53 protein-coding genes and 1 other RNA gene (2 of these 54 running past the window's edge) are annotated in these 56,643 nt (G+C 73.2%); 29 read left to right on the plus strand and 25 right to left on the minus strand.

The genetic code is table 11. The features are described from left to right. Both ABGB11_RS25310 and dut read right to left on the minus strand, forming a co-directional pair. Positions 1-242, minus strand: the beginning of a protein-coding gene (locus ABGB11_RS25310; protein ID WP_347636525.1) for a DUF3710 domain-containing protein. 571 nt of this gene lie to the left of the window's left edge; only the first 242 of its 813 coding nucleotides appear in the window; the start codon lies at positions 240-242; the stop codon falls past the left edge of the window. 3 nt (positions 243-245) lie between these two features. After that, positions 246-737, minus strand: a complete 492-nt coding sequence (dut, locus tag ABGB11_RS25315; RefSeq protein WP_347636527.1) for a dUTP diphosphatase — start codon at positions 735-737, stop codon at positions 246-248. A gap of 236 nt (positions 738-973) precedes the next feature. On the opposite strand from dut, the gene ABGB11_RS25320 reads away from it, so the two are divergent. From ABGB11_RS25320 to ABGB11_RS25360, 9 genes are all read left to right on the plus strand, one after another. Further along, the gene (locus tag ABGB11_RS25320) at positions 974-1,672 is read left to right on the plus strand and encodes a hypothetical protein (protein ID WP_347636528.1); all 699 of its coding nucleotides are present in this window, start codon (positions 974-976) and stop codon (positions 1,670-1,672) included. Then, positions 1,669-2,199 (plus strand): MauE/DoxX family redox-associated membrane protein, encoded by a 531-nt coding sequence (locus tag ABGB11_RS25325; protein WP_347636530.1) that lies wholly within the window; start codon positions 1,669-1,671, stop codon positions 2,197-2,199. Before ABGB11_RS25320 ends, ABGB11_RS25325 begins: the two co-directional genes overlap by 4 nt. After that, positions 2,196-2,660 carry a hypothetical protein gene (locus tag ABGB11_RS25330; RefSeq protein WP_347636531.1) on the plus strand — a complete coding sequence of 155 codons (465 nt, stop codon included), beginning with the start codon at positions 2,196-2,198 and terminating at the stop codon, positions 2,658-2,660. The genes ABGB11_RS25325 and ABGB11_RS25330 overlap by 4 nt, the downstream gene beginning before the upstream one ends. Continuing rightward, on the plus strand, positions 2,657-3,211 hold the full coding sequence (locus ABGB11_RS25335; protein ID WP_347636532.1) for a hypothetical protein: 555 nt from the start codon (positions 2,657-2,659) through the stop codon (positions 3,209-3,211). The genes ABGB11_RS25330 and ABGB11_RS25335 overlap by 4 nt, the downstream gene beginning before the upstream one ends. Next, entirely contained in the window at positions 3,199-3,366 is a 168-nt protein-coding gene (locus ABGB11_RS25340; RefSeq protein ID WP_021593585.1) for a hypothetical protein, read from the plus strand. The genes ABGB11_RS25335 and ABGB11_RS25340 overlap by 13 nt, the downstream gene beginning before the upstream one ends. Positions 3,367-3,384: 18 nt before the next feature. After that, a complete protein-coding gene (locus tag ABGB11_RS25345; protein ID WP_347636534.1) occupies positions 3,385-3,942 on the plus strand; it encodes a hypothetical protein in 558 nt (185 codons plus the stop codon). A gap of 65 nt (positions 3,943-4,007) precedes the next feature. Continuing rightward, positions 4,008-4,310 (plus strand): DUF6412 domain-containing protein, encoded by a 303-nt coding sequence (locus ABGB11_RS25350; protein ID WP_347636535.1) that lies wholly within the window; start codon positions 4,008-4,010, stop codon positions 4,308-4,310. Positions 4,311-4,356: 46 nt separating this feature from the next. Next, complete coding sequence (locus tag ABGB11_RS25355; RefSeq protein WP_347636536.1) at positions 4,357-5,046, plus strand: YidC/Oxa1 family membrane protein insertase; 690 nt, start codon at positions 4,357-4,359, stop codon at positions 5,044-5,046. 74 nt (positions 5,047-5,120) lie between these two features. Further along, a complete protein-coding gene (locus tag ABGB11_RS25360) occupies positions 5,121-6,404 on the plus strand; it encodes a cytochrome P450 (RefSeq protein ID WP_347636538.1) in 1,284 nt (427 codons plus the stop codon). A gap of 13 nt (positions 6,405-6,417) precedes the next feature. Here ABGB11_RS25360 and ABGB11_RS25365 read toward each other — a convergent pair whose 3' ends face one another. Next, positions 6,418-7,302, minus strand: coding sequence for a metal-dependent hydrolase (locus tag ABGB11_RS25365; RefSeq protein WP_347636539.1), 885 nt, complete (start codon positions 7,300-7,302; stop codon positions 6,418-6,420). Positions 7,303-7,319: 17 nt separating this feature from the next. After that, the gene (gene valS, locus ABGB11_RS25370; protein ID WP_347636541.1) at positions 7,320-9,845 is read right to left on the minus strand and encodes a valine--tRNA ligase; all 2,526 of its coding nucleotides are present in this window, start codon (positions 9,843-9,845) and stop codon (positions 7,320-7,322) included. Between the two features lie 128 nt (positions 9,846-9,973). Between valS and ABGB11_RS25375 the strand changes: the two genes are divergently transcribed. Next, positions 9,974-10,261, plus strand: coding sequence for a DUF4235 domain-containing protein (locus tag ABGB11_RS25375; RefSeq protein ID WP_021593592.1), 288 nt, complete (start codon positions 9,974-9,976; stop codon positions 10,259-10,261). A 57-nt stretch (positions 10,262-10,318) separates the two neighbouring features. Here ABGB11_RS25375 and ABGB11_RS25380 read toward each other — a convergent pair whose 3' ends face one another. Both ABGB11_RS25380 and ABGB11_RS25385 read right to left on the minus strand, forming a co-directional pair. Then, positions 10,319-11,125, minus strand: coding sequence for a hypothetical protein (locus ABGB11_RS25380; protein WP_347636542.1), 807 nt, complete (start codon positions 11,123-11,125; stop codon positions 10,319-10,321). Between the two features lie 28 nt (positions 11,126-11,153). After that, on the minus strand, positions 11,154-11,450 hold the full coding sequence (locus ABGB11_RS25385) for a DUF4193 domain-containing protein (protein ID WP_089313703.1): 297 nt from the start codon (positions 11,448-11,450) through the stop codon (positions 11,154-11,156). A gap of 507 nt (positions 11,451-11,957) precedes the next feature. Here ABGB11_RS25385 and ABGB11_RS25390 point away from each other — a divergent pair. Both ABGB11_RS25390 and ABGB11_RS25395 read left to right on the plus strand, forming a co-directional pair. Further along, the gene (locus ABGB11_RS25390; RefSeq protein WP_347636543.1) at positions 11,958-13,637 is read left to right on the plus strand and encodes a serine/threonine-protein kinase; all 1,680 of its coding nucleotides are present in this window, start codon (positions 11,958-11,960) and stop codon (positions 13,635-13,637) included. Then, complete coding sequence (locus tag ABGB11_RS25395; RefSeq protein WP_347636544.1) at positions 13,634-16,405, plus strand: ABC transporter substrate-binding protein; 2,772 nt, start codon at positions 13,634-13,636, stop codon at positions 16,403-16,405. Before ABGB11_RS25390 ends, ABGB11_RS25395 begins: the two co-directional genes overlap by 4 nt. 16 nt (positions 16,406-16,421) lie before the next feature. Here ABGB11_RS25395 and ABGB11_RS25400 read toward each other — a convergent pair whose 3' ends face one another. Together ABGB11_RS25400 and ABGB11_RS25405 are read right to left on the minus strand one after the other, a co-directional pair. Beyond that, positions 16,422-17,813 (minus strand): ATP-binding protein, encoded by a 1,392-nt coding sequence (locus ABGB11_RS25400; RefSeq protein WP_347636545.1) that lies wholly within the window; start codon positions 17,811-17,813, stop codon positions 16,422-16,424. Beyond that, positions 17,810-18,463, minus strand: coding sequence for a response regulator transcription factor (locus ABGB11_RS25405; RefSeq protein WP_347636546.1), 654 nt, complete (start codon positions 18,461-18,463; stop codon positions 17,810-17,812). The genes ABGB11_RS25400 and ABGB11_RS25405 overlap by 4 nt, the downstream gene beginning before the upstream one ends. Before the next feature lie 223 nt (positions 18,464-18,686). Between ABGB11_RS25405 and ABGB11_RS25410 the strand changes: the two genes are divergently transcribed. Next, complete coding sequence (locus ABGB11_RS25410; protein WP_347636547.1) at positions 18,687-18,863, plus strand: hypothetical protein; 177 nt, start codon at positions 18,687-18,689, stop codon at positions 18,861-18,863. Between the two features lie 118 nt (positions 18,864-18,981). Here ABGB11_RS25410 and ABGB11_RS25415 read toward each other — a convergent pair whose 3' ends face one another. Genes ABGB11_RS25415 through ABGB11_RS25425 form a run of 3 tightly spaced genes read right to left on the minus strand, consistent with a single transcriptional unit; the run spans position 18,982 to position 22,019 of the window. After that, entirely contained in the window at positions 18,982-19,791 is an 810-nt protein-coding gene (locus tag ABGB11_RS25415) for an inositol monophosphatase family protein (RefSeq protein ID WP_347636548.1), read from the minus strand. Then, positions 19,788-20,696: a ferrochelatase gene (locus ABGB11_RS25420; protein WP_347636549.1), complete on the minus strand. Its 909-nt coding sequence runs from the start codon at positions 20,694-20,696 to the stop codon at positions 19,788-19,790. The genes ABGB11_RS25415 and ABGB11_RS25420 overlap by 4 nt, the downstream gene beginning before the upstream one ends. 45 nt (positions 20,697-20,741) lie before the next feature. Then, positions 20,742-22,019 carry a lytic transglycosylase domain-containing protein gene (locus ABGB11_RS25425; RefSeq protein ID WP_347636550.1) on the minus strand — a complete coding sequence of 426 codons (1,278 nt, stop codon included), beginning with the start codon at positions 22,017-22,019 and terminating at the stop codon, positions 20,742-20,744. A 142-nt stretch (positions 22,020-22,161) separates the two neighbouring features. Here ABGB11_RS25425 and ABGB11_RS25430 point away from each other — a divergent pair, with 142 nt between their 5' ends. Both ABGB11_RS25430 and sepH read left to right on the plus strand, forming a co-directional pair. After that, positions 22,162-23,472 carry a D-arabinono-1,4-lactone oxidase gene (locus tag ABGB11_RS25430; protein ID WP_347636552.1) on the plus strand — a complete coding sequence of 437 codons (1,311 nt, stop codon included), beginning with the start codon at positions 22,162-22,164 and terminating at the stop codon, positions 23,470-23,472. A gap of 511 nt (positions 23,473-23,983) precedes the next feature. Then, positions 23,984-25,669, plus strand: coding sequence for a septation protein SepH (gene sepH, locus ABGB11_RS25435; protein ID WP_347636553.1), 1,686 nt, complete (start codon positions 23,984-23,986; stop codon positions 25,667-25,669). On the opposite strand, the gene ABGB11_RS25440 is transcribed toward sepH, so the two are convergent. Beyond that, entirely contained in the window at positions 25,576-27,069 is a 1,494-nt protein-coding gene (locus ABGB11_RS25440; protein ID WP_347636554.1) for a PH domain-containing protein, read from the minus strand. The two genes, sepH and ABGB11_RS25440, sit on opposite strands and share 94 nt — an antisense overlap. Next, positions 27,066-27,626 carry a PH domain-containing protein gene (locus tag ABGB11_RS25445; protein ID WP_347636556.1) on the minus strand — a complete coding sequence of 187 codons (561 nt, stop codon included), beginning with the start codon at positions 27,624-27,626 and terminating at the stop codon, positions 27,066-27,068. Before ABGB11_RS25445 ends, ABGB11_RS25440 begins: the two co-directional genes overlap by 4 nt. 257 nt (positions 27,627-27,883) lie before the next feature. Here ABGB11_RS25445 and ABGB11_RS25450 point away from each other — a divergent pair, with 257 nt between their 5' ends. Both ABGB11_RS25450 and ABGB11_RS25455 read left to right on the plus strand, forming a co-directional pair. Next, a complete protein-coding gene (locus tag ABGB11_RS25450) occupies positions 27,884-28,879 on the plus strand; it encodes an ATP-binding cassette domain-containing protein (protein ID WP_347636557.1) in 996 nt (331 codons plus the stop codon). Next, positions 28,876-29,685: an ABC transporter permease gene (locus ABGB11_RS25455; RefSeq protein WP_347636559.1), complete on the plus strand. Its 810-nt coding sequence runs from the start codon at positions 28,876-28,878 to the stop codon at positions 29,683-29,685. The genes ABGB11_RS25450 and ABGB11_RS25455 overlap by 4 nt, the downstream gene beginning before the upstream one ends. A 31-nt stretch (positions 29,686-29,716) precedes the next feature. On the opposite strand, the gene ABGB11_RS25460 is transcribed toward ABGB11_RS25455, so the two are convergent. Both ABGB11_RS25460 and ABGB11_RS25465 read right to left on the minus strand, forming a co-directional pair. Then, entirely contained in the window at positions 29,717-32,941 is a 3,225-nt protein-coding gene (locus ABGB11_RS25460; RefSeq protein WP_347636560.1) for a BTAD domain-containing putative transcriptional regulator, read from the minus strand. 80 nt (positions 32,942-33,021) lie between these two features. Continuing rightward, positions 33,022-34,395 (minus strand): NAD(P)/FAD-dependent oxidoreductase, encoded by a 1,374-nt coding sequence (locus ABGB11_RS25465; RefSeq protein WP_347636562.1) that lies wholly within the window; start codon positions 34,393-34,395, stop codon positions 33,022-33,024. A 393-nt stretch (positions 34,396-34,788) separates the two neighbouring features. Between ABGB11_RS25465 and ABGB11_RS25470 the strand changes: the two genes are divergently transcribed. The 3 genes from ABGB11_RS25470 (at position 34,789) to ABGB11_RS25480 (ending at position 39,857) form a co-directional block, all read left to right on the plus strand. Further along, positions 34,789-35,376 (plus strand): YbhB/YbcL family Raf kinase inhibitor-like protein, encoded by a 588-nt coding sequence (locus ABGB11_RS25470; protein ID WP_347636563.1) that lies wholly within the window; start codon positions 34,789-34,791, stop codon positions 35,374-35,376. A gap of 268 nt (positions 35,377-35,644) precedes the next feature. After that, entirely contained in the window at positions 35,645-37,489 is a 1,845-nt protein-coding gene (locus tag ABGB11_RS25475; RefSeq protein WP_347636564.1) for a hypothetical protein, read from the plus strand. A 109-nt stretch (positions 37,490-37,598) separates the two neighbouring features. Continuing rightward, a complete protein-coding gene (locus tag ABGB11_RS25480) occupies positions 37,599-39,857 on the plus strand; it encodes a SulP family inorganic anion transporter (protein ID WP_347636566.1) in 2,259 nt (752 codons plus the stop codon). Between the two features lie 45 nt (positions 39,858-39,902). Here ABGB11_RS25480 and ABGB11_RS25485 read toward each other — a convergent pair whose 3' ends face one another. From ABGB11_RS25485 to ABGB11_RS25510, 6 genes are all read right to left on the minus strand, one after another. Next, positions 39,903-40,106, minus strand: coding sequence for a hypothetical protein (locus ABGB11_RS25485; protein WP_347636567.1), 204 nt, complete (start codon positions 40,104-40,106; stop codon positions 39,903-39,905). Between the two features lie 164 nt (positions 40,107-40,270). Further along, positions 40,271-40,667, minus strand: an RNA gene (gene rnpB, locus ABGB11_RS25490) — RNase P RNA component class A. A gap of 52 nt (positions 40,668-40,719) precedes the next feature. Beyond that, positions 40,720-40,884, minus strand: coding sequence for a hypothetical protein (locus ABGB11_RS25495; protein ID WP_347636569.1), 165 nt, complete (start codon positions 40,882-40,884; stop codon positions 40,720-40,722). A 22-nt stretch (positions 40,885-40,906) separates the two neighbouring features. Further along, entirely contained in the window at positions 40,907-42,007 is a 1,101-nt protein-coding gene (locus tag ABGB11_RS25500; RefSeq protein WP_347636570.1) for a bifunctional RNase H/acid phosphatase, read from the minus strand. Next, a complete protein-coding gene (locus ABGB11_RS25505) occupies positions 42,004-42,747 on the minus strand; it encodes a C4-type zinc ribbon domain-containing protein (protein ID WP_347636571.1) in 744 nt (247 codons plus the stop codon). The genes ABGB11_RS25500 and ABGB11_RS25505 overlap by 4 nt, the downstream gene beginning before the upstream one ends. Beyond that, on the minus strand, positions 42,744-43,565 hold the full coding sequence (locus ABGB11_RS25510; RefSeq protein ID WP_347636573.1) for a Nif3-like dinuclear metal center hexameric protein: 822 nt from the start codon (positions 43,563-43,565) through the stop codon (positions 42,744-42,746). The genes ABGB11_RS25505 and ABGB11_RS25510 overlap by 4 nt, the downstream gene beginning before the upstream one ends. Positions 43,566-43,678: 113 nt before the next feature. Here ABGB11_RS25510 and ABGB11_RS25515 point away from each other — a divergent pair, with 113 nt between their 5' ends. The 4 genes from ABGB11_RS25515 to ABGB11_RS25530 all read left to right on the plus strand — a co-directional run bounded on the left by ABGB11_RS25515 (position 43,679) and on the right by ABGB11_RS25530 (position 46,943). Continuing rightward, a complete protein-coding gene (locus tag ABGB11_RS25515; protein ID WP_021597443.1) occupies positions 43,679-44,221 on the plus strand; it encodes a pyridoxamine 5'-phosphate oxidase family protein in 543 nt (180 codons plus the stop codon). 45 nt (positions 44,222-44,266) lie between these two features. Further along, positions 44,267-44,611: a DUF6191 domain-containing protein gene (locus ABGB11_RS25520; RefSeq protein WP_347636574.1), complete on the plus strand. Its 345-nt coding sequence runs from the start codon at positions 44,267-44,269 to the stop codon at positions 44,609-44,611. Positions 44,612-44,663: 52 nt separating this feature from the next. Beyond that, the gene (locus ABGB11_RS25525; protein WP_021597445.1) at positions 44,664-45,062 is read left to right on the plus strand and encodes a hypothetical protein; all 399 of its coding nucleotides are present in this window, start codon (positions 44,664-44,666) and stop codon (positions 45,060-45,062) included. A gap of 1,107 nt (positions 45,063-46,169) precedes the next feature. Next, complete coding sequence (locus ABGB11_RS25530) at positions 46,170-46,943, plus strand: M48 family metalloprotease (protein ID WP_347636575.1); 774 nt, start codon at positions 46,170-46,172, stop codon at positions 46,941-46,943. Here the strand turns inward: ABGB11_RS25530 and ABGB11_RS25535 are convergent. Continuing rightward, a complete protein-coding gene (locus tag ABGB11_RS25535) occupies positions 46,940-49,060 on the minus strand; it encodes a hypothetical protein (protein WP_347636577.1) in 2,121 nt (706 codons plus the stop codon). The two genes, ABGB11_RS25530 and ABGB11_RS25535, sit on opposite strands and share 4 nt — an antisense overlap. A 633-nt stretch (positions 49,061-49,693) precedes the next feature. On the opposite strand from ABGB11_RS25535, the gene ABGB11_RS25540 reads away from it, so the two are divergent. From ABGB11_RS25540 to ABGB11_RS25555, 4 genes are read left to right on the plus strand one after another with little or no spacing between them, the layout of a single operon-like run. Then, entirely contained in the window at positions 49,694-50,323 is a 630-nt protein-coding gene (locus ABGB11_RS25540; protein WP_347636578.1) for a hypothetical protein, read from the plus strand. Continuing rightward, positions 50,310-50,885: an exonuclease gene (locus ABGB11_RS25545; protein WP_347636580.1), complete on the plus strand. Its 576-nt coding sequence runs from the start codon at positions 50,310-50,312 to the stop codon at positions 50,883-50,885. Before ABGB11_RS25540 ends, ABGB11_RS25545 begins: the two co-directional genes overlap by 14 nt. Before the next feature lie 2 nt (positions 50,886-50,887). Next, positions 50,888-53,713, plus strand: coding sequence for an ATP-binding protein (locus tag ABGB11_RS25550; RefSeq protein WP_347636581.1), 2,826 nt, complete (start codon positions 50,888-50,890; stop codon positions 53,711-53,713). A 17-nt stretch (positions 53,714-53,730) separates the two neighbouring features. Further along, complete coding sequence (locus tag ABGB11_RS25555; RefSeq protein WP_347636582.1) at positions 53,731-54,384, plus strand: DUF1361 domain-containing protein; 654 nt, start codon at positions 53,731-53,733, stop codon at positions 54,382-54,384. Between the two features lie 33 nt (positions 54,385-54,417). Here ABGB11_RS25555 and ABGB11_RS25560 read toward each other — a convergent pair whose 3' ends face one another. Then, complete coding sequence (locus tag ABGB11_RS25560; RefSeq protein WP_347636584.1) at positions 54,418-54,801, minus strand: RidA family protein; 384 nt, start codon at positions 54,799-54,801, stop codon at positions 54,418-54,420. A gap of 72 nt (positions 54,802-54,873) precedes the next feature. Between ABGB11_RS25560 and ABGB11_RS25565 the strand changes: the two genes are divergently transcribed. Beyond that, on the plus strand, positions 54,874-55,773 hold the full coding sequence (locus ABGB11_RS25565; protein WP_347636585.1) for a LysR family transcriptional regulator: 900 nt from the start codon (positions 54,874-54,876) through the stop codon (positions 55,771-55,773). Here the strand turns inward: ABGB11_RS25565 and ABGB11_RS25570 are convergent. Continuing rightward, positions 55,761-56,495 carry a maleylpyruvate isomerase family mycothiol-dependent enzyme gene (locus ABGB11_RS25570; RefSeq protein ID WP_347636587.1) on the minus strand — a complete coding sequence of 245 codons (735 nt, stop codon included), beginning with the start codon at positions 56,493-56,495 and terminating at the stop codon, positions 55,761-55,763. The two genes, ABGB11_RS25565 and ABGB11_RS25570, sit on opposite strands and share 13 nt — an antisense overlap. Positions 56,496-56,532: 37 nt before the next feature. Next, positions 56,533-56,643, minus strand: partial view of a nucleotide disphospho-sugar-binding domain-containing protein gene (locus ABGB11_RS25575; protein ID WP_347636588.1) — the 3' end only. It continues 1,110 nt past the right edge of the window; the window shows 111 of its 1,221 coding nt (coding positions 1,111-1,221); the start codon falls outside the window, past its right edge; the stop codon is at positions 56,533-56,535.

The following is a 56,643-nucleotide window of genomic DNA, read 5'->3' on the forward strand; positions in this document are numbered from 1 at the left end:
CCCTCCTCGTCGACCTGGGTGGCCTCGAAGTTCACCTGGAAACCCAGCCCCGGGGCGACCGGCACCTTCAGCGCCCCGAAATCGAGCCGCTGCATCTCGGGGAAGGAGTCCCCGGAGTCCCAGGGCCCGCCCGTGGCCGACTCCGCCTCGGCGGGAGCCTCCTCGGCGGTCTCCGCCGGCTCCTCGGCCACCTCGGCACCCTTCGCGGGCTCCTCGGCCTGCCGGCGACGTCCAAAAGCCACGACTCACACTCCTTCTCTACTGTGCTCATTGTCCCCGGATCCGGGCGCCGGACCGAATCCACCGGTCGACCCGAGGCCATCGGCTCCGCGCGCCGATCCGGGAAGGTCGGCGAGCTCGTGGAACACCGCCCGCTCGACCCGCTGCACGACCATCTGCGCGATGCGGTCTCCGCGCCGCAGCGTCACCGTGGCGCGGGGATCGGTGTTCAGCAGGGTCACCTTGATCTCACCCCGATAGCCGGCGTCGACCGTACCGGGTGCGTTGACTATGGTCACTCCCAACCTAGCGCCCAATCCGGACCTGGGGTGAATGAAAGCGGCGTAGCCGTCCGGCAGGGCGATCGCCACCCCGGTGGGCACGACGGCGCGCTCCCCCGGCGGCAGTTCCACGTCCACGGCGGTGACGAGATCGGCGCCCGCGTCGCCGGGATGGGCGTACCGCGGCAGCGGCAACGCCGGATCAAGCCGCCGGATCAGCACATCGACCTTGCTCACGGGTTTCCACCTCACGCGCGTAACCTGCCGGAAAACCCCACGACCCTACCCAGGGCACCGTGCCCGGCCGCCGCTGAAACGCCGCCGCCGCGCGAGAGTCCGGCAGTTGACCCTACCCGGTCCCGGACGTGACCACTTCCGGAAGGTTTGGCCACTTAGCTCCAGATCACGCGTAGCGTCACCCTTGTTACCCGCGGTGCTTCTGTGGGACATGCGTCCCGCAGGAAGGGGACGAGATGGGCAAACCTGGACGCGAGGTCACCCACAGGTCGCTGGACGGCGTCCGCGTCCGGCTCTCCGGCACGCACGACTTCGGGCTCCCGTGCACGTCGGTGGCGCGGATCGCCGACGGCGGCCGGCTCCACGAGATCTCCGCCGGCACCCGCGAGGACGCGCTCGGCTGGGCGGAGGACATCGGCCTCGACCGCTTCGAGGAGGAGTTCCACCTCCAGGGCGGGCGGCTGCGGGTCGGCCGGACGGCGACCCGCGACCCCGACACCGGCCTGCGCGACCCGGTCCTCGCGGCCGTGTGGGAGGGCCGCCGGCACGCGGTGTTCACGCACCTCTACCACGGGCGCCCCGCGGACGCGGTGGCGTTCTTCGGCACGCTGCGGCTCACCGAGCACGCCGACGGCGTCACCGCCGTCCCGCGCGGGCGGGCGCGGCGCCCCGACCCCGCCGAGATGGTCAAGGAGGTCCCCGGGCTCGGCCTCCTGGAGATCACCCCGCTCACCACCCGGACCCGCAGGAGGCTGCCGCCGTGGCGCGGCGCCTCGGTCGCGGGCGGCGAGCTCTTCCAGGACACGGTGGAGGGCCAGGGGCCGTACTTCCTGCTCGCGCTCCGGTCGCTGCTGGTGACCGTGCTGCCCGAGGAGGACCAGGTGCGGGAGACGCCGCGCCGGCTCGCGGGGCTGGCGGTCGAGGCGATCCGGTGACCGCGCTGCTCGCCGGCATCGCGGCCGTGACGGTGCCGCTCGTCCTGCTGGCATCGCTCGCCGGGCAGCTCCGGAGCCCGGCGGCGCTGCCGTCGGCGCTGCGCGCGCACGGCGTGCTCCCGCCCGCCCTCACCGGCCCGGTCGCGGCGGCCGTGATCGCCGTGGAGGCGGTCGTCGGCCTCGCCGGCGCGGCGGCGCTGCCGCTCTGGCTGGACGGGCCCATGCGCGCGGCGTGCGCGGCCGCGGCCGCCCTGCTCGCCCTGTACGCGATCTACGCGGCCCATGTCTCCCGCACGCGGCACGGCGTCCCGTGCGGCTGCGCGGGCGCCCGCACGCCGATGACCGGCTGGGTCGCCGGGCGGGCCGCCGCGCTCTCCGCCCTGGCGGCGGCCGGCGCCGTGCACGGCCTTCCCGCCGGCTCCACCGCCTCCGAGCTGTTCGTCACCGTCACGGCGGGGCTGGGGTTCGCGGTGATCCTCTGGACGCTCCCGCACGCAATGATCGAGGAGAGGAGGACGGCCGGATGACCTTCCAGACCAGCGCGCTGCTGCTGTCGTGGGTGGCGATCCTGCTGCTCGCCCTGGTCGTCGCCGGTCTGGTCCGGCAGGTGCACGCGCTCGGCCAGGGCGCGTCCCCGCGGCCGGGGCTCGGCCCCGCGCCCGGGACGCGGGCACCGGCCTTCGAGCGGCTCGGGCCGGGCCTGCTGCTGTTCCTGGACCGCGACTGCGGCGTCTGCACCGACGTGCTGGCCGCCGCCGGCGCCCTGGACCGCCCGCTGCACGCCATCTTCGCCGGCCCGCCGCCGGACGGCGCGTCCCGGCCCGGCGTGACCGTGCTGACCGGCGAGCAGGACGGCCTGTTCGCCGACTACGCCGTCCCCGCCACGCCGTTCGCCGTGCTCGTCGGCGGCGACGGGCGGGTGCGGTCCGCCGAGCCGGTGGGCTCCGCCGAGGCCCTCCGCGACCTCGCCCTGGAGGGGGCACGATGATCGAACTGGAGGACATCCCCCCGCTGCGCGGCCCGCGTCCCGAGGGGGCACAGCGCGTCCGGCGCCGTCCCGTCCCCGCGGACGAGCCGAGGTTCCGGCCGGTGCGGCGCAGCGTCCTCACCGGCCTCGCCGCCGCCGGCGCGACCGCCGGGCTGAAGGCGCTCGGCGTCTTCCCGCCCGCCCGCGAGGCCCTCTCGTCCGGGTTCCAGCTGGTCGGCTACTACGACATCTATCCGCGCTGCCCGTCGTACGCCGCCAACCACAACTGCTCCCCCGGCTGCGGGCCGAGCTACGCGTGCAGCTGGTGCTGCCGGACGAGCGGCAAGTACAAGGGCTTCCACAAGTCCGGGGTGTCGAACCCGGGCTGGTACAAGCTGCGGCCCAGCCAGTGCTACAGCGGCGGCTACGACGGATGGCTCTGGGCGTACTCCAAGAGCTGCGGCAAGTGCAAGAAGGGCGTCACCTGGCGCTGCCACGACGGCTGGAAGAAATCCAAGAAGGGCAACTGGTACAAGACCATCTGCCGTAAAGCGACCGCGTGCAAGAACTGACCGCGGGACGGCTGCGGCGGGGTGCGACCGATCCCCTGATCCCCGTCGCGGCCCTCGCGCTTCTCGCGGTCTCCGCCGCCGCCCTGGACGCCACCGTCCTGTGCTGGGCCTCGGTCGGCGCGCTCGCCGGGTTCTCCCTGTCCGGCAGCGTTTGAACGCGCAACAGCGAATCCGTGCTGTTCTCGCCAGGTTGGCGGGCCCCGATACGGCAGGACGGGATCCTGGCCGTCTTCACCCTCGGGCTCATGCTCGGGGGCACGCTGAGCGCGACGGTGATCTGGCTGCTGTCGGGCCTCTCCGCACCGCTGCCGCCGTCCGCCCGGACGGCCGCGGTCCTGGCCGTGGCCGCGGTGGGCGTGGCCCGCGAGCTCGGCCTGATCCGCATACCGCTCCCCCAGAACGCCCGGCAGATCCCGCAGGAGGTCCTGCAGACCCACTTGCGCCGCGGCACCCTCCAGTTCGGCTTCGAACTCGGCACCGGCGTGCGTACCTACGTCTCCGCCACCGCGCCCCACGTCCTGGCCCTCGCGCTGCTCCTCGTCCACGAGAGCCTGCCGGTCACCCTCCTGACCGGCACCGCCTTCGGCCTGGGCCGGGCCTTGAGCGCCCTCCTCACCTACCTGGCCCGGGACGAGCACCGCGACGCCACGGTGGCCGCCCGATTGCCCCGGATGAAGACCACGACGGCGGTCGTGTCCCTGATCGCGCTCGCGCTGCTGCTCATGGGGTGACAGGGGTGGAACCGGGCACGCCCGCCGCGCGTCGGGTATGGCAGAGTCGCCGTGGAGGTGAGCCCGTGTCCTGGTCGCTGGTGGTCGCCGCGATCGTGCGGTGGTTCGCCGTGGCCGAATGGATCGGCTCCGCCGCTCCCGGGCAGTCCGTGCTGGTGGTCATGGGGTCGCTGACCGTGGCCGGGCTGCTGGTGCTGGCGGCCGTGCGCGTCCGCGCGGCGTGCCGGGGACGGCGGGCCTCACTGGCGCGGGTGCGGACGACCTTGCGCGAGCGGACCCTGCGCACGGCGTTCCTGCCGCAGCGCGACCCGGACGCGGCGGGACGGCCCCGTCCGAGGGCACCCGGAACCGGGATCGCGGCCGCCTGAGCGCGGCCGATACGCCGTCGATCCCCACCTTCCGGAAGGCTCTTTCATGTTCGACATTCCTGTTTCGATCGCCGCCGCCCTGGTGGGCGGGCTGGCGGACGTCCTCGACCCGGTCGCCGGCGGCCTGGCCACCGCCCTGGCGATCGTCCTGTTCACCGCGGCGGTTCGGCTGCTGCTCGTGCCTCTCGCGATCTCGGCGGCCAAGGGCGAGCGGACTCGGGCCAGGCTCCTCCCCAAGGTCCAGGCCTTGCAGAAGAGGCACGCGAAGAATCCGCAGCGGCTCCAGCGGGAGATGGCCGCGCTCTACGAGAAGGAGGGCGCGACGCCGCTCAGCGGATGCCTGCCGATGTTCGCGCAGGTGCCGTTCTTCATGGTGATGTACCGGCTGTTCGTGTCCGCGACGATCGCCGGGCACCAGAACCTGCTGCTCACGCACACGCTGCTCGCGGCGCCGCTGGGCCAGAACTGGATCGGCGTCCTCGGCGGCGGGCTGCTCTCGCCGCCGTCGCTCGTCTTCCTGGGGCTGTTCGCGCTGCTCGCCTGCGTGGCCGTCTGGACGTCGCGGCGGGTCACCGCCGGCGGGCCGATGGGCGCCGCGGCGCGGGTCATGCCGTTCGGGACGATCGCGGTCGCGGCGTTCGTCCCGCTCGCGGCGGGGTTGTACCTGCTGACGTCCGGGGCGTGGACGGCCGTGGAACGGGCCGTGCTGCACCGCAGGATCGTGGCGGCCGCCTGATCGGTCTTGACGGATGTCCCGAAGGCTCGGTTCGATGGAAACCGAATGGCGTTCTGACTTGAGGACGGTGTGCGGTGACCGCGACGCTAAGGGCGACCGAGGACGACCTGTCGGACCTCGCCTTCTGGTCCCTGCCCCCGGCCCGTCGCCTGGAGGCCTTCGCGCGGCTCCGGGAGCGCGAGGCCCCGGCGTTCTTCCCCGAGCTGAAGCTGCCGTTCATCAAGACCGGACCGGGCTACTACGCGCTGGTCCGGCACGCGGACGTGGTGGAGGCCAGCCGGACGCCGGAGATCTTCAGCAGCGAGCCGTGCTCGAACAGCATCGCCGACCTGCCCCGGTACATGGCCCGCTACTTCGGCTCGATGATCAACATGGACGACCCGCGGCACGCCAAGATCCGCCGGATCGTGTCGCGGGCGTTCACCCCCCGCGTCCTCGCCAAGCTCGACGCCGACCTGCAGCGGACGGCGACGCGGATCGTCGACGACCTGCGGCGCAAGGGCTCCGCCGACTTCGTGACCGACGTCGCGGCGCGGCTCCCCGTCCAGGTCATCTGCGACATGATGGGCATCCCCGAGCGGGCCCGGCCGATGGTGTACGACCGGACGAACATCATCCTCGGTCTGGGCGACCCCGAGTACACCGGCGGCAAGGACTTCAACCGCGACGGCATCACCCGGATCGGCGTCCTGTACGGGCTGCTCAAGGCGATGACGGCCGGGTACGAGCTGAACCACCTGGCGATGAAGCTCGCCCGCCGGCGCCGCCGGTACCCCGGCGACGACCTGGTGTCGCGTCTGGTGTCCGCCAACGTGGACGGGGAGTCGCTGACCGACCAGGAGATCGGGTCGTTCTTCATCCTGCTCGTCGTCGCCGGGAACGAGACGACCCGCAACGCCATGACGCACGGGCTGAAATTGTTCACCGACAACCCCGAGCAGCGGGCACTGCTGGCCGAGGACTTCGAGGCGCACATCCCGGGCGCGGTGGAGGAGATCGTCCGGATGGCGACGCCGGTCATCCAGTTCCGCCGGACGGTCACCCGCGACCACGAGATGAACGGCCAGCTGTACAGGGCGGGCGACAAGGTCCTGCTGTTCTACAACTCCGCCAACCGCGACGCCGAGGTGTTCAAGGACCCGGACGTCTTCGACATCACCCGCTCCCCCAACCCGCACGTGGGATTCGGCGGGCCGGGCCCGCACTTCTGCCTCGGCGCCAACCTGGCCCGGCAGGAGATCACGGTGATGTTCCGGGAGCTGTTCACGCGCGTCCCGGAGATCCGGGCCGGCGGCGAGCCGCAGATGCTCTACTCCAACTTCATCAACGGCATCAAGCACCTGCCCTGCACGTTCTGAACGGCCCGGCCCGTCAGGCCCGGTGACCGGCGGCGCGCGCCGCCGGGGAGACGGCCAGGTAGTCGAGGGCCCGCTGCGTCGAGCACTCGCGGGACGGGTGGTGGTCGCGCCGCAGGTAGGCGCGGGCGGCGGCGAGCATGAACCGGTTGCTCGGCAGAAGCCCGCGCCGCACCGCGCGCCGGTAGTCCCGGATCCGCGGCCGGACTCCGTGCAGGGTCGGGTCGGCCCGGCACAGGAACGCCGCCCCCGCGTACACCGTCAGCGGCAGCGCCAGGACGCCGATGAAGAACGCGAGGAACCGCCGCCAGTACAGCCCGGACACGTGCTCGTACACGTCGAACGCGACCGAGCGGTGCTCGACCTCCTCGGCGCCGTGCCAGCGCAGGAGGTCCATCATCGTCGGGTCGGCGCCGGCCTCGTCCAGCTCGCGGGCGTCAAGGATCCACTGGCCGAGCGCCGCGGTGTAGTGCTCGATCCCGGCGATGGTGCCGATCCGGATGATCAGCCAGCGCTTCCTGGACATCAGCGGGAGCGGGGGCCGGTCGCCGAGGATCCGGGTGAACAGCCACTCGATCCGGTCGCTGAGCGGGCGCGGGTCGAGGCCTCGGGCGAGCATCTGCCGGTCCAGCACGCCCTGGTGGGAGTAGGCATGCACGGCCTCCTGCCCCATGAAGCCCTTGACCTCGCGGTAGAGGCGCTCGTCGTCCTCGACCAGCGGCAGCGCCTGCTTGTAGACGCGCACGAACCAGCGTTCGCCGGCGGGCAGCAGCAGGTGCAGCACGTTGATGAAGTGCGTGGCGACCGGCTCGTCCGGGATCCAGTGCAGCGGGGTGTCCACCCAGTCGAACCGCACCCGGCGCGGAGCGATGACGGGGTGCCGCTCGTCGATCTCGCCCATGTCGGCCCCCGCGTGGTCTATGTCGCGGGGGCGAGGACGACGTCGACCGTCAGGTCGGCGGGCGCGTCCTCCAGCGTCAGGTCGGCGATCCGCCCGGCCGCGGCCAGGTCCGGCCGCGCGATCCGCATGACCTCGGCGCCGCGGACGACCGCGCGGGACACGTCGGCGCGCATCGACGCCTTGGCCTCCGACTTGGCCTTGCGGACCTGCCGGAGCGCCTCCCCCGTCGCGGCGAGGACCGCCGGGTCGCCGCCGCGGGGCAGTTCGGCGACCGCGGGCCAGGACGCCCGGTGCACCGACCCGCGCCGCCACCACGACCAGACCTCCTCGGTCACGAACGGCAGGACGGGCGCGAACAGGCGCAGCAGCACCGAGAGCGCCGTGCGCAGCGCGGCGCGCGCCGACCGCGCCTCGGGGCCGTCCCCGTAGGCGCGCGCCTTGACCAGTTCCAGGTAGTCGTCGCAGAACTCCCAGAAGAACCGCTCCGTCCGCTCCAGCGCACGCGCGTAGTCGTAGCCCTCGAACGCGTCCGTCGCGTCCTGGACGACACCCGCCAGCGCCGCCAGCATCGCCCGGTCCAGCGGCTCGGTCACCGTGGCGTCCGGGGCGACCTCGCCGAGCCCGAGCACGAACTTGGACGCGTTGAGGATCTTGATGGCCAGCCGGCGGCCGACCTTGATCTGGCCGGTGTCGAACGCCGTGTCGGTGCCGGGGCGCCCGCCGGCCGCCCAGTAGCGGACGGCGTCGGAGCCGTACTGGACCAGCAGGTCGATCGGCGTGACGACGTTCCCCTTCGACTTGGACATCTTCTTGCGGTCCGGGTCGAGGATCCATCCCGACAGCGCGGCGGCCCTCCACGGCAGCGAGCCGTGCTCCAGATGCGAGCGGACGACGGTGGAGAACAGCCACGTCCGGATGATGTCGTGCGCCTGCGGCCGCAGGTCGTAGGGGAAGACGCGGCCGAACAGGTCGGTGTCGCGCTCCCAGCCGCCCGCGATCTGCGGGGTCAGCGACGACGTCGCCCAGGTGTCCATCACGTCGGGGTCGCCGACGAAGCCGCCAGGCTTGCCGCGCTGGTCCTCGGTGAAGCCCGGCGGGACGTCCGACGACGGGTCGACCGGCAGCGCGTCCTCGGACGGGACGATCGGCTCCCCGTGGACCGGCTCGCCGGAGTCGTCCAGCCGGTACCAGACGGGGATCGGCACGCCGAAGAAGCGCTGGCGCGAGATGAGCCAGTCGCCGTTCAGGCCCTCGACCCAGTTCTCGTAGCGGGCGCGCATGTAGCCGGGGTGCCACTCCAGCTCCCGCCCGCGGGCGAGCATCTCCGCGCGGACGCCCTCGTCGCGGCCCCCGTTGCGGATGTACCACTGCCGGGTCGTGACGATCTCGAGCGGCTTGTTGCCCTTCTCGTAGAACTTCACGGGCCGGCTGATCCTGCGGGGTTCGCCGTCGAGGTCGCCGGACTCGCGCAGCAGCTCGACGACGCGCTCCTTGGCGGAGAACACCGTCTTGCCCGCCAGCTCGTCGTACGGCCGGGCCGGGACGCCCTCCGGCGGGTCGGCGGCGAGGCGCCCGTCCCAGTCGATGACCGCGCGGGTGGGCAGGTTCAGCTCGCGCCACCAGGTGACGTCGGTGACGTCGCCGAACGTGCAGATCATCGCGATGCCGGAGCCCTTGTCGGGCTCGGCGAGCCGGTGCGCGACGACCGGGACGTCGACGCCGAACAGCGGCGTGCGGACGGTCGTCCCGAACAGCTCCTGGTACCGCTCGTCGTCGGGATGCGCGACCAGGGCGACGCACGCGGGGAGCAGTTCCGGCCGCGTGGTCTCGATGTAGACCGGGCGCCGGTCGCCGTGGAACCGGATGCGGTAGAACGCGCCGGGGTACTCGCGGTCCTCCAGCTCGGCCTGAGCGACGGCGGTGCGGAACGTGACGTCCCACAGCGTCGGCGCCTCGGAGACGTACGCCTCGCCGCGGGCGAGGTTGCGCAGGAACGCGCGCTGGGACGCCGTCCGGGCGGTGTCGCCGATGGTGGTGTAGAGGTGGTTCCAGTCGACCGAGAGGCCGACGCGGCGCCACATCTCCTCGAACGCCTTCTCGTCGACCTCGGTCAGCCGCTCGCACAGCTCGATGAAGTTGCGCCGGGAGATCGGCTGCTGCCGTTTCGGATCCGGCTTGGCGGGCGGTTCGAAGTCGGGGTCATAAGGAAGCGACGGATCGCATCTGACACCGAAATGGTTCTGCACGCGGCGTTCGGTCGGAAGCCCGTTATCGTCCCACCCCATGGGGTAGAAGACCGCCCGACCGCGCATGCGGTGGAACCGCGCGACGGTATCGGTGTGGGTGTAGGAGAAGACGTGGCCGACATGGAGGGAACCGCTCACGGTGGGCGGCGGGGTGTCGATCGAGTAGACCTCGGCACGCGGCCGCGTGCGGTCGAAGCGGTGGACGCCCTCCTCCTCCCAGACGCGTACCCACTTGTCCTCCAGGCCGTCCAGGGAGGGCTTCGGAGGAACGTGCGGAGTGCGCGGCTGCTCTGTCATGCGGTCAATGGTATTGACAACGGCCGGGGTCGCGCCCTGATTAACCGCGCAGGCGCGGCGATCACCTCCACCGCCGGGGGCGGGCCGTTCCGGTAGCGTCGGAGACGACAGACGAGTGGAGGACGAATATGGCGGACAAGGGCGACATCGGCTGGCGGGTGATGGCCGGCGCGGCCGCATTCGCGGGCGGCTTCGTCGCGAAGAAAGTGATCACGCTGGCCTGGAAGAAGAGCACCGGCAAGGAGCCGCCGACCAACCCCGAATCCCCCGACGTCGCGCTGACCGAGGCGCTGGGGTGGGCCGTGGTGATGGGGGTGGGCATGGAGATCGCCCGCCTGCTCGCCACCCGTGCCGCCGCCCGCCAGTGGGCCAAGGGCACGGGGGAGCTCCCGTCGCATCTCAAGGCCGAGGTCTGACCCTGCCCGCGGCGGCGTGGGCCGGCGGCGGCGTGGATCGGTGGCGGCGTGGGCCGGCTACTGCGTGAGACCGCGGGTGTCGTCGCCGGGGAGCCTCGGCGGGATGCCGGCGGTCTCGCGCAGATCGTTGCGGACCTTCGTCGCGAGGGCCCTGGTCGCCGAGCGGTTGAGCGCGGCTCCCGCGGCGGCGCCGGTGAGGAAGGGGCCCATCGTGCCGAGGCTGCGGCCGAAGGTGCGGAGCATGCGTTTGCGCAGGGCCGACTTGGCGGCCGTTCCGAGCGCGCTGGTGAGGGAGCCGGTCTCCAGAGGGTTGATTCCGCGCTGCCGCGCCCAGGACGTCACGAAGGCGGCGCCGCGGGCGGTTCCGGTGCCCTGCACGCTGACCCCGTACACCTCGTGCAGCTCGGCGATCATCTTGACCTCGACCGCCGCGACGACGAGCGTCTCGGCGGCGAGCTGCGCCGGCGCCGTCAGCAGCAGCGGCGGGGCGGCGAACTCCACGGCGGCCAGCGCGCCCCCGGCGGCGCCGATCGCGGTCGTGGTGGTGCCCGCCACCTTGACGATCCGGTCGGCGAGCTCCTCGCCCATCAGACCGTGGTGGTGCGCCTGCAGCGTCTCCAGGTCGCGGATCACGATGTGCGGCGCGACCTCCACGAGCAGGTCGGCGAGCCAGCGGCCGCGTCCGACCCCGGCGGCGCCCACCTTGCGGGCGCTCTGGCCGAGCAGCCTGGCCAGCCGTCCGAGGAGGCGGCCGCGGGTCTCGCGGTCCATGTCCTCGTCGGCGGTGAGCCGTCCGATCAGCTCACCCAGTTCAGTGGAGCCGTCGCCGGGCGACGGCTCCACCTCGTCACGTCGTCGTTCCACCTCTCCCGTCACCCGCGGCCACTCCCGGTCAGGCGGCGCACTCGCGGCAGACCGGCCGGCCGTTCTTCTCGGTGGCCAGCTGGCTGCGGTGGTGCACGAGGAAGCAGCGGGTGCAGGTGAACTCGTCGGCCTGACGCGGGACCACCCGGAAGGTGAGCTCCTCGTTCGACAGATCGGCGCCCGGAAGCTCGGCGACCTCACCGGCGTCCAGGTCCTCGTCGATGATGCTGGCGGCCTTGTCGGCGCGCCGGGCCTGGAGCTCCTGGAGGCTGTCCTCGCTCAGGTCGTCATCTGTCTTGCGTGGGCTGTCGTAGTCGGTCGCCATCTTCTATCTCCATCCCCCTCAGGTCTTTATGCGCCCCGTCGCGCGGATCTAACGCTCGGGGGACCGTTCTTGTGCCCGATCCGGGCCGGAAATTCTGTCACGGTTGGTGACCTGCGACACACGAGGCGCGACCGTTCCCACGAGTGACACCCATCACCCGGATCTTTCCTCGTACTGTGTCTTCCGTCACATACCCGGCGAATGCCACGGCCCGGTCCGGAGGGCCGGGACACTTGCCGGGGATCCCGCGGCGGCGGGGATCATATCGGTCCGGGGGGCGTTGCGCGCGCCGACCGGCCCGGCGCCGCGAGATGGCCCGATCCGGCTGGCGGAACTTCGAACCAGACGGTTCGGTGAAACGTCTGAACTAACGCGATATCGTGCCCGCCTGAGATTGGGGGCGGACCCCCGGCGGGGGCCCGGCCCGGCGAATCGCCGGCACGGAACTCCGGAGACGGGTCCGGCGCACAATGTCGCGGACATCACTGCGGGTCACTGGAGGGTCAGATGCCGGATGCCGCTCCGCTGGAGCCGGGCGATCCTAGGGCACTCGGACAGTACGAGGTCGTCGGACGCCTGGGCGCCGGCGGCCAGGGCGCCGTCTTCCTGGGCAAGGCGCCCGGAGGGCAGTACGTCGCGGTCAAGCTGCTGCACGCGCAGATGGCCAACGATCCCGCCGCGCGGGCCCGCTTCACCCGGGAGGTGGCGGCGGCGCAGAAGGTCGAGCCCTTCTGCACGGCGCGCGTGCTGGAGGCCGACGTCCACGGTGACCAGCCGTACGTCGTCAGCGAGTTCATCGACGGCCCGTCACTGCACGACGTCGTCGCGCACGACGGGCCGCGCGGCGCCGCGGAGCTCGAACGGCTCGCGATCGGCACGGTGACCGCGCTCGCGGCCATCCACGAGGCCGGGATCGTGCACCGCGACTTCAAGCCGAACAACGTCATGCTGGCCTCCGACGGCCCGCGCGTCGTCGACTTCGGCATCGCCCGGACGGTGAACTCGCAGGAGAGCGCCGTCACCGCGACCGGCATGGTGGTGGGCACGCCCGGCTACCTGGCGCCCGAGCAGCTCACCGGCGCGCCGCTCACCCCGGCCGTCGACATCTTCGCCTGGGCCGCGACGATGGTCTTCGCCGCGACCGGACAGTCGCCGTTCGAGGCCGACACGCTGCCGGTCATCATCAACCGGATCCTCAACGAGGACCCCGACCTGTCGGCGCTGCCGCCGGGCCCGCTGCGCGACCTGATCGGGCGCTGCCTGTCCAAGGACGCGGGGCTGCGCCCGCCCGCGCCGCAGCTGCTGCTGAACCTTCTCGGCCACGTCGGCGCCGCCCCGGCCGGGCAGGGCGCCGGCCAGGAGGACCTGCTCAACCAGGGCACCCGGATCGCCTCACAGCTTCCGCCGCCGCCCCCGGTGCCGCCCGCGCCGCGGCCTCAGCCGCAGCAGCAGCCGATCACCCCGCCGCCGATGCCGCTGCACCAGGGTGGCCCGGGCGGCAACATGGGCGCTCCGAACACCCCGCCGCCGCAGCCGATCACGCCGCCGCCCATGCCGATGTACCAGGGCGCGCCGATGCCGCCGTCGCCGCCGTCGGGACCACCGATGCAGATGCAGCAGCCCATCCCACCGGGGCCGGGGTACGGGCCGCCGAAGCAGTCCAGCTCCGCCGGCCCGATCATCGCGATCGGCTGCGGCGCGCTGGCGCTCCTCGTGATCCTGGTCGTCGTGGTGCTGGTCATCATCGGCGCCAACAGCGAAGACGACCCGCCCGTGACGACGTACACGCCGCCGACGAACACCTACACCCCGAGCGACAGGCCGACGTCCAGCTCGACCGGCGGGCTGCTCGGCGCGTGGGACGGCAACGGCAGCCAGCCGGGCGCCTCGTCCGGGCACACCACCTTCAAGGTGCGCTTCAGGCTGCTCTACACCAGCGGCACGGCCCGGTACACCTACCCGTCGGGCGGGCACGACGACTGCTACACCATGCTGTCCCTCCTCTCCGACGACGGCGACGGCGGGAAGGTCGAGTACCGCGAGACCCCGATGGCGGGGATGGACCCGAAGGAGTGCGCCTCCGGCTACATCACCTTCATCCCGTCCGGCTCCACCTCGATGCGGTGGGAGTGGCGGCAGCGCCAGTCCTCCCCCGGCCCTGACGCCTACGGGACCGTGAGCAAGTGACGGCGGAGGTCGCCCCGCTCCGCCCGGGTGACCCCTCGCAGCTCGGCTCCTACCGGCTGACCGGCCTCCTCGGGGAGGGCGGCCAGGGCGCCGTCTACCTCGGGGAGGACGAGCCGGGTCACCGGGTCGCCGTGAAGCTGCTGCACGCGCGCTTCAGCGGCGACCCGAAGGCTCGGTCCCGGTTCGCGGCCGAGGTCGCGGTCGCCAAGCGGGTGTCGGCGTTCTGCACGGCCCGCGTCCTGGACTCCGACGTCGAGGGGGACCGCCCCTACATCGTCAGCGAGTACATCGACGGGCCGGCGCTGTCGGAGGTGCTCACGGCGGAGGGGCCGCGGCGCGGCGCCGACCTGGACCGGCTGGCGATCGGGACGATGACCGCGCTCGCCGCCATCCACCAGGCGGGCGTCGTGCACCGCGACTTCAAGCCCGCGAACGTGCTGCTCGCGCCGGACGGCCCGCGGGTGATCGACTTCGGCATCGCGCGGGCGCTGGACGCCACCGGGACGATGTCGAGCACGGCCATCGGCACGCCCGCCTACATGGCGCCCGAGCAGATCTCCGGCGCGCGGGTCGGCCCGCCCGCCGACGTGTTCGCGTGGGCCGCGACGATGGTCTACGCGGCCACGGCGCGCCCGGCGTTCGGTCAGGACTCGATCCCCGCGGTCATGCACCGCATCCTCAACTTGCCGCCCGACCTCGGCGACCTCCAGGACCCGCTGCGCCGCATCGTGGCGGACTGCCTCAGCAAGGACCCGGCGCTGCGTCCGGCGTCCCAGCAGGTCCTCGCGCACCTGCTGGAGCTGGCGGGGAGCCTGCCGCAGCCGGGCGCCCCGCAGGGCGGCGCGGACGCGCTCATGCTCACGCAGGGCGCCCAGACGGCCGCCACCGAGTCCGTGCAGCTGCGCGTCCAGACGCCGCCGCCCTTCGCGCAGCCACCGGTTCCCGGGCCACAGTCACCGGCCCCCGGGCCACAGCCTCCGGTGCCCGGACCGCAGACGCCGCCCCTGCAGGGTCCGATGTGGCCCTCCCCCGCCCCGCCGCCCAACGGGAACGCGCCGAGCACGTGGCCGGCGGCCGGGCACCTCGGGCATCCCGGCGGCGCCGCCAAGCCGTCCGGATCGGGCGGGCGGCGCGGCATCACCGTCCTCGCCAGCGCGGGCGGCGCCGCGCTCGCCGTGCTGGTGCTCGCCGCCGGCATGGCCTACGTCCAGCTCCGCGGAGAACGCGAGGACCCTTCGCCGGCGACCGGGCGGACCGGCGGGACGCTGCCGATCTCGATGTCGTCGCCGACGACGCTCAAGGGCGAGATCGACCCGGCGCACGCCTACAACGGCACCGAGAAGTTCCTCACCAAGCAGCTGTTCACCGGCCTCACCGAGGTCGGCGCCGACGGCGTCGCCCGCAACCGCCTCGCCACGTCGATCCAGCCGGACGCCGAGTGCCGGCAGTGGACGATCACCATCAAGGACGGGACGACGTTCACCAACGGCGAGGCCGTCGACGCGCAGGCGTTCGCCCGCGGCTGGGCGCGCAGCGCGGCGGAGAAGAACGGGCCCGGCGCGTACATGCTGAACGACATCGAGGGGTTCTCCTCCGTCTCGTCCGCGGGGAGCGGGGAGCTGTCCGGGGTCAAGGTGGTGTCGGACACCGCGCTGGCGGTCAAGCTGAGCGATCCCAACTGCGACTTCGGGGCACGGCTGTCCGAGCCGCCCTTCATGCCCGCTCCGCAGGTGGCGGGGAAGCCCGACAACTCCGCGTACAACGAGCGCCCGATCGGCAACGGGCCGTTCCGGCTGGAGGAGTACCGGAAGCAGTCGCGCGTCACGCTCGTCCGCAACACCACGTGGGCGTTCGGCAAGACCAAGCTGGACCGCGTCACCATCATGCTCGGCACCGACCCCGTCAGGGGACGTGCGGCCTACTCGGTGCGCGAGGTCGACTGGTACACGATCGGCACCGAGCAGCTGTCCACGGTCCCGGACACCGGGGTGATCTCCCGTCCCCTGCCGTTCACCAGGATGCTCGTCCCGCTCACGGCCAAGGGCCCGATGAAGTCGAAGGAGGCGCGGGAGGCCGTCTCCTACGCCATCGACCGCGGCAAGCTCAGCCAGGTGCTCGGCGGCTTCTCCAAGCCCGCCCACGGCATCGTCCCGACGCCCGTCCCGGGGTTCGGCAAGCCCGGTGCCTGCCCGTCCTGCGACAAGTACGACCCGGATCGGGCGAAGACGCTCGCCTCCCAGGCGGGGCTGAAGCCGGGCGACACCGTCCCGATCTACTTCCGGGAATCGGCCGTCGACAAGCGGCTGGCCGAGGTCGTCGGCCAGTCGCTGCGGTCGGTGCTCGGCCTGCGGGTCGAGATGAAGCCGTATCCGGTCGCCGAGTTCACGAAGTACCACGAGGCGGTCACCGCCAGGGACGCGTCCGGGCTGGCCTTCCTGGCCTACGGCCCCGACTACGCGGGCGCCTACACGATGCTCTGGCCGCTGCTGGGCGGCGACCTCGTCGCGACCAGCGGCAACGCCTACTACAACCTCGGCAAGTACAAGAACGAGCGCTTCGACAGCCTGATCTCCACCGCGCTCAGGACCGGTCCGGCCCAGAACCGCACCGAGCTGTTCAAGCAGGCCGAAAAGGTCGCGCTGGACGACATGGCGCTGATCCCTCTCGTCAACGACGGGCGCGTCGCCGTCCTCCGGCAGGACAAGTACGTGAAGCTGGCGCTGGACTACGACGGCGACCCGACCGTGGCGACCGCCGCGCTCAAGTAGCCGCCCGCGCGGCCCCTCAGACGGCGGGGGCCGCCGGCGGCAGCCGGACGGTGACGATCAGCCCGCCGCCGGGACGGGGCGCCGCGTACACCGCGCCGCGGTGCGCCAGGACGACCGAGCGGACGATCGACAGCCCGAGGCCCGCGCCCTTGGACGACTCGACGCGGTCGGCGTTCAGCCGCCGGAACGGCTCGAACAGCCGCTCCACCTCGTAGGCGGGCACGACGGGACCGGTGTTCTCGACCTGGACGGTGGCGTACCCCTCCAGCATGCCGGTGCGGATCCACAGCTCGCCGCCGTCCTCCCGGTTGTGCTTGACGGCGTTCTCGACGAGGTTGGACACCAGGTGCTCCAGGAGCACCGGGTCGCCGAGCGCCGCCCCGGACGTCAGCTCCGGGTGCACGGCGACGTCGTTGTCGTGCTCGCGGCGGGCGGAGTGCTCCAGCACGGTCGCCGCCACCTCCGCGAGGTCGACGGGCGTGCGGGCGGTCAGCTCCCGCTCGCTGCGGGCCAGCAGCAGCAGTCCCTCGATGAGCCGCTCGTGCCGGGCGTTGGTCGCCAGCAGCGTCCGGCCGACGGCGCGCAGGTCGTCCGACACCTCGGGATCGCCGAGCGCCACCTCCAGCAGGGTCCGGTTGATCGCGAGGGGGGTGCGCAGCTCGTGCGAGGCGTTCGCGACGAACCGGCGCTGCGAGTCGAACGCCTGCCCGAGCCGCTCCAGCATCGCGTCGAAGGTGTCGGCCAGCTCCTTGATCTCGTCCTCGGGGCCCTCCAGCGCGATCCGCTCGTGCAGGGTGCTTTCCGACAGGCGGCGCGCGGTGGTGGTGACCCGCTGCAAGGGGCTGAGGGCGCGGTCGGCGACGAACCAGCCGAGCACCAGCGTGATCACCCCCACCCCGCCGAGCGCGAGCAGCGACCGCCCGACGAGCTGCTTCATCGTCTGCTCGACGAACTGGCGCTGGAGTTCGGCCGCCTCCGCGTCGGAGATCCCGAAGCCGATCACCTTGACGTTGCCGAGGATGTTGGCCATCAGGACCGACATCACGAAGAGCAGCAGCGCCCCGGCCATGAAGAACAGCAGCCCGTAGAGGAGGGTGAGGCGCAGCCGCACGCTCATCCTGGCGGGCACCACGTTTAGCTGCGGGAACGGCCCGCCGGCCTCGCCGCGCCACATGCCCGCCGCCGGGTGGGGCTGCGGGACCTGCTGCGGGCCGGGGCGGCGCCACCGGCCGCCGCGCCGCGCGCCGCCGGCGTCGCCGTTCGCGGGCTCCGCGCCGGGGACGGCGGCCGGCCCCGGCGCCTGCGCGCCGTTCTCCCGCCAGGCGTCCGTGCGGGTGGCGGAGCCCTGTTCCGGGGGCGCGCCGCCGTTCTCGTCCGGCCGGTTCCGGGGTGCTGGTTCGTCGGTCACAGTCGGTATCCCACTCCGGGCACGGTCTCGATCACCGGGGGGTCGCCGAGCTTCTTGCGCAGCGTCATCATCGTGACCCGCACGACGTTGGTGAAGGGGTCGATGTGCTCGTCCCAGGCCTTCTCCAGGAGGTGCTCGGAGCTGACGACGGCGCCGTCCGCGCTGAGCAGCACCTCCAGGACCGCGAACTCCTTGCGGGTCAGCTCGACCGGGCGGCCGTCCCGCGCGACCTCCCGGCGGGCCGGGTCGAGCGTGATCCCGGAGCGCTCCAGGACGGGCGGCAGCGGCGCCGCGGCGCGCCGGCCGAGGGCGCGCACCCGGGCGATCAGCTCGGCGAACGCGAACGGCTTGGCCAGGTAGTCGTCGGCGCCGATGGACAGCCCTTCGACACGGTCGTCCAGCTCGCCCGCCGCGGTCAGCATGATGATCCGCGCGGGGTAGCGCTGGGCGACGAGCTGCTTGCAGACGTCGTCGCCGTGGACCTTGGGCAGGTCGCGGTCGAGCACGATCACGTCGTACTCGTTGACACCGGCCCGCTCCAGCGCGCCCGCGCCGTCATAGGCCACGTCCACGGCCAGCGTCTCCCTGCGCAGGCCGGTGGCGATGGCGTCGGCGAGCACGCGCTCGTCCTCGACGACTAGAACACGCACGGGTCCCCCTCCTGGCCGGGGCGCGACGGGCCCCGGGTCTGTCGGAACATGCCTGCTTCACATATGCCATGGGAGTCGTAAGACGCCCGTAAGCAGGTGTTCCGCTTCTTGTACTCCACACCGTCTGGTAGCGGACGCAAGAATCCGCGAAACTTGCATCGGTGCGCAGGTTTACCTTCAGCCTAGGCCTGGGTAGACATGGGCACGATCCGGGAGGAGGCCCATGGGCGAGTTGTCACGCATGATCCAGCAGCGGCTCGATGACGCGTACGCGTCGCTGCGGAGCGCCCACGCGGACGGAGACACCTACATGGCGGGCATCCGCCAGGAGGAGATCGACGACCTGCGCCGGATCGCAGCGAACAACGACATCGGCGTCGAACCACCCCGCTGCGACTGAACCGCCGAAACGCGAGGCGCGACCCGAACGGGGAGCCCGGGACCATCCGGCCCGGGCTCCCCGTTTCCGCGCGTCCGTCCCCGTCCCGCGCGTCCGCGTCCCTTCCAGGCCCGGGCCGCTAGTCCCGGGTCGGGTCGAGCGGGGCCAGGAGGGCGTGCAGGGCCTCGAACGTGCCGGGCCCGGCGGCGATGGTCAGCTCCGGCCCGGGGGCCGCTCCGTGCAGCCCCTCGACGCGTCCGCCGGCCTCCTGGACGATCAGCCCGCCCGCCGCGATGTCCCACACGTTGACGCCGCGCTCGTAGTAGGCGTCGGCCCGCCCCGCCGCGAGGGAGCACAGGTCCACGCAGCAGGAGCCGCCCCGGCGGATGTCGCGGATGTTCGGCAGCACCCCGGTGAGCACCTCCGCCTGCCGGGCGCGCCGTCCGGCCTCGTAGCCGAAGCCCGTGGACACCAGGGCCCTGCCCAGCGGCACGTGCGCGTTCACGCGGAGCTCGCGGGTGCCGGACGCGGTGTGCTGGAGGGCGCCGCCGCCGCGCACGGCCGTGTACGCCTCGCCGCGTCGCGGGATCTCGACGGCGCCGGCGACGACGGCGCCGTCCACCTCGGCGGCGATGCTGACCGCCCAGTCGGGCAGGTCGTAGAGGTAGTTCACGGTCCCGTCGATGGGGTCGACGATCCAGCGGACGCCGCTGTCCCCGGCGCGGGTGCCGCCCTCCTCGCCGAGGAACGCGTCGTCGGGGCGGACGGCCCGGATCCGCTCGACGATCAGCTGCTCGGCGGCACGGTCCATCTGGGTGACCACGTCGGTCGGGGACGACTTGGTCTGCACGACGTCCGGGCCGTCCGCCGGGCGCTTGTCGACCAGCATCCGGCCGGCCTCGCGGGCCGTGGCGGCGGCCAGTTCCAGCAGTTCGCCGGCGAGGCTCATCGGCGCTCCTCCAGCAGGAGGCGGGGCAGCCGGGCGAAGCGCGGATCGGTCCCGGGCGTCGCGGCGCGGGCGAACGCGAGCCCGAGCTCGGCGGCCCGTCCCGCGGCCTCGACGTCGAGGTCGTACTTGACCTCCATGTGGTCGGAGACGAAGCCGATCGGCACGACCGCGACGGCGCGGACGCCCTCGCCGTGCAGTTTCTCCAGATGGTCGGTGATCTGCGGCTCCAGCCACGGCTGGCTCGGCGGCCCGCTCCGGCTCTGGTAGACGAGGTCCCACTGACCGCCGGGGGCCGCCGCCTCGGCGACCGTCCGCGCGACCGTGTGCAGTTCGGCTTCGTAGTGTTCCCGGTTGGGCTGGGCCAGGGGAACGCTGTGCGCGGTGAAGACCAGCCGCGCGTCCTGCGGGAGGCGGCGCAGGGCGTCCTTCGCCGCGTCCACGAAGGGGTCGACGAAGCCGGGCCGGTCGCAGTACACGGGCAGCTTGTCGATCTCCGGCGCGTCCGGGACCTCCTCGCGCGCCCGCGCGATGTCGTCGAGGTACTGGTCGTTCGTGGAGAAACCGCTGTAGGCGGACGTGACGAACGCCGCCGCCCGCCGGATCCCGTCCTCCTTCATCCGCCGGACGGTGTCGGCGAGGTACGGGGTCCAGTTCCGGTTGCCCCAGTACACGGGCAGATCCACACCGTGGGCCGCGAAGTCGGCCTCGATCGCGGCCTTCAGGTCGCGGCACAGCCCGTTGATCGGGCTGACCCCGCCGAACAGGTAGTAGTGCTCGCCCACCTTTTCCAGGCGCTCTCTGGGGATGTTGCGGCCGCGGGTGACGTTCTCCAGGAACGGGATCACGTCCTCGGGCCCCTCCGGCCCCCCGAAGGACAGCAGAAGCAACGCGTCGTAGGACGTCATACGTCCATCCAACCAGCCCGTGTCCGATGCCCCTGCCAGGGGCGGTCACTCGTAGCGGGCCGCGTACGCCTTGGCGAGGTTGAGCACCTTCTGGACGTACCAGTGGGCGTGGTTGTAGTGCCACACGGCGTTGTAGAGCTGTTTGCCGCCCCTTCCCGCACCGTTCGCGCACAGGTACTTGGCGGCGCCCGGGATGGCGTCGTAGGGGTTCATGATGTCGGCCTTGCCGTCCCTGTCGCCGTCCACCCCGTACGCCTTCCACGTCGCGGGCATGAACTGCATCGGGCCGAGCGCTCCGGCGCTGGAGCGTCCGGCGTTGCGGCCGTGGTCGCTCTCGACCTGGCCGATCGCGGCCAGGACCGTCCAGGACAGGCCGGGGCAGCTGGTGGCCGCCTGCTTGTACAGGTCGAGGTAGCTGCTCGCGCCGCCGTCGGCCGACGGCGTCCGGTACTTGCTCTCGTGGAGGTTCAGCACGCTCGTCCCGGCTCCGAGGACCTTGGTGACGGCCTGGACGACCTTGGCCGGGCTCACCCCGGGCGCGTTGACGAGGACCGCCACGTTCGGGACGAGCCCCATCTCCCGGCCGGTCTTCTCGCTGACGAGCATGTCGATGCCGGGCAGGCCGAGCGGGCCGGAGCCGCCCATCGTCAGCCTCGGCATCGTCCGGCCCACGACCGGGTACTCGTAGCCCCTGGTGAGCTGGAGCTGCTCGGCGGCGGCCGGCGACACCACGAACCGGTTCCCGGCCAGCGCGCCCCACAGCTCGGTCTTCTTCGCCGTCCCCGGCGGCGTCCAGGACCGGTACGCCGACGGGTCCACGGCGAACGCGTTGACCTGGCGGCCCTGGAGCTGGACGGCACCGCCCGCGACCGCCATCACGTCCTTGACCCGTCCCAGCTCGGCGATCCGCTTGATCTTGGCGGCGGGGATCGAGCCGGTGCCGACGGCGAGCACGTCGGGCGGCACCACGCGGCGCAGCGGAGCGACCTGCCCGCCGGTGGCCACGTTGACCGGGTCGCCCGGCGGCACGTTCGGCGCGGTCCGCCGCGCGGGGCCGGACGCCTCCGCCGTCGTCTCGGTGGTCAGCGCCGCGTAGACGCCGCCGGACGTGCTGGCGACGGCGAGGACCGCGATGGTGCCGATGAGGAACGGCAGCCCTCGGCCGCCCCGCCGCGGCGCCGGCCGCGCGGCGGTCCCCCGCGGAGCGCGCTTCTTCTTCTCGGGACGCGGTTTCTTCTTCCCCGGCCGCGGTCCCGGCGGACGTTCGGCGGTCGCCTCACCACCGCCGGCCGCGCCGGTGCGCGGTGCTGAAGGAGGAGCCACAACTGATCCCAACGCGTGTCGCCACGGACGGTTCCCCTGCGGGCGGTTACCGGATCGTACGTTATCGCCCGATCTGCCCTCGAAGGGCACTCGGAACAAACATGAACTTTCCTCATAATCGATATCTGAGTAGAGTCGCCGCATGTCCCCCGTGACCCATGAGAAGTGGCGGAACTGGGCCGGAAACCAGCAGGCCGCGCCGCGCCGCGTCGCCACGCCCCGCACCGCCGGCGAGGTCGCCGCGGAGGTCCGGTCGGCCGCCGGCGACGGCCTCACGGTCCGCATGACCGGCACAGGACACTCCTTCACCGGCGCGGCCGTCGCCGAGGGCGTCCTGCTCCGGCCGACCGCCCTCACCGCCGTCCGCTCGGTCGACACCGCGAGCGGCCTGGTCACCGTCGAGGCGGGGCTCCCCCTGCACGCGCTCAACCGCGTCCTGGACGAGCACGGCCTCGCGCTGGCCAACATGGGCGACATCCAGGAGCAGACCGTCGCGGGCGCGCTGCAGACCGCCACGCACGGCACCGGCCGCGACGCCGCGGGCCTCGTCTCCCAGGTCGCCGCCCTCGAACTCGTCCTCGCCGACGGCACGACCGTCACCTGCTCGCGGGAGGAGCGTCCCGACCTGTTCGACGCGGCCCGCGCCGGTCTCGGCGCCCTCGGCATCGTCACCGCCATCACCTGGCAGACCGTCCCGGCCTTCCTCCTGCGGGCGCAGGAGGCGCCGATGAAGTGGGACGAGGTCCTCTCCCGCATCGACGAGTTCGACGAGGCCAACGAGCACTTCGAGTTCTACTGGTTCCCGCACACCGAGGGCTGCCTGACCAAGCGCAACAACCGCGTCGAAGGCCCCGCCAAGCCGCTGTCCAAGGCCAAGTACTGGCTGGACGACCAGTTCCTGTCGAACACGGTGTTCGGAGCCATCAACCAGCTCACGCACCTGGCGCCCGCCACGACACCCTTCGTGAACGGCATCTCCGCCAAGGCGCTCGGAGCGCGCACGTACAGCGACACGTCCTACAAGGTCTTCACAAGCCCCCGGACGGTCCGCTTCAAGGAGCAGGAGTACGCGATCCCGCGCGAGGAACTCGTCCCCGCGCTGCGCGAGCTCCGTTCGCTGTTCGCCGAGCGGGACTGGCGGATCAGTTTCCCCATCGAGGTCCGGCTGCTCCCCGCCGAGGACGCCTGGCTCTCGATGGCCCACGGACGGCGGAGCGCCTTCATCGCCGTGCACGTCTTCCACCGCGACCCGCACGAGGACTACTTCGGCGGCATCGAGGAACTCCTCACCGCGCACGGCGGCCGTCCCCACTGGGGCAAGCTCCACACCCGCGACGCCGCCTACCTGGAGAAGGTGTACCCGAGGTTCGGCGACTTCCGCGCCCTGCGGGACGAGCTGGATCCCGACCGCCGCTTCGCCAACCCCTACGCGAGGCAGGTCTTCGGCGACTGACGGGGGCGCGCCGACCGGGTCACCCCGCCGGGGTCGTCTGCTTCGTCACGGTCAGCCCCCGCGTGGCGTTCGGGTCGCCGCCGGGGTCGAGGCCCGCGGCGTTCGGGTCACCGTCGGGCGGCGGGTCGAAGCGCGTCGCGTTCGGAGGATCCGGGTGTTCCCGCCCAAGACGTGACACTCGCAACGTCAAGACGGGCGGCATCGTCCCGGCCCGCCGGGCACGGTGTGGAAAAGGATGCACAAGAATCCGGCAGGGCGACCCCCCGCCGGTCGCGACACCGGCAAGCTTGGGCAGTGCCCTCTTCGACCTCGTGAAGAGGGCTTCGAGAGCGGCGATGTTCGGACATGCCGGGTACGGTGCTGGCAGCAGGTGTGTCCGAAAGAGAGACTCGGGAACCCGGGGGAAGGGCACGCATGCGCCCTCGGTGGGCATCGGACGGCCGACCGGTGAGAGCACGGTCGCGCGGTCCGGCGTCCTCCGTGCCATCAGAACAGGGCAGGAAGGACACGCATGCAGGAGCTGCGCCTCGTCGCGGTCAGCGAGGACGGAACGTACCTCGTCCTGGCCACCGCGGGCCGAGGCACCCGGTTCACCCTGCCCGTCGACGACCGGCTCCGCGCAGCCGTCCGTGGGCACTTCTCCCGCCTCGGCCAGTTCGAGATCGAAGTGGAGAGTCCCTTGCGCCCCAAGGAGATCCAGGCACGCATCCGGTCCGGGGAGACCGCGGAGGAGATCGCCGAGTCGGCGGGCATCCCGGTCGAACGCGTCCGCTGGTTCGAGGGTCCGGTCCTGCAGGAACGCGAGTACATGGCCCAGCAGGCGCAGCGCGTCGCCGTCCGCCGCCCGGGCGAGACCGCACCCGGCCCGCCGCTCGGCGAGACCGTCGAGGAGCGCCTCGGCCGCGGCGGCGTCGACCTGGAGGAGGCCGAGTGGGACTCCTGGAAGTGCGAGGACAGCACCTGGCGCGTCCGGCTGTCGTTCTTCGAGAGCGGCCGCCCGCACGCCGCCGAGTGGACGTTCGACCCGCGCCGCCGGCACGTCACCCCGCTGGACGAGATCGCCGCCCGCCTCACCTCCGTCGAGTGGGACGACGAGACGCTCTCCGACACCGTCACCCCGCTCGTCCCGCGCCGCCCCGCGATGAAGGTCGTCTCCAGCGACCGTGACCTGACCGCTCGCGGCCTGCCCGCCGAGCCGGAGCAGCCCGGCGCCCCCGGGCCCCTGCGGGCCGCCGAGCCCCCCGAGTACGTCCTCGACCACGGCCGGGCGGCCGACCCCCGCGCCGCCTTCCGCGAGACGTCCGAGAGCGCCCCCCTGCGCGAGGCCGCCCGTCCGGTCGAAGCGCCCCGGCCCAGCGAGGCCCCCCGGCCGGTCGAAGCGCCCGGCGCCGGCGAGACGTCCCGGCGCGGCGCGGACGCGGAACCGCCCGAGGACGTCGCCGAGGAGCCCCGCGAAGCCTCCCCCGTCTCCGCGGCGCGCCCGGCGGAAACCGCCGAGGACACCGGCGACGCGGACGCCGCCGCCACCGAGCCCGCCGCCCCCGAAGAAGCACCCCGGGCGGACGGCGGCGACCACGCGAGCACGGCACCCGAGGAGCCGGAAGAGCCCGCGGAGAAGGCGCCGTCCGCCGAGACCCGCCCGGCCGCCGCGGCCGGCGCCGAGGCCGCTCCGTCCGCAGAACGGGACGAGGAGCCGGCCGAGGCGAGCGCCGCGCACGAGGCCCGCGAGCAGGACGAGGCCGTCCACGCCGAGCCGGCCGCCTCCGGCGACGCCGAGCGGCCGCGTGCGGAGGACGTGATCGAGAAGCCCGCGGCCGTCCACGAAGAGCCCGCGGCACCGGCCGCGGAGCCCGAGGCGGAGCCCGAGTCCGGCGGCGAGCCGGAGGCCGCGCCCGCCCCGGACGAATCCCGCTCCGAGCCCCGCGAGCCCGGCCGGGACGCGCGGCGGTCCGCGGAGAGCGCCCAGCCGGCGCCCCAGCGCCGGCAGTCGCCGCGCCCGCCCGCGAAGAAGAAGCCGGCGGGCCGTCCCACGATGCCCGCGGCGCAGGACAAGCCGGCGACCGGCTCCCCCGCCGCCGCGGCCGCCGCCGAGCCGGCGGCGCCTCAGCGCCCGGCACGGCGGCGCAAGTCCAAGGGCAAGCGCGCCTCCGTCCCCTCCTGGGACGAGATCATGTTCGGTGCCCGCCGGCCTGAATGACCGGGGGGCTCGTCAAGGAACGGGACCAGCCAGTCGGGGGTGATGGCGGCGGCCAGGGCGACGGCGTCCGTCTCGGACATGTCCGTCGCGGAGTAGCCGCCGTCGCCGGCGCCCACGGCGGCGAAGAGGGTGGCCAGCCCCAGCCTGCGCTGGAAGAGGGTGCGGCGGATCCGCCAGCCGATGACGGCGGAGTGCTCGACGACCACCTGGCGGCGGCGCAGCGACCCCGAGCGGACCGTGAGGCGCTCGCCGTCGGTGGCGTGGCCGAGCTGGCGGTAGCGGTCCAGCCCGAGGGGGACGGCCGGCACGGCCGCGGCGGCGCACAGGTAGGCGACCCACGGCTGCCCGGCCAGGAGGGCCAGCACCGCGACGCCCGCCGGCGGTGCCACGGCGCGCACGACCCGGCGGCCCCGGGCGGCGCGGGGATGCGCGACCAGCGGCCCGGGGACGGCGCCGACGACGCGGGCGGCCAGGGACTCGGCGACCTCCCGGGGCGCGGCCGGCAGCAGGCGCCCCCGGTGCGCCGCGTCCCCGAGCCCGGTGATGAGGGCGCCGAGGCGGGTCACGCCCGCCACGCGCTCGAACGGGTTGTCGGCGAACTCGACGCCGCGCAGCCGGCGGCGTTCGAGGGAGACGCTGCGGCGGGTGGCCAGGCCGCGTTCGGCGACGAGCGAGCCGTCCCGCTCGCGGACGGTGAAGTCCCAGTTGAACAGGGTGAAGACGATCACCGACATGACCGGCATGGCGATGAGGGTCAGGATGACCAGCGCGAGAACGAGCGCCGTGGGCAGGCCGACCACGTCGTGGCCGACGCGCTCCACGCGCTCCCGCGTGATGAGGCCGAGGTCGTCGCCGAGGTTGTAGACGGTGCCGAGGAGGCTGCCCGCCAGCGCGAAGGGCGTGAACAGGTAGGCGCCGCTCAGCGGGGCGTACACGTACCAGCGGCGCCGCATGCGGGCCAGGACGCGCCGGGGCGGGACCGGGGCGTCGCGGGTGAGCAGCACGCCGCGGAGCCGTTCGGCCTCCTGGCGCGAGACGGCGTTCAGCTCCCCCTCGCCACCGTCCGCCCCCGCGTCGATGTGGACGACCGCCAGGCCGAGCAGGCGGTGCGGCAGGGATGTGCTGATGTCCACGCCCCGGATCCGGTCGCGCGGGATGCTCTTCACCGACCGCCCGATCAGGGCACGCCGCAGTTCGATCCGGTCGTCGTACAGGACGTAGGTGAACGTCACCCAGTTGGCGACGTGGAAGAGGAGCCCGAAGGCCAGGCCCGCCAGCGTGAAGTAGAACGCCGTGGACATCCCGCCCACCAGGAGGCCCGTGGTACCGGCGGCCAGGAGGGCGATGAGTTCGCGGACCGCCCCGACGACGAACGTGAGCGGATGCAGGCGTGCGCTCACGTGGCGTCGTCGCGGAGGTCGTGCGCGCGGTGCGCGAGGTCTTCGGCGAGGCGCGTCGCCACGTCCACGGGCAGGCCGGAGACCTCCGAGGAGCCGGTGTGGGAGGCCGTGTTGACCTCGATGGTGGCGAGGCCCAGGATCCGCTCGATCCAGCCCTGCTTGCTGTCGACGGTCTGGATGCGCCCGACGGGCACCAGCAGCCATTCGCGGCTGAACCAGCCAGTCCGGGTGTAGACGACGTCGGCGCTGACCTCCCAGCGGTGGACGCGGTAGCGCCACACCGGCGCGGCGGTCACCATGAGCAGCCCGGCGATGCCGACGGCGTAGGGCAGCCAGCCGACACGGCCCGTCAGCCACCCCGGCAGCGCGTCCCAGTCGGAGTCCCCCGCCCAGGCGGCCACGCCCAGGGCGAGGCCGAACGCCAGGCCCCACAGGAGGAGGTACTCGATCGCCCAGTGGGCGATGGCGCGGGGCGAGACGCGGTGTGCGGGCGGCCGTAGACGCGGCGGATGCGGGCCCCCGCCGTCCGCCTGGCGACCGTGCCGCACCGACGTCACACCGCGAGTCTAGAACGCCGGGGCCCCTTTCCCGTCGCCCCGGCGGAGCGGAGATCTCGGAACGGGCGGCACGATCGCGGTCGCGTCGTCGTTTTGTCAGTGGCGCATGCGAGGTTGGAAGCGCGTCTCATGCCGCTGACAGCGATGTGCCAGAGGCGGCGGCAAAACTGGATGCGCACCACCCGGACACCGCATATTTTGGCAGGTCCCCTCCGAACGGGACGCAGACGTCCGGCGACGACACCCTAGGAGATCACATGACCTACGCGATCCAGGCCGAGGGTCTGGAGAAGCGGTTCGGTGAGACCCAGGCCCTGGCCGGCGTCTCCCTCACCGCGGAGGCCGGAACGGTCCTCGGCGTCCTCGGCCCGAACGGGGCGGGCAAGACGACCATGACCCGGATCCTCGCCACGCTGATCGAGCCCACCGCCGGCTCCGCCCGGGTCGGCGGGTACGACGTCGTGAAGGACGCGCACAAGGTGCGGCAGCTCATCGGGCTGACCGGCCAGTACGCCGGCGTCGACGAGATGCTCACCGGCACCGAGAACCTCGTCCTGATCGGGCGGCTGCTCGGCATCTCGCGCCGGGCGTCCAAGGCGCGGGCCGCCGAGCTCCTGGAGCGGTTCGAGCTCACCGAGGCCGCCGAACGCGCCGCCAAGACGTACTCGGGCGGGATGCGGCGCCGCCTCGACCTGGCCGCGAGCCTGGTCGGGCAGCCGCAGATCCTCTTCCTGGACGAGCCGACCACCGGCCTTGACCCGCGCAGCCGCAACGGCCTGTGGGACATCGTGCGCGGCCTGACCGACGACGGCGTCACCGTGCTGCTCACCACGCAGTACCTGGAGGAGGCCGACCAGCTGGCCGACGACATCATCGTCATCGACCGCGGCCAGGCCATCGCGCACGGCACGTCCGACGTGCTGAAGGCGCAGGTCGGTGGGCAGGTGCTGGAGGTCCGCCCGGTCGCCGCGGCGGACGTGCAGACCGTCGCGAAGATCGTCGGCGAGCTGGCGGACGCCGTCCCGGAGATCCGCGACGAGCTGGTCAGCGTGCCCATCACCGACCCGCAGCTGATGCCGGCCGTGGTGCGCCGGCTCGACGACGCCGGCGTCACCGTCGGCGAGCTCTCGCTGCGCAAGTCCAGCCTGGACGAGGTGTTCTTCGCCCTCACCGGCCACCACACCGACGACATCGACGCCGAGGCCGGCGAGCTGGAGAAGCAGGCCGCGCGCAAGGAAGGAGCGTCCGCATGACCACCGCGACATTCGCGCCGCAGGACCTGTCCAAGCGGATCGCCCCCGGCACGGCCGTGCGCAACACGGCCACCCTGGCGTGGCGCAACCTCGTGCAGATCAAGCACAACCCGATGGAGCTGCTGGACCTCTCCATCCAGCCCATCATGTTCGTGCTGCTGTTCGCCTACGTGTTCGGTCCCGCGATGGCGGGCAGCGTCGAGGCGTACCTGCCGGTCGTCATCCCCGGCATCATCGCGCAGAACGCCCTGTTCGCCGGGATGAGCACCGGATTCGGGCTGAACACCGACATCACCAAGGGCGTGTTCGACCGGTTCCGCAGCCTCCCCATCGCCCGCAGCGCCCCGCTCGCCGGGCGGATCATCGCCGACACCGCCAAGCAGGCGTGGTCGATGGCGATCCTGCTGCTGGTCGGGTTCGCGATCGGGTTCCGCCTCGGTACGAACGTGCTGGCCCTGTTCACCGCGTTCGTGCTCCTGCTGACCTTCGCCATCCTGTTCTCCTGGACGTCGGTCTACATCGCGATGAAGGTGAACGAGCCGGAGAAGGTGCAGATCTTCGGATTCGTGGTGATCTTCCCGCTGAGCTTCCTCAGCACCGCGTTCATCCCGAACACCGACGGCATCCCCGGCCCGGTCGCGTTCGTCATGGACAACAGCCCGGTGACGAAGCTGGTCGAGGCCATGCGCGGCCTGCTCGTCGGCGGCCCCGTCCTCGAACACGCCTGGGTCGCCCTCGCCTGGGGCGTCGGCATCTCCCTGGTCTTCGCCCCCCTCTCCCTGGCGGCCTTCAAGAAGCGAGCGTGAACTCCCAGGGGGCGACCCCCTGGAACCCCCGTCACGAGCCGGGCGATCCTTGCCTGTGGCGGGGGGTTCTGGGGGGTAGGGCGAAGTCATCGAGGAGGTCGGCGAACGTGCGGGTTCGGCCTCGGGTGTAGGCGGTCTCGAAGGCCGCCTCGCCCAGGTCGGTTCGGGTGGCCTGCTCGATGGCCAGGGCGTCGGCCAGGGAGAGGTCGCGGGCGCCGCGCAGGGCGTCGGCGGTGCCGAGGAGTTCGGCGGCGCGTTCCGGGTCGCCCTGGACGCGGGCCTGCTCGGCGTGGCCGGCCAGGACGTGGGAGATGATCGGGTAGTCCCGCGCCTCGACCGCTCCGCGCAGGGCCTCGTCCAGGCGCGCGGCGGCGGCGTCCAGCGCGCCGAGCGCCAGATCGACCTGGGCGCGCCCGCACAGCACCATGGCACGGAACTGTGGCGGGCCGGGAAGGTCCTCGGTGAGCTCGTCCGCCTGCGAGAAGCGGCGCAGGGCCTCGGCCGTGTCGCCGGAACGGCGGGCGAACTCGCCCAGCTGGTAGTGCAGGGCGGCCTTCTCCTCCGGCCCGCCGACACCGGTCGGTTCCCCCATGGCGTCGCGCAGCAGCGCCTCGGCCCGGTCGCGCTCGCCCAGGAGGTCCAGCCCGTTCGCCAGCTTCATGCGGACGTGCAGGAGCCCGGCGGTGCCGCCGCCGAGCTCGGCGTTCAGCCGCAGCGCCTCCTCGTACAGGGCGACGGAGCCGCGATGGTCGCCGCGACGGCCGAGGATCTCGGCCTGCGCGGTCAGCGTGAACGACAGGCCCCAGCGGTCGCCGGACTCGCGGAACGCGGCGAGCGCCTTGTCGAAGGCGTCCTCGATCTCGTCGATCCTGCCGAAGTTGTGGGCGACCTGGCCGTGGACGAAGGAGGCGAGGCCGCGCACCCACGGGTCGGGGTCGTCCAGCAGGGCCGCGATGCCCGACGAGGGGGCCTCCCAGCCGACGGTGTACATCTGGATGGTCTCCGCCATGATCCGCAGCACCGGATGCAGCGCCGCGCGGTCCTGCGCCGCGCAGATCGCCTCCGCGCGGGCGAGCCATGAGGCGATCTGGTCGCCGCCGTGCTGGTTGTCCAGCGCGGTGAGCGCGCCGAGCGCGAGGGCGCGGGCGGTGATCTGGTCGTCGGGGACGCCGGGCAGGGCCATGACGTCCTGGAGGCTGTCGGCGCCCTCGACGAGCCGGCCGTGCAGGAACCAGTACCAGCCGAGCGCGGCGCAGAACCGCATCGCCAGCGGCGCGTCCCCGGTGGAGATCGCCCAGCGCAGCGCGGCGGAGATGTTGTCGCCCTCCGCGGTGAGGCGCCGCAGCCAGGTCAGCTGGTCGCCCCGGTACAGGTGCGGCTCCGCCTCCTCCGCCAGCCCGACGAAGTACGCGGCGTGCGCCCGCCGGGTCGCGGTCTCCTCCCCCGAGCCGGCGAGGCGTTCGAGGCCGTAGGCGCGGATCGTCTCCAGCATCCGGTAGCGGGGTTCGCCGTCGGTGCCCCCGACCGTCAGGAGCGACTTGTCGACGAGGGCGGTGAGGAGGTCGAGGACGTCGGCGCCGTCCAGCCCCAGGGCCGCGCACACCGACTCGGCGCTCTGCACGGTGGCGCCGCCGGGGAACACGGCGAGACGGCGCCAGAGCGTCCGCTCGGGCTCGTCCAGGAGGTCCCAGCTCCACTCCACGACGGCCCGGAGCGTCTTGTGGCGGGGCAGAGCGGTGCGGCTGCCCGCGTTGAGGAGCCGGAACCTGTCGTCCAGCCGGACGGCGAGCTGCGCCGGCGTCATCGCGCGGAGCCGGGCGGCGGCCAGCTCGATCGCGAGCGGCATCCCGTCGAGGGCGCGGCAGATCCGGACGATCCACCCGGCGTTGTCGGGGGTGACCGCGAACCCGGGCGACACGGCCGCCGCGCGGTCGGCGAACAGCCGGACGGCCGGGGAGAACAGCGCCTCCTCCGGGCCCGCGTCCGCGGGCGGCGGCTCCAGCGGCTCGACGGGGCGGAGCGTCTCCCCGGTGATGCCGAGCGGTTCCCGGCTGGTCGCGAGGATCCGGACGCCCGGGCAGTTCTCCAGGACCTCCTCGGCGAGGCGGGCCGCCGCGTCCAGCAGGTGCTCGCAGTTGTCCAGGAGCAGCAGCAGCCGCCGGCCCGACAGCGCCGTCACGAGCCGGTCCGCCGGGTCGGGCGCCGGGGCCGGCGGGACGGCGGCGATCGTCGCCGGCTCGCGGAGCCCGAGCGCGGTGAGGACGGCGGCGGGGACCTCGGCCGGGTCGCTGACCGGTGCCAGCTCGACCAGCCAGGCGCCGTCGGGCATCCGCCCGGCGACCCGTTCCGCCGACTCGACCGACAGCCGGCTCTTGCCCGCGCCGCCGGGCCCGGTCAGCGTGACCAGCCGGCTGCGCGCCAGCAGATCGCCCACCCGGCCGAGGTCGGCGTCGCGGCCGATGAAGCTGGTCAGCCGGGCCTTGAGGTTGCCTCTGGGCCTGCTCGGGGGCGGTGCGGCGTCCGGCAGGAGGGACGGGTCCTGGCGCAGGACCGCGAGGTGGACGGCCTCCAGTTCGGGCGACGGGTCGACGCCGAGTTCCTCGCCGAGCGCCCGCCTGGCGTCCCGGTACCGGGCCAGCGCCTCGGCCTGCTGCCCGGACGCGTAGAGGGCCCGCACCAGCAGGGCGGCCACGGGTTCGCGGAGCGGGTCGGCGGCGGCGAGCGCCTGCAACTCGGGGACCAGTTCGGCGTGGCGGCCGAGCGCGAGGTCCGCGTCCAGCCGGTCCTCGAGCGCGGTGCGGCGCAGCGCCTCCAGCCGGGCGGCGGGCGCGTCCGCGAACCGCAGCCCGGCGGCGTCGGCGAGCGCCGGGCCGCGCCAGAGCGCGAGCGCTTCGCGGAGGGCGGCCGACCGCTCCCCCGGCTCGGCGGCCGCCCGCGCCGCCCGGACCCGCGCCTCGAAGTCGTGCGCGTCGACGGACCCGGCCGGCAGGACGAGCCGGTACGCGCCGGGCCCCGCCTCGACGGCGTCCCGCCCGATGGCGGCCCGCAGCCGCGACACCAGGGACTGGAGCGCGTTCGGCGCGCCCCGCGGGACGGCGTCCTCCCAGAGCGCGTCGATGATCCGCTCCGCCGGAACGGCCGTGTCCGGGTCGAGGGCGAGCAGCGTCAGCAGCGCCCGCAGCCGGGCGCCCCCGACCGCGATGGGCGCGCCGTCGTCGGCGCGCACGTCGAGAGGGCCCAGGATGCCGATCCGCACGGACCGATTCTCCCCCAGATTCTCCCCCAGAACGGGCGGCGCCCCGGCGGTCGAGACCGCCGGGGCGCCGGATGGAGGGGTCAGGCCGCGGACCCGGTGGTCTTGGCCTTGGTCTTGCTCTCGTCGAGGGCCGCGAGCTCGAAGTCGGCCCGGGGCTGCTCGATGGTGGCGAGCGAGATGGTCTCGCGCTTGAGGAACAGCGCGAGCGTCCAGTCCGCGATGACGCGGATCTTCCGGTTGAACGTCGGGACCATCGCGCCGTGGTAGCTGCGGTGGAAGAACCACGCGGGCCAGCCCTTGAGCTTGATGCCGAGGGGGTTCGCCACGCCCTTGTGCAGGCCGAGGCCGGCGACCGTGCCGAGGTTGCCGTGCACGTACGGCTTGAGCGTCTTGCCGCGCAGCGACCGGACGATGTTGTCGCCGAGGAGCTTGGCCTGCCGGACGGCGTGCTGGGCGTTAGGCGGGCAGTACATCCCGTCCTGGGTGAGGTCCGGGATCGCGGCGTTGTCGCCGGCGGTGAACGCCCGGACGAGGCCCTCGACGGTGAGGTACTCGGTGCCCTTCACCCGGCCGCGCTCGTCCAGCGGCAGGTCGCCGTGCCGGACGACCGGGGACGGCTTGACGCCGGCGTTCCAGACCAGCGTCCCGGCCGGGAAGCTGCTTCCGTCCGACAGCTCGATCTGCCCGTCCACGGCCGACTGGAGGTAGGTCTTCATCTTCACGGCGATGCCGCGGCCGCGCAGCTGCTCGGCGGTCCACCTGCCCATCTCGGGGCCGACCTCCGGCAGGATCCGGTCCGTGGCCTCGACCAGGACGAACCGCAGGTCCTGCGGGGTGACCTTGCGCATGTACCTCGTCGCGTCGCGGGTCATGTCCTCCAGCTCGGCGACCGCCTCCACGCCGGCAAACCCGCCGCCGACGAACACGAAGGTCAGCGCCTTGCGGCGCAGCTCCACGTCGTCGGTCGACTCGGCGATCTCCAGCTGCTCCAGGACGTGGTTGCGCAGGTGGATGGCCTCGCCGACGGTCTTCAGGCTGATGCCGTTCTCGGCGAGCCCGGGGATGGGCAGCAGCCGCGGCACCGCGCCGGCCGCCATGACCAGGTAGTCGTAGGAGATCCGCTCAGGGGGCCCCGCCAGCGGCTGCACGATGGCCCATCGCTCGTCGTGGTTCAGCTCGGTGACGCGCGCCTTGCGGACGGTGCACTTCGGCAGCACCCGGCGCAGCGGGACGACGACGTGCCGCGGGGAGATGTTCCCGGCGGCGGCCTCGGGAAGGAACGGCTGGTACGTCATGTACGAGTTCGGGTCCACGACGGTGACCTTGACCTCGCCCCGCCTGAGCTCGCGCTTCAGCTTCTTCTGCAGGCGCAGGGCGGTGTACATGCCCACATAGCCGCCACCCACGATGAGGATGTGGGGAGCGCCAGGGGTTCCCTCGGCGGTCCTGGCCATTGCGGCCCTCCAATGTCACGGTCGGCTTGTGAAGACATTCACAAGCTACCTGATGGAACGTGCCCGGCACCAATGAATAACCATGGAAGAACCGCAGAACTTCCCGTTCTGGCAAAGCCCGGGGCGCGATCGGATGTGAAACCCGCCACTCCTTCCTAAATTTTCGGATGGATCGGGACAAAACACGCATGACGAAGGTCACAGGACCCGGCTCGCGCCGCCGTCGCCCGGAGCCGGGTGAACGGCCCGTTCCACCCCCGCGGAAGGCCTATCGTTGGGGCGGACGAGGAAGGGGGCGCCGGCGGCGGGACGCGCGGTCAGGGCGGCGGCCGGATGGCGGCGGTCCGGCGCCGCGCGGCGTACGATCTCGCCCGGGAGCGGAGCGTATCGATGATGAGCAGAGACAGGCGTCCGATGCTGGCCGCGGCGGGCGCCCTCGCGCTCGCCGGGACCGTGGGCGGCTGCGGGCTGATCGGCCAGCCGCAGAACAAGAGCGCCGAACTGTCGGAATGGTTCACCGTGACCAGCCCGGTCTTCCGCGATGGCGGCGACTTGCCCCCGCGATACGGCTGCAGGACGTACTCTGGCGGGCAGGATGGCAAGACCCCGCCGCTCCGTTGGTCGGCGCCGGCCGGGACCAAGTCGATCGCGATCGTCATGGACGACCCGGACGCCTCCGGCGGCGCGCGCGTCCACTGGGTGATCGCGGGCATCGACGGAACGGTGAACGAGATCGTCGAGGGTGCCAGGCTTGACAGGACCGTCGAAGGGTTGACCACTGGCAACGAGAAGGCGGGCTACGTGCCGCCGTGCCCGCCCAAGGGAGAACGGCATCGGTACCGGTTCACCATCTACGCGCTGGACGAGCCGGCACCGTTCCGGAACGGCGCCGAACTGAAGGACTCGCTCCCCGCCATCGCCGAGCACACGGTGGGACGCGGACGGATCACCGGGAACTTCGGCGGCGAGCAGGCGCGTTGACCGTGGAGCCTGTGAGCACAGGGTCAGGGCGGACCCCTCGGGGGGCTGAAGCTGACAGGGGTGTGCGGGTCGGCGAAGTTGGCCGATCGGTACGCGCCGTGTGAGGGTAAATGTGCGCGAAGGGTGTGACAACGGTCATAGCGGTCGGAGAGAATCGGGGGACGCCGGGACGGCGGAAGCCCATGACATTCCGGACGCTGGCGACAATCGGGACGGACCCGCGGTCCGCGCCGGCAACTCTCGCCGGGCCTAGGCATTGGGTGGTGGCATGACTTCTTACATCGTGGTCTTCGGCCTCATTGTGGTCGTGGTCCTCGTGGTCGTCCTCGTGGCCCTCGGCCTGCGGGCCAGCAGGGCGGGACGCGACGACGACGACTGGATGGACGACGAGCCGCAGAAGCAGCCGCGCGGCCGCCGCGGAGCCCCGCCGCAGGAGCCGATGGCCGGCCCCGACGAGTACGGGCCCGGCTACAACGACGGCTACGACAACGGCTATGACGAGGGCTACGACGGCGGCTACGACCGCGCGCCCGAGCCCGTCCCCGACCGCCGCGTCGCGGGCGGCGGTCCGCTCGCCGCCCCCACCGCCGCCCCGGCTCCGCCGCCCCCGCCGCCGGGCCCCGCGTCCGACGAGATGGAGGACGACGACTACTGGGCGACGATCACCTTCGACAAGCCCAAGTTCCCGTGGCAGCACGACCACGACGGCGACCGCTCCGAGCCCGACCCCGCCGCGGACCCGCTGAACGCGCAGGCTCCCCCGCCCGAGCAGCCGCCCGCCGAACCGCCCAACCTCACCCAGCCCGTCTCGATGGGCGCCGACGGCACCGTCCTCAACGGCCTCGGCACCGGGACCGGCCCGCAGCAGATGCCCGCGGGCCCCGGCGGGTTCCAGGGCGGCCCCGCCTTCCCGAACAACGACCCGGGCGCGACGTCGCTCGACCCGATCCCGGCCGACCTCGCCGGGTCGGGGGTGGCGGGCGGCCCGCAGGCCCCCTACGGCGTCCCCGACCAGCCGGCGTACGGCGGGCACGAACCGCAGCCCGCCTACGGCGCGGCCGACTACGGCCCCGGCGAGCCGTCCTACGGCGGCCAGGACCAGTACGGCTCCCCCGAATACGGCTCCCCCGAGCCGTCCTACGGCGACTACGGCGCCGAGCCGCTGGGCGGCCGCCCCGCCGCGGGCCCGCCTCCCGGCGGCCGTACCGACTTCGACCGGCCGGGCGCCCCGCCCGCCCCCGGCGGCCCGCTCGGCGGCGACCCGCGGGTGTCCGACCCGCTGGGCCTGCCGCTCGGACGTCCCGAGGAGCCGGCCGCCCCGCCCGCTCCCCCGGCGCCCGCTCCTCCCGCCCCTCCGGCGCCCTCGGTCCCCGCCGCCCCGGCGGCGTCGCTCGGCGGCACCGGCGGCGGGTCCGACACCGACGGGCACAAACTCCCGACCGTGGACGAGCTGCTCCAGCGCATCCAGTCCGACCGGCAGCGGTCGGCAGGAGGCGCTCCGGCCGAGTCGGGCGGCTCCTACGGCGGCGACTCCCTGAACGACCCGCTGGGCGACCCGCTCAGCACCGGGTCCTTCGGGACGACCTCCTCCGCCCCGCCGAGCCCGCCCAACACCGGGAACACCGGCCCGTGGCCGTCGCCGTCCGGCGGCCAGGGCGGCGGCTACGACTCCGGGCTCGGAGGCGGCTCCGGCTACGACTCCGGGCTCGGCGCGCCGTCCGGGTACGGGCAGGGCCAGCAGAGCGACGGCTACCCGACGGCCCCCGCCTACGGCGAGTCGCCGCGCTACGACGACCCCCTGGGCGGCGGCCGGGAGCCCTTCGGCGCCTTCGGCGGGACGGCGGAGGGCGGCGCCCCCGGTTCCGGCGGAGCCGGCAACTACGGCGACTTCAGCGGCAGCAGCTACAACGGCGGCGACCCGCTGGCCGCTCCGCACGACCCGGGCGCCTCCGGCGGGTACCAGGACCCGAACGCCACCCAGGCGTACGGCTCCGGCTACTACGGCGGCTCGCAGCAGCAGGGCGGCTACCCGCAGGGCGGGCAGCAGAACGAGCCCGGCCAGTACGGTTCCCGCCAGCCCGCCGGGGACGACTGGGAGAACTACCGCCGCTGAGGCACGCGCGCAGGGCCGAGGGCCGCCGGATCCGTCCGGCGGCCCTCGGCGCGTCCGGGCCGGCCGTGTCCAGGAGTGAAGCACCAGGAATCCTGGTTATATACATAGAGTGACTATCAAGCCACTCAACGTATCCAGGTTCCGACAGGACCTGCTCGCTTCGTTCGTCGTCTTCCTGGTCTCGATCCCGCTGTCGCTGGGGATCGCGGTGGCGTCCGGGGCGCCGGTCGCCGCCGGACTGATCGCCGCGGTCGCCGGCGGCATCGTCGCCGGGCTGATCGGCGGCTCGCCCCTCCAGGTCAGCGGCCCCGCGGCGGGCCTGACCGTGATCGTCGCCGAGCTCATCCAGACCTACGGCTGGCGCGCCACCTGCATGATCACCATGCTGGGCGGGCTGCTGCAGCTCGCCCTCGGCGCCGTCCGGGTCGCCCGGGCCGCGTTCGCCGTCTCCCCCGCCGTCGTGCACGGGATGCTCGCCGGCGTCGGCGCCGTCCTCGTCCTCGCGCAGGTGCACGTGGTGCTCGGCGGCAGCCCGGAGGGGTCGGCCGTCACCAACCTGCGGGAGCTGCCCGGCCAGCTCGCGCACCCGCACACGCATCCGGCGCTGCTCGGCGGGCTGACGATCCTCGTCCTGCTGATCTGGTCGCGGCTGCCCCGCGGCGGATGGCTGCGCCTCGTCCCCGGTCCGCTGCCCGCGATCGCCCTCGCGACCCTCGCCGTCTGGGCGCTCGGCTGGAACGCGCGGCGGGTGAACCTTCCGGACACCCTCTTCGGCGACTGGCACGCCCCCGTCCTGCCGCAGGGCGATCTGCCGGGCGTCGTGGGCGCCGTCCTGTCCGTCGCGCTCGTGGCCGCCGTCGAGTCGCTCCTGTGCGGCGTGGCGATCGACCGCGCCCGGCCCGCCGGCGTCCGGCCCGCCGACCTCGACCGGGAGCTCATCGGCCAGGGCGCCGGCAACACGGTGTCGGGCCTGCTCGGCGGCCTCCCGATCGCGGGCGTGATCGTCCGTAGCACGGCCAACCTGGAGGCGGGCGCGCGCTCCCGGACGTCCTCGGTGCTGCACGGCGTGTGGGTGTTCGTCCTCGCGCTGTCGTGCGGCCCGCTGATCGAGCAGGTCCCGCTCCCGGCCCTCGCAGCCCTGCTGATCGTGCTGGGCGTCAAGCTGATGGACAGCGCCCGCGTCCGTGACCTGCGCCACCACCGCGAGGCACCCGCGTACTACGTCACCTTCGCCGGTGTGGTCCTCCTCGGGCTCGGCGAGGGCGTGCTGCTCGGCATCGCCGTGATGGCGCTGCTGGCGCTGCGGCGGCTGACCCGGCTGACGGTCCGCGCCGAGCACCTCGTCCCGGAACCGGGCGACGCCCCCGGCCCCGCCCGGGTCCACGTGGTGGTGGAGGGCACCCTGACCTTCCTCGGCGTCCCGAAGGCGACCCGGGTGCTCCAGGACGTCCCGGCCGGCTCCAGCGTCGACCTCGACCTCAACGTCGACTTCATGGACCACGCCGCCTTCGACGCGATCCACCAGTGGCGGCTCGCCCACGAACGCCAAGGGGGGAGGGTCGACATCGACGAGATTCATGAGGCTTGGTATGAAAGAGCTGTGACAGGCGAAATGTCCCAGCCGCGGAAGAGGCCCCCGCACAGCCGCTGGTGGGCGCCCTGGGGGAACAGGCGGCGGCGCTCCGAGGCCGAACTGGACGCGCCTGACATGTCCCCGTCGGACGTGCTGCTGAACGGCGTCCGCGAGTACCACGGCCGCACGGCCCGGCTCGTCCGGCCGATCATGGCCGAGCTGGCGATGGAGCAGAAGCCCGAGCACCTGTTCATCACCTGCGTGGACTCGCGCGTCGTGCCCAACATCATCACCGCGAGCGGCCCCGGCGACCTGTTCATCAACCGCAACGTCGGCGCCCTCGTCCCCCGGCACGGCACCCGGACCCCGGACGACTCGGTCGCCGCCACCGTCGAGTACGCGACCAGCGTCCTGGACGTCCGGACGATCACGGTCTGCGGCCACTCCAACTGCGGCGCGATGGCCGCGCTGCTGGCCGGCGGCACCGAGGTCGAGCATCTGGAGGGCCTCTCCCGCTGGCTGAAGCACGGCAACCACAGCCTGGCCCGCTTCCTCGCCGAGGAGCCGTCCGAGGACGAGCCGCCCCTGGCCCGCCTCTGCAAGATCAATGTGATGCAGCAGCTCGACAACCTGCTGACCTACCCCTGGCTCCGGGAGCGGGTCGAGTCCGGCGAGATCGAGCTGGTCGGCCTCTACCTGGACCTCCAGTCCGCCACCGTGGAGATCCTGGACCGCCCCACGGGCACCTTCGTCCGCGTCCCCGACGAGGTCCCCGAGTCCCGGCCGCTCACCTGAGGGCGCGGGCCGCCCCCGCCCCGGGCGGCCCGCCTCCGACCGCGCTCACCAGCGCCCGACGAGCTGGTCGTCGCGGCGCGTGTAGTCGCGTACGTACATCCCCGACACCCGGCGCGCGCGCTGCGCGCTCCGGTCGGACGCCGGAAGGAACAGCGCGTCGCGCCGGCTGGCGCGCGAGAAGTCCCACAGGTACACCAGGCCCCCCAGCATCCCGGCGAGGACGAGGGCCATGAACACGATGACGAACATCAGCGCTCCTCTCGGCGGAACCCAGCACCCGGCCCCGCCGCCGCCACCGATCAGGGTGATCAGCTCTTACCAGGACGGTAAGCGCCTTGTTTCTAGCCCTCTGTGTCGTATGACCCGTTTCTCCCGAGTCGCACGGCGCACCCCGCGCCGCCAGAGAAGTGGGGCGGACGAGCCGGCCTGTAAGCCGGGTTCTGTGCCCGCCGGCCCTTGCGGGGCGGCGGGTGACGGCCATCCATCTCGGACCGCCGTTGCCGGCGGCCTCCAGCGGTCTACCCGCAGGCTCGGGCGGGCCGCCCTCAGGCACCTGCGCGGGGCCTCTTGCGGGGCCCCTTCTTGACCTTGCTCCGGGTGGGGTTTACCGAGCCGCCCACGTCACCGTGGGCGCTGGTGAGCTCTTACCTCACCGTTTCACCCTTACCACCGGCGGACCGGTGGCGGTCTGCTTTCTGTGGCACTGTCCCGCGGGTCACCCCGGGTCGGCGTTACCGACCACCCTGCCCTGTGGAGCCCGGACTTTCCTCGACGGGGATCGCTCCCCGACGCGGCCGTCCGGCCGGCTCGTCCGCCGTACGTCAAGGTTAGCGGGTGGCTCCGCCGGTGACCTAACGAAGCTTTAGGGAAGTGTGGTCAGGGCCTGGTCCAGGCGGGACTGCGGGAGGGCGTGGTCCTCCATCCGGCCGGACAGGAAGCGGTCGTAGGCGGCCATGTCGAGGTGGCCGTGGCCGCGGGTGAAGGACGGGCACGCGGCCGGTTCCACGGCGCGGACGACCGGGTCCACCAGGTGGGAAGGCCGGTCGCGGTCAGGCGGGCAGGTGGTGGGTGTCGTTGTAGGTGCGCAGGGTCGCGGGGCCGTCGGCGTACCAGTCGATGGACGAGAGCGACGCGACGTCCAGGTGCATCCGGTACAGGGCCGACATGGGCGCGCCCAGGGCGTCCTTCACGAGGAGCTTGATGGGCGTGACGTGGGAGACGACCAGCACCGTCTGCTCGCGGTAGCGGACCTTCAGCTTGTCCAGGGACGTGCGGACGCGGCGGGACACCCGGGCGAAGCTCTCCCCGCCGGGCGGCGCGGCCTCCGGGTCGGACAGCCACGCCTTGAACTCGTCCGGCCACCCCCGGCTCGCCTCGGCGAACGTGAGGCCCTCCCACTCGCCGAAGTCGGTCTCCCGCAGGCCGTCCTCGACGCGGACGTCCAGGCCGGTGACGGCGGCGACCTCGGCGGCCGTGTCGCGGCAGCGGGCCAGGGGCGAGGTGACGATCGCGTCCAGGCCGCGGTCCTTGAGGGCGAGGGCGGCGTAGCGGGCCTGGGCGACGCCGTTGGCGGTGAGCGGGACGTGGCCGATCCCCGCGAAGCGCTTCTCGATCGACAGCGGCGTCTCGCCGTGCCGCAGCAGCAGCGTGGCCATCGGCGTGCCCGAGACGGGACGCGGCGGCGGCTCGGGCTCCCCGGGCGTCTCCTCGACCTTGCGGGTCCAGTGCTCCCCGCGGGCCGCGGCGTCCATGGCCTCGTTGGCGAGCCGGTCGGCGTGCGCGTTCCGGTTGCGCGGGATCCAGCCGTAGGACACCGAGCCGAGCGCGGCGGCGACCTCCCGGGCCTCCAGCGCCAGCGGCACCATGTCCGGATGCTTGATCTTCCAGCGGCCGGACATCTGCTCCACGACGAGCTTGGAGTCCATCCGGACCTCGACCCGCGCGGACGGGTCGACCGCGGCGGCGGCCCGCAGCCCGGCGATCAGGCCCCGGTACTCGGCGACGTTGTTGGTGGCGTGCCCGATCGACTCGGCGACCTCGGCCAGCACCTCGCCGGTCAGCGCGTCCCGCACCAGCGCCCCGTACCCGGCCGGGCCGGGGTTGCCGCGCGATCCCCCGTCCGCCTCGACGACCAGCCTGCGAGAGCTCACAGGCCCGACTCGGGCGTGCGGACGAGGATGCGGCGGCACTCCTCGCAGCGGATGACCTCGTCCTCGGCGGCGCTGCGGATCCGGTTGAGGTCGACGGTGTTCAGGGCCAGGTGGCAGCCCTGGCAGGCGCCGCGGAACAGCTTCGCGGCGCCGACGCCGCCGAACTGGCCGCGCAGCTTCTCGTAGAGCCCGAGCAGGTCGTCCGGGACGTCCTTGGCGACCGCGGTGCGCGCGGTGCTGGTCGTCCCCGCCTCATCGTCGATCTCGCGCTGCGCCTCGTCGCGCCGCGCGACGAGGCCCTGGAGCTCCTCCTGCGCCGCGGACTGCTCGGCGCGCAGCGCGCCGACCCTGCTCTCCGCCTCCTCGGCCCGCTCCATGATCTCCAGCACGACCTCCTCCAGGTCGGACTGGCGGCGCTGCAGCGACTCGATCTCCGCCTGGAGGCTGCCGAGGTCCTTCGCCGAGGTCACCTGCCCCGAGTCGAGCCGTTGCCGGTCGCGGTCGGCGCGGGTGCGGACCTGGTCGACGTCCTGCTCGGCCTTCTTCTGCTCCCGCTGCAGGTCGCCGACCTCGGTCTCGGCCGCCACGATCGCGTCGCGCAGCTCGGTGAGGCGTGCCTCCAGCCGCTCGATCTCCGCCAGCTCGGGCAGCGTCCGGCGGCGGTGCGCCAGCCGGTCCAGCGAGCTGTCGAGATCCTGCAGGTCGATCAGGCGAAGCTGGGCTTGCGGTGCGGCTTTCACTGTGCTCCTTCTTCGTGAAGGCGCCACGCGTCGGTGACGAGCGTGGACACCCGTGTCTCCAACTTGCCCGCTTCGGGGGAGGACGCCGCCAGGCGCCGTTCGGCGTCGGCGAGCCACGGCCACTCGGTCGCCCAGTGCGCGGCGTCCACCAGCGCCGGCCCGCCGTCCTCGGCGAACTCCGACGCGGGATGGTGCCGCAGGTCGGCGGTGAGGTAGGCGTCGACACCGGCGGCCCGCGCGGTGCCGAGCAGGGAGTCGCCCGCGCCGCCGCACACCGCGACGGTGCGGACGGGACGGTCCGGATCGCCCGCCGCGCGGACGCCCCACGCGGTCGCCGGCAGCCGGGCCGCGACCCGGCGGGTGAACTCCCGCAGGGGGACCGGCTCGTCCAGCTCCCCGATCCGGCCGAGGCCGCGGCGTGGATCGTCGTCGGCGGGGACCATCGGGCGCAGCGCGCCGGTGAGGCCGACGGCCCGCGCCAGCGCGTCCGACACGCCCGGGTCGGCGCGGTCGGCGTTGGTGTGCGCGGTGTGCAGCGCGATCCCGTTCCTGATCATGCGGTGGACGAGCCGTCCCTTCGGCGTGGTCGCGGCGACCGAGTGCACCCCGCGCAGCAGCAGCGGATGGTGCGTCACCACGAGGGCGGCCCCCCACTCCAGCGCCTCGTCGATCACCGCGGCCACCGGGTCGACCGCGAACAGCACCCGGTCCACGGACTGGTCCGGGTCGCCGCAGACGAGGCCGACGGCGTCCCAGGACTCCGCCCACGCGGGCGGATAGAGCTCTTCCAGAGCCGTGATGACATGGGATAGGCGCACGTCCCGCAGGCTACCGCGCCGAGCCGCTCCCAACGAGCCACCGAGCGTCACCAAGAGACGCCGGCGTCTGTAACGATATGGACGGGACAGTGCACGACCGAGGGAGGAACGCCATGTCGGCTTCCGGAGCCGCCGCGGAACCGGAGCCCATCACGCCCGCCGAGCCTGTAGCGGAACGCCCGTACATGCCCGGCTATGGCATCCAGGGACCTGACGAGGGAAGCGGCCTGCTGCCGTGGTCCTGGGCCGTGGAACGGTTGCAGGCGGCCCGCAACTTCTGGGTGTGCACGGTCCGGCCGGACGGCCGCCCGCACGCCATGCCCGTGTGGGGCGCCTGGTCGGGAGAGGCGCTGCTGTTCAGCAGCTCCGTCCCGTCCCGCAAGATGGTGAACCTGCGGCTGAACCCGCAGGTCGTGGTCACCACCGAGGAGGCCGAGAATCCGGTGGTCATCGAGGGACGCGCCCACGTCCTCACCGAACAGCGGGACTTGCAGCGGTTCATCGACCTGGTCAACTCCAAGTACGCCACGCGATATCGTGTGGACTTCCTGGACCCCGAGGTGAACGCGACCGTCGCGGTGCGTCCGCAGTCGGTGTTCGGGCTCCGCCAGGGAGACTTCACCGGTTCTCCCACTCGGTGGTCGTTCGCCACCTGAACGTCCGCCGGGATCAATCTGGAGACTCATCACGTTGGAGTCTGTGTGAAGTCACCCTTTCGCCGGCGCAAGCGCCTCAAGGGCCGCCCGATGGGCAACCGTCCGGAAACGGCCGAGCCGGAGACCGTCGAGTGGCCCCGCGAGGGTACGGGCAGGTCGTCCCTGATGGGCGCCATCCGCGGCACCGGGGAGACCGGCGCAGGTTTCGGCGGCGGCATGTTCGAGGACCTCGCGTCCGCGTTCGAAGGCTCCAAGAAGATCAAGCAGGAGGAGCAGGAGCGGCAGAAGATCCTGCGCCAGGACGACCACGAGCAGGCCGGCGACGGCAAGGCCCGCGACGACCTGGACTCCGGCAAGATCCGCATCCGCCGCACCCCACCGGCCGAGTGACAGTCTTCGAACCCTATCGAACATAGGTTCGAATCGAGGTTATCCTGCCCTCGTGAGCACCTACGTTCCGCCCGGCTGGCCCTCGCAGGTGCACCCACCGGGCACCGACCGTTTCGAGGACACCGCCCTCGCCTGGCTGCTGGAGCTCGTCCCGCCCGAGTACCGGCGCTACGGCGTCCTGCGCCGCTACCCCATCGCCCTGGCACGGATGGCACGCCACCACGTCAGCGCGTCCGTCGAGGCGGCCCGCGAGGGCTTCCGGACGGCCCGCGTCGACCTCGGCGACACCGTCCCGCCGCACGGCATCGAATCCGTCCTGGACACCTACCGCCGGGAAGGCGCCCGCCTCGTCGCCCTCCTCCAGGCCATCGAGCTGGTCGAGACGGCCCTGCGCGGCCTCGCCGACCCGGACGACCCCGCCCATCGCCGTCCCTTCACCCCCAAGCTGTGACCACCGTGTTGACGCTGTGTCGTGGCGTGCGCAAGCCTTGATCTGTTCCTGACGGGAGGCGGGGTTCCGGTGAGCGCACCACCTGGGTGGTACCCAGATCCAGAGTGGATGGGCCGCGAACGCTACTGGGACGGACAAACCTGGACCGACCAGTCACGCCCCTACGCCTCCCGAGCCCGCCGCCGCGCATCAAAGCGACCACCCCGGCCCACAGGCCCCCCAGGAACCGAACACCCCCGACCAACGGCTCCCCCACCCCGCTTCGCCACCCCACCCACAACGCCCGCTAAGGGATCCCTCGCGCCCCCTGCGGAGACGATGCCTGAAGGTGCCGCGGCGTCCCAGGAGCCTCCTGACGGCTCGGCACGAGCGCCCAGGACGCCCGCGCAGGAACCGACCGTGCCCCCTGCTGAGGCGAGACCTCGCGGCACGACAGCGCGCCAAGAGCCTCCAAGCCCCGGGACGCCTCCGCCCAGATCAGACGCGCCGCCTGCAGCGCCGTCCCGGGACGCGACGCCCGCACAGGGACCAGTCGCTCCACCCGCAGAGCCGCGTGGGGATGCGGCCCTGCATCAGGGACCTCCTGGCGGCTCGGCACACGCGCCCGGGGACGCTGCAGGCGCGCCGTCTGTAGAGGCGCGTGGGGGCGCGGCGGGCTACCAGGTGCCTCCTGGCGGTGCGGCGCACGCGTCTGGGGCGCCTGGGCCAGGATCGGTTGCGTCGCCTGCGGGAGGTGCTGGGGGGACCGGTGCTTCGTCGGGGGTGCCGTTCGTGCCGCCTTCGCGGGCTTCTGGTGAAGAGGCCGCTCGGTTCGAGACTTCGGCGCCGCCTCATGTCGGGGGGCGGATGAGTCGGGGCGCCGGGGCGCAGCCGCCGCGGATGGCGGGTGGTCAGGCGCCGCCGCTGGGTACTCAGGGGACGGCGTTGCCTCGGCCGGGCGCGCCCGTTCCGGGAGCGCGGCCGGACGCGCCGCCGATGGAAGCGTCGCGACCTTCCGTGGAAGCGGTTCCGGGGGGTGCTGTCGCTCCGCGTGGTGGTGAATCGGTGGGGCGGTACCTGCCTCCGGGGCGGGCGTCTGAGCCTGCCGGGGGCGCTGGGGGCGCGGTTGTGGCCACCGTGGCCGCCGAAGGGGTGGCGGTCGCGGCCGTGGCGGTCGGGCTGCAGGTTCTGTGGCCGGTGTGGGGTCCGGCCGTGGTGGTCGTGGTGTGGGCGGTGCTGCTGCTCGCGCCGTTCACCGCGCGGCTCGCCTACGGCTACCGGGAGCCGGACGCCACCGAGCGCGTCAGGTTGGGGCAGCCGTGGCGGGACGTGCGGCAGCGTGCCGGTGCGGGCGCCTACCGGCTCGTGGTCGTCGAGTCGGACGAGCTGAACGCGTGCAGGCCGTTCGGGCGGACGGTCGCGGTCACGTCCCGGTCGGCGCGTGAGCTGCCGCCCGGACGGCTGGAGGCCGTCCTCGCGCATGAGCTCGGGCATCTGCTCGGGTGGCGGGCGTTCCCCGCGTTCGTCCACGCGCAGGTGACGTTGCCGGGGCGCGCGCTGGTGTGGGCGCTGCGCAGGCCGTGGGCCCCGGTCGTGCCGATGTGGAAGCGGGCGGTGGAGTGGCACCGGCCGATCGGCTTCCTGCTGGTGTTCGTGCTGGCCGTCCTCGCGGCGGCGGTCTCGGTCGTGGTGGCGCTGCCCGCGGCGGTCGCCTACGGGGTCGCGCTGGGTGCGCGGCTGCTCAGCGCCCGCGGCGAGGCGCGGGCGGACGCGGCGGCGGTGCGGCTGGGGTTCGGCGCCGAGCTGGTCGCGGCCGTGGAGGAACGCATCGAGCATCAGCCCCACGGGCTGCCGCTCCCCCTCGTGCGGCGGGCGCAGGCGCTGCGGCGCCGGCTCGGCTAGCCCTTGCCGCCGAACAGCGGCGGCGGCCCCTGGCGCGGGGTGCCGGGTGGGCGCGGGCCGGTCTGCCCGCCGGGCGGCGGGCCCGGGTCGACCGCGAGCGGTGCCCGTGGCGGGGGCGGCGACGGCGGCGCGGCCCACTGGGGAGCGGCCGGTGTCGACCACTGCTGCGGCGGGGTGGCGGGCGCGGGGATCGCCTGCTGCGGGGCGGGCGGGTCCGGGAGGGGGCCGGTGGTGACGCGGTCCAGGGTGATGATGGCCGGGTCGCACTCGACGGGGGTGATCGTGCGGCCTCCGCCGGGCGCCGACTCGACGAGCAGGAGCGCGTGGTCCGGCAGGTGCTGGAGGGTGACGGGCTCGACGGCGTACTCGTACACGCGCTGCGTCGTGTCGGCGTCGCTCCAGTTCGTCCCCTCGGCGTAGGAGTAGGCGGCCGACCAGTTCCGGGACGTGGACGTGGTGGTGCCGACGGTGTCGCTGGTGCTGGTGGAGCCGCCGCGGTTGCTGCCGCGCTGGTAGTTGGTCGACCGGTCGGGGAACAGGCCGAACATCTCACCGCCCGAGTAGGTGGTGCCGGACGAGCGGCTCGTCCCCCAGCTGCGGGACGTCCCCGTCGTGCGGCTCGTGCTGGTGGACTCCGAGTCGCCCGCGCCCTCGGTGTCGGTGGACGTGTGGGACTCGTTCCCGCCGACGTTCTTGGTGATCTGCGACAGGACGAACCGGTGGTCCCGCCCGATGAAGTCGGCGGCGCGGGTGGCGTCCTCGTGGTTGCCGAGCCGCATGAACGCGACGGCGCCGCCGCCGATCATCTCCGCGGACGTCTCCCGCAGCCGCCGGAACAGCAGGGTCAGCGGGACGCCGCGCCGCTCGCAGGCGTCCGAGAGGCGTTCCAGGTGGCGGCGGGCCAGCTCGTCCGCGCCGGCGACGATGAGCGCGGGGGTCGAGTCCTGCGAGGCGGTGATCCGGTGGGTGACCCACTGGACGACCAGGTCGGTGAGCAGCTCGGACCGGACGTTGCGGGCCTGGCTGTCCAGCGCCATGCACGTCAGGTAGCCGGCGCCCTCCTCCTTGGGGGGTTCCGTGCCGAGTTCCTCCAGTGGATGGATGTAGGACTCGATGCGGGACAGGCTCGCGTGGGCCTGCCGCCGGTACTCCACGGTGAACAGCTCGTTCGCGATGTGCCGGCGCTCGTCGCGGGTCAGGGCGCCGCCGTCGTCGGGTTCGCCCATCAGGGCGCGGAGGGCGGCCGCGATCCGGCCGAGCGTGAGGTCGTCGCCGAGCGCGCGGCAGATCTTGGTCAGGATGCGGTCGTCCATGCTGCGGTCGGCGCGGGCGGCGTCGGGGGTGCCGCCGTGCATGGACTCGACGATCGCGTCCACGAGGTCCTGCGGCGGCATGTCGGCGAGCAGCTTGGACGAGGCCAGGCGGCTCGGCAGCAGTTGGACGTCCACGCCCGTCCAGGCGGCCTGGGACAGCTCGACCAGCTCCCGGCTGACGACCTCCCGGGACAGGTCGAGCACCAGCAGCGGCTGGACGGCGAGGGTGGACGTGCCGTAGGTGGTGAGCAGCGCCTCCCAGGCCCACAGCGTCCCGCCGAACACGTCGAGCCGGCGGCCGGGGCGCGGGGCGGAGCCCCATTCGGGCAGGCCGTCGAGCCGTGCGCGCTCCGCGGCGTCGTGGGCCTGCTTGCGCGCCTGCCACTGCCGGGCCTGCTCGTGGTAGCCGCCCGTGATCTGCTGCTGCGCCAGCTCGTAGGCCTGCCGGGCGGCCTGGCGCTGCCGGACGGCCCACCACGTCAGCACCGCGCCCGGCGCCACGGCGATCACCGCGAGCAGGAGCATGCCGGTGGGGACGGGCGTCTTCACCATCTGGGAGTCGCTGGCCGAGCAGGCGGCGAACAGCACGAGGAGCGCCGCGATGGCGGCGCTGACCGGAAGCGTCCGGCTCAGCCTGCGCTGCGCGAGCTGCTCGGTCTCGGTGACGCGGCGGGCCAGGTAGTCCGGAAGCGCCTGCTGCTGGGGCGGGGGCTCGGGGAACGGCCTGAGGAACCACCAGCGGTCGCGGAACACCCAGCCGAGGCGGGGATCAGGGCTGAACAGCCGCTCCCGGCGTGCCAGCAATCCCCCAGGATCGACCGGTCTGCCCCTCACGATGCTGAACCCCCGTTCCGTCCGGGTGCCGACTCGATCGTCACGCCTGTCGGGATCATGCGCGGCGATGCCGCAAACAACCCAAGCAGATTGACACGTGACTTGTCAGGCCCTCTGCCGGGAATCGGCCTTCCCAATGGCGCCCTTGCTCAATAACCTGACTGTCCATGGCGCTGGACAGGGACGGATTCAGGGAGAGGACCGACCGTCCGCCACCGGTCGCCGAGCCGCCGCCTCCACCGGAGCGTCCGGGGCGCGCCCGGAACTCCCTCGCGGGCGGCCAGCCGCGCGGCCGCTCAGGTCCCCGACCGCCCGCGTCCTACCGACGTCGACGAGACAGACGACGAGCCGGGCCCGGAATCGGACGACCCTCCCGGCGACGACTCCGACGACGACTCCGACGACCACGAAGCCGTGCCGGAGGAAGACACGGCGCCGACCCCTGAACCTGAGAGGCCCGAGGAGCCTGCGGCCCGGCGGGAGGCCCCCGGCGACGACGGCCGGAGCCGGGAGCCCGATCCACCGCGTCCCGCCGATGAGAGCGGTGAGCCGGTCCCCGCGGAGAAGCCTGCGGCCGACCGGTCGAAGGCGGCGTACCCGCACGTGACGGATCAGTCCGGCTACGTCTTCACCGACCGCGAGTACGATCTCGCCGGCGTTTCTCCGGACGACGTCTGGAACATGAAGAACCGGCGCGCTCCCCTCGGAATACGTCCTGAGCAATGGGACGAGTGCGTCGCCGAACTGCATGACGCGTTGGCCACCGACGGCCTCACTGACGTGGCCGTCCGGCTGGGAGGCCCGAGCGTGCGGTTCTCCTCGGACGGCCAGGGGAAATGGTTCCCGCAGAGCGAGCACGACGTCCGGATCAAGGTGGCCGAACGCAACCGGAACGCCTCCGAGCAAGAGCGCGCCCAGCGAGCCGATAAGGCCGCCGCGAAATACCGCTCCGCCGGCTTCTCCCGCGATAGACCCAGACCTTTTGCGCCGTTCTTCGACAGCCTGTACCGGCTCGGCGTCGCCGATGCCCCGGACGGCTACGACTTCCAGTTCGACGGCGACGGGATCGCCGAGTCCGAGGCCTTGCGCGCCTGGGCTCGGCGCTGGGAGGACGAACTCGGCCGCGAGGTGACCCTGACCGAGACGGGCGTGAGGGAACCGGAACTGCGCGAGGATGGCTGGACGGTGATCGATCCCGAGGACGGCGCGGAGAGCGAAGATGGCGAGAACTGAGGCGTACTTCTCGGTGGACATCGAGGCGGACGGGCCGATTCCCGGTCCGTACTCGATGCTCAGTTTCGGCATCGCCGCCTGCGGAACCTTCGACGGCGCGACCTTCGAACCGTCCGACCCGTCGAAGCGCACCTTCTACGCGGAACTGAAGCCGATCAGCGACGATTTCGTGCCCGAGGCCCTGGCGGTGAGCGGACTCGACCGCGAGAAGCTCGCCGCCGAAGGGCGCCGCCCGGAAGAGGCGATGCACGCGGCGTCCGGCTGGATCGAGCGAACCGCGGGCGATGCCACGCCGGTCCTCGTCGCCTATCCGTTGGCCTTCGACTGGATGTGGCTGTACTGGTACTGGATCCGGTTCACGTCCTCGTCGCCGTTCGGCCATTCACGCCACCTCGACATCAAGAGCCTGTACGCGGCCAAGGCGAACGCGATGGTCGTCCGGTCGACGAAGCGGCAGATGCCCGCCGCGCTGCTGCCGGACCGCCCGCACACCCACAACGCGCTGGACGACGCCGTGGAGCAGGCCGAGCTGTTCCAGAACCTCGTCCGCTGGGACGGCTGAGCATGTGGGACGTGGTGCGGGGCCTGCCGGTGTGCCGGCTGCTGGAGGTCCCCCGCCCGGACGAGCACGACGGGCGGGACGAGTGGCGCGACCAGCGGCTCGCGGCGCTGGTGTCGGCGTACCACGCGGGCGGCGATCCGGTGCTGGTCGGGTGGCGGCGCGCCGAGGCGTTCGGCCCGACGGAGGTGTTCGTCGGCGGGAACGGGCTCCTCGCCGACCGCGACGGGCAGGACGCGACGCTGAGCCTGCCCGCCGGCGGGCGCGGGGTCATGCTCCCCGGAGGCCTCGCCGAGGACGCGATGGCGCACTGGGTGAGCATCGGCGGCATCGCCGACGGCCTGCTCATCGACGACCCGGCGCCGGAGGACCCCGCGCGGCCGTCGCTGGAGGACGGCCTGCTGTCGGTGTGGATGCAGCCGTTCGCGTGGATGCTGGTCGCCGAGCCCGTCGATCCCGCGGAGGCGCGGCACCTCGCCGACGATCTGGCGGACCGGCAGCAGCGCGCCCAGTCGATGGCGGAGATGTCGCCCGAGGAGTCGGTGGCGGCCCTCCGGATGGACAAGCGGCACCGCGAGCTGCGCCAGGCCGCGACGTCCGGCCTGTGGCGGGTGCATCTGATGGCCGGGGCGGCGACGCCGCAGGCCGCCGCCCGGGTCGCCGCGCTCGTGTGCGCGTCGGCGGATCTGAGCCGTCTGCCGTACGCGCTGGTCCCGGGCGCGGCGGGGCCGTTCGAGGCCAGCACGCAGCTGGTGGCGGCGCTGGCCCGCCCGCCCGTCCGGGAGGTCGCGGGCGTCCGGTTCGTGATGCGGCCGGAGTTCGACGTGACGCCCGAGTCGGCGGACACCGGCGTCCGGCTCGGCCGGGTTCTGGACCGCAACCGCCGGGACGTGGGCGAGCTGTCGCTGCCGCTGTCCAGCCTGAACCGGCACACGTTCGTGTGCGGCGCGACCGGCGCGGGCAAGTCGCAGACCGTCCGGTCGCTGCTGACGGCGGCGTCGGAGGCGGGGCTCCCGTGGATGGTCGTCGAGCCGGCCAAGGCCGAGTACCGGCTGATGGCCGCGCGGCTCCCGGACGCGGAGGTCGTCACGATCCGGCCGGGGGACGCCGAGGCGGTCGCCGCCGGGATCAACCCCCTCGAACCGGCCATGGGACCGGACGGGCGGCCGTTCTCGCTGCAGACCCACGCCGACCTCGTCCGCGCCCTGTTCCTCGCCGCGTTCGAGGCCGAGGAGCCGTTCCCGCAGGTCCTCGCGGCGGCGCTGACCCGCTGCTACGAGCGGCTCGGCTGGGATCTCGCGCTCGGCGAGCCCACCAACGCGGTTGCCGGGGGGCGTGGGGGGTCGTCCCCCCACAGGGCCAACGCGGTTGCCGGGGGGCGTGGGGGGTCGTCCCCCCACAGGGCCAACGCGGTTGCCGGGGGGCGTGGGGGGTCGTCGCCGCGCTACCCGACGCTCGCCGACCTGCAGGCCACCGCCGAGCAGGTCGTGGACGACATCGGCTACAGCCAGGAGATCACCGACAACGTCCGCGGCTTCATCCGGGTCCGGCTGTCCAGCCTCCGGCTCGGCACCACCGGACGGTTCTTCGAGGGCGGCCACCCGATCGACTTCGACGCGCTGCTGTCGCGCAACGTGGTCCTGGAGATCGAGGACGTCGGGGACGACCGCGACAAGGCGTTCCTGATGGGCACCGTCCTGGTCCGCCTGGTGGAGCACCTGCGGCTGCGGCAGCGGCACGACGCCACGACCGGGCTGCGCCACCTGAGCGTGTTCGAGGAGGCGCACCGGCTGCTGCGCCGCAGCGAGCAGGCGGGCGCGGCGGCCCACGCGGTGGAGACGTTCGCGAGCCTCCTCGCGGAGATCCGCGCGTACGGGGAGGGGCTGATCGTGGCGGAGCAGATCCCGTCCAAGCTCGTCCCGGACGTCATCAAGAACACCGCCGTCAAGATCGTCCACCGGCTGCCGGCGAAGGACGACCGGGACGCGGTCGGCGCGACCATGAACATCACCGACGCGCAGTCGCAGTTCCTGGTCACGCTCACGCCGGGCGAGGGCGCGGTGTTCACCGACGGCATGGACTTCCCGCACCTGGTCCGCATGCCGGACGGCTCCCACCTGGAGAAGGCCGTGCCGACGGCGTCCCCGAGCGTGCTGGTGAGCCCGCGCAGCAGCACCTGCGGCGCGGACTGCCGCGACGTTCCCTGCACGCTTCGCGACATGCGCACCGCCCAGCGCGCCGTGGCGGACCGTCCCGAGCTGGTGGTGTGGGCCGAGCTGGCGGCGGCCGCCCACCTCACCGGCTGGGGCACGCCGCGGCTGGACCCGTCCGTCCTGGACGGGCTGCCGGCGCGGCTGCGCGACTGCACCGTGTCCCACGCCGTCGACGCGGCCGTCGCGTCCCGCGCCGCCCCGCCCGGGTTGGCGGACCACCTGGTGGACGTCCTGCGCGGCGACGCGTGCTCGACCGACGAGACGTCCTACTTCGCGGCCCCCTACCGCTGGTGCCTCGTCGTGGAGGAGCTGGAGCGGGCGAACCAGGAGACGCCCGGCGGGGGACGCCACCCGTCGAGCGGCGAATGGGAAGAGCTCTACGAGCGGGCGATCCCCGGCGACACCCTCACCGAGCAGCTCCGCACCGTGAACGCGTGGTGGGAGCGCGACCAGCGCGACCTGGACGCCCGCAACCTCGCTCTTTGGGGCTCCGGCAGGACCCTCGAAACCGCCGTCGGGGCGCTGCGCTCCGACCCCGAATGGCCCGGCCGCTTCCGCGAGGCCACGTCCGCGCTGCGCAATTTCGGCGGGCTGCTCGGGTCGTATGTCGCCGAATGAGCGTGCACTATAGGTCCATGGGGGTACTGGAGCAGGTAGCACCGAATCTGGTCGGCGTGGTTCGCCGTGACATCTGGTGGATGGGCTGGAACACACTTCTCGCGTGGATCCCGGTGGGCCTCGCCTTTGTGCTATTCCGCGGCGACCGGCTCTCCCGGTCGCCGTTCTGGTGGACGGGACTGGTGCTCTTTGTCCTGTTCCTGCCGAATGCCCCGTATGTCGTCACCGACCTGGTCCACCTGCGTGGCGACATCCTGATGTCCGACCGCGGCGGTCCGGTCGTCACCGCCGTCCTTCCCGTCTACGCGCTGCTCATCGGCTCGGGTTTCCTGGCCTACTACCTCGCCCTCTCGGCGGCGCTCCGCCACCTGGTACGCCTCGGCCTGGGCGCCTGGCAGGGGCGCGTCACCATCGCCGCGCACGCGCTCTGCGCCATCGGCGTGTTCCTCGGACGCTGGGCGCGCCTGAACAGCTGGGAACCCGTCGTCGACCCGCACGCCACGCTGGAAAGGATCGTCGTCCACCTGACCTGGGAGTGGGCGCCCGTCCTGATCATGGCCACATTCCTGGTCACCTGGGCCTGCCATTTCATGACGAAGGCCATAGCCGAGGCCTCCTATGCGGCCACGCTGAGAAGCGCCCGCCATTTCCGCACGATTCTTCCCTCCTGACCAGGGATCTCGCGGTTCACAAGGAAGCGGCGGTCAGGCTTTGCGGGCGTCGACCTCTATCTCGATTTTCATCCGGGGGTCGGCGAGGCCGCAGACGAGCATGGTGGCGGCGGGGCGGACGTCGCCGAAGCGGCGGCGCAAGGTAGGCCAGCACGGCTCGAAGTCCGCCCGGTCGGGCAGCAGGTACCGGACGCGCACGACGTCGGCGAAGGTGCACCCCGCCTCTTTGAGCGCCGCCTCGATGTTGCGCAGGCACCGCTCGGCCTGCTCCACCACGTCGTCCGAGATCGTCATGGTCGTGTAGTCGAACCCGGTCGTGCCCGAGACATGCACCCGGTCGCCGTCGACCACGGCGCGGGCGTAGCCGATCTGCTCCTCGAACGTCGAGCCGCTGAGGATCGCGCGTCGCTCCGTCATGCCACGAAAGCTAGATGACCAGCGGAGATACGTCTAATACTCCTGTGAGGATCAGGTGATATCTGTAGGCGTATGGAGCGTCCCGAACTCCCGCTGCCGCAACTGCACGCGTTCGTCGTCCTGGCGGAGGAGCTGCACTTCGGCCATGCCGCCGACCGGCTCGGCATCGCGCAGCCGCCGCTGAGCCAGCAGATCCGGCGCCTGGAGGGCAAGGTCGGGCACGCGCTGTTCACCCGCGGCCCTGGGCGCGTCGCCCTCACCCCGGCCGGGCGGGAGCTGCTGCCCGCCGCGCGGCGGGCCCTCGGCGACCTGGCGGCGGGGCTGGCGGCGGCCCGCGCCGCCGGCGACGGCCGGACGGGACGCCTGCGGATCGGCTTCGCCGCGTCGCTCGCCCTGACCGTCCTGCCCGGCCTGCTGCGCACCTTCCGGCGGCGGTTCCCCGGCGTCGACCTGGACATCCGGGAGATGACCACCGCACCCCAGCTCACGGCCCTGCGCGACAGGACGATCGACATCGGGCTGCTGCGCGAACCACCGGACGAAGCGGGGCTGGTCTTCGAGACCGTCGTGACCGAGCCCTTCGTGGCCGTGCTGCCGGCCGCGCATCCGCTGGCCGCGCAACGGACCGTACGGGTGGCCGACCTCGCCGGATCACCGTTCGTGCTGTTGCCCCGCACGGCCGGACCCGGGCTGTACGACCGGATCACCGGGCTGTGCGCCGCGGCGGGCTTCGCGCCGCGGGTGGTCCAGGACGCGGTGGAGTGGCAGACGGTCTGCGCGCTGGTGGAAGCGGGGCTGGGCGTCTCGCTGGCTCCGGCGGGCATCCGGCGCATCCGGCTCAGGGGCGTCGCGTTCCGCCGGATCGAGCCCGGGGACGCCCGGACGCGCGTCGCCGCGGCGTGGCGGCCCGGCGATCCGGGCCCGCTGGTCGCGAACCTGCTGGCGGTCGTCCGCGCCGGTCAGGCGGCGTAGTTGCGCAGGACGCGGAGCGCGTCGGCGGCGTGCGGCCCTTCGGCGGTGAGAGCGGTCCGTCCCGGCGGGAGGCGGCGGGCGCCGACCCGGCAGAAGTCCGAGGCCGGGCCCGTGATGCGGGACGGGGCGGCGGGGTCGCCGAACGTCCAGTGCGTCCCGTCCGGGCCGGTGAGGTCGCAGAACACCGGGGCGTCCGGGAGGCCTTCGACGGAGAAGGCGTACGGCAGCGTGCGGTGGGCGAGCCAGGCGATGTGGCGGATCCGGTCCGTGTCCGGGTACGGGATGCCGAGCGGGACGGTGATGTCCAGCGCGTGGGCCCAGTGCTCGGCGAGCCGCGTCGTCGCCAGCGTCCGCGGGGACAGGGACGTGCGCACCCAGGAGAGGCGCGCGCCCGGCGGGTGGGCGCGCAGGGCTCCGGGAGTGGCGAAGGCGGCCTTGCACCAGCGCGCGAGGAGGTCGGCGGGGGCGAGGCCCTGCTCGGCGGCGACCATGTCGGCGGCCATGCCGTCCACGGTCGTCTCGGTGGAGGACAGGAAGGGCGTCCCGTCCCCGATGGCCGGACTGGTGATCACTTCCTCGGTCTGCACCAGGTGCAGGACGACGTCGGAGACGGTCCAGCCCTCGGCGTCGGACGGATGGGACCACTGCTCCGGGGTGAGCGATTCCAGCACCGCCGCCAGACGGCGGTACTCCGCGGCCAGATCATCGAATATGTCCGCCATTCCGGCACCATACCGAATCTAATTCGGTATGTCGGTCTCATCCCAGTTTCTCCAGCCGGTCTGCGGCCTCGGCGGCGCCGCCGGACGAGCCGATCGCGTCCCGCACGCGCCCCGCGGCGGCGCGGTGCGGGCCGTCCTCCAGGACGGT

This window comes from Actinomadura sp. B10D3 (assembly GCF_039871695.1).
Taxonomy (GTDB): domain Bacteria; phylum Actinomycetota; class Actinomycetes; order Streptosporangiales; family Streptosporangiaceae; genus Spirillospora; species Spirillospora madurae.

Coding starts and splice junctions, on each gene's coding strand:
- valS (WP_347636541.1), bottom strand. CDS start 9,845: ATGACAGAGCAGCCGCGCACTCCGCACGTTCCTCCGAAGCCCTCCCTG.
- ABGB11_RS25385 (WP_089313703.1), bottom strand. CDS start 11,450: ATGGCGACCGACTACGACAGCCCACGCAAGACAGATGACGACCTGAGC.
- ABGB11_RS25560 (WP_347636584.1), bottom strand. CDS start 54,801: ATGACGGAGCGACGCGCGATCCTCAGCGGCTCGACGTTCGAGGAGCAG.
- ABGB11_RS25320 (WP_347636528.1), top strand. CDS start 974: ATGGGCAAACCTGGACGCGAGGTCACCCACAGGTCGCTGGACGGCGTC.
- ABGB11_RS25475 (WP_347636564.1), top strand. CDS start 35,645: ATGACTTCTTACATCGTGGTCTTCGGCCTCATTGTGGTCGTGGTCCTC.
- ABGB11_RS25390 (WP_347636543.1), top strand. CDS start 11,958: ATGCCGGATGCCGCTCCGCTGGAGCCGGGCGATCCTAGGGCACTCGGA.
- sepH (WP_347636553.1), top strand. CDS start 23,984: ATGCAGGAGCTGCGCCTCGTCGCGGTCAGCGAGGACGGAACGTACCTC.
- ABGB11_RS25330 (WP_347636531.1), top strand. CDS start 2,196: ATGACCTTCCAGACCAGCGCGCTGCTGCTGTCGTGGGTGGCGATCCTG.
- ABGB11_RS25365 (WP_347636539.1), bottom strand. CDS start 7,302: ATGGGCGAGATCGACGAGCGGCACCCCGTCATCGCTCCGCGCCGGGTG.
- ABGB11_RS25570 (WP_347636587.1), bottom strand. CDS start 56,495: ATGGCGGACATATTCGATGATCTGGCCGCGGAGTACCGCCGTCTGGCG.
- ABGB11_RS25450 (WP_347636557.1), top strand. CDS start 27,884: ATGACCTACGCGATCCAGGCCGAGGGTCTGGAGAAGCGGTTCGGTGAG.
- ABGB11_RS25355 (WP_347636536.1), top strand. CDS start 4,357: ATGTTCGACATTCCTGTTTCGATCGCCGCCGCCCTGGTGGGCGGGCTG.
- ABGB11_RS25555 (WP_347636582.1), top strand. CDS start 53,731: ATGGGGGTACTGGAGCAGGTAGCACCGAATCTGGTCGGCGTGGTTCGC.
- ABGB11_RS25430 (WP_347636552.1), top strand. CDS start 22,162: ATGTCCCCCGTGACCCATGAGAAGTGGCGGAACTGGGCCGGAAACCAG.
- ABGB11_RS25420 (WP_347636549.1), bottom strand. CDS start 20,696: ATGACGTCCTACGACGCGTTGCTTCTGCTGTCCTTCGGGGGGCCGGAG.
- ABGB11_RS25565 (WP_347636585.1), top strand. CDS start 54,874: ATGGAGCGTCCCGAACTCCCGCTGCCGCAACTGCACGCGTTCGTCGTC.
- ABGB11_RS25415 (WP_347636548.1), bottom strand. CDS start 19,791: ATGAGCCTCGCCGGCGAACTGCTGGAACTGGCCGCCGCCACGGCCCGC.
- ABGB11_RS25465 (WP_347636562.1), bottom strand. CDS start 34,395: ATGGCCAGGACCGCCGAGGGAACCCCTGGCGCTCCCCACATCCTCATC.
- ABGB11_RS25485 (WP_347636567.1), bottom strand. CDS start 40,106: ATGTTCGTCATCGTGTTCATGGCCCTCGTCCTCGCCGGGATGCTGGGG.
- ABGB11_RS25375 (WP_021593592.1), top strand. CDS start 9,974: ATGGCGGACAAGGGCGACATCGGCTGGCGGGTGATGGCCGGCGCGGCC.
- ABGB11_RS25335 (WP_347636532.1), top strand. CDS start 2,657: ATGATCGAACTGGAGGACATCCCCCCGCTGCGCGGCCCGCGTCCCGAG.
- ABGB11_RS25515 (WP_021597443.1), top strand. CDS start 43,679: ATGTCGGCTTCCGGAGCCGCCGCGGAACCGGAGCCCATCACGCCCGCC.
- ABGB11_RS25410 (WP_347636547.1), top strand. CDS start 18,687: ATGGGCGAGTTGTCACGCATGATCCAGCAGCGGCTCGATGACGCGTAC.
- ABGB11_RS25545 (WP_347636580.1), top strand. CDS start 50,310: ATGGCGAGAACTGAGGCGTACTTCTCGGTGGACATCGAGGCGGACGGG.
- ABGB11_RS25470 (WP_347636563.1), top strand. CDS start 34,789: ATGAGCAGAGACAGGCGTCCGATGCTGGCCGCGGCGGGCGCCCTCGCG.
- ABGB11_RS25455 (WP_347636559.1), top strand. CDS start 28,876: ATGACCACCGCGACATTCGCGCCGCAGGACCTGTCCAAGCGGATCGCC.
- ABGB11_RS25550 (WP_347636581.1), top strand. CDS start 50,888: ATGTGGGACGTGGTGCGGGGCCTGCCGGTGTGCCGGCTGCTGGAGGTC.